Genomic DNA, 44,593 nt, shown 5'->3' with positions numbered 1-44,593 from the left:
CAGATCTCGGAGATCATCGAGGTGGTCTCGGCCGATACCTTCAAGCGGCCGATCTATGCCGGCAATGCCATCCAGACGGTGCAGTCGGGCGATGCGAAGAAGGTGATCACCGTGCGCACCGCCTCGTTCGCCTCTGCCTCTGAAGGCGGTTCGGCAGCCGTCGAGACGATCGCCGCGGTTGCCAATCCCGGCCTGTCCAGCTTTATCGGCGACGCCCTGTCGGCCTCGGACCGTCCGGAGCTGACCTCGGCCAAGATCATCATCTCGGGTGGCCGGGCGCTCGGCTCGGCGGAGAAGTTCAAGGAGGTCATCCTGCCCGTCGCCGACAAGCTGGGTGCTGCCGTCGGTGCGAGCCGCGCGGCCGTCGATGCCGGCTATGCGCCGAACGACTGGCAGGTGGGGCAGACCGGCAAGGTGGTGGCGCCGCAGCTCTATATCGCCTGCGGCATTTCCGGGGCCATCCAGCATCTGGCCGGCATGAAGGACAGCAAGGTGATCGTCGCCATCAACAAGGACGAGGAAGCCCCGATCTTCCAGATCGCCGACTATGGCCTCGTCGCCGACCTCTTCGAGGCACTCCCAGAGCTCCAGAAGGCGCTGTGAGCGCGTCTAATGATTTCTGTTTCGGCTGCCAAGGGCGACGGGTTGCGATGACGAGCTATGTTTTGAGGGTATCCTGCCAATCGACGCGGGGGATTGTGGCACAATCATCGTCGTTCATGTGTGAAGACCGCCCTTCGATCTCTTCGAATGCCTCCTGGAAGATGATGAGCTTGCGTGCTTGCGCCATCGCGTATTCCATATAAAAACTGTCCGAAATCCAGATGCGCGAGCGCCCGCGTCGACCATTCCAGCCTAAGCCTCCGATCGATTCCGCTTCGGCGATTTTGCGGCTGGTATGCGCCCGTGAGAGCGCGAGGAAATCGGCGAGATGCGAGATCGATCTGACATCCGTCAGGTAGCCGCCAGGCGGCGATGCGCGTCCATCGATGCCCGCGACAAGCCGGTCCATCAAATGCCCGCCGGCGTCGGTCCAGGCGAAGATCCGGTAAAGCGGCCCCGGCATGCGTATCTCGGGGCTCGCCAGGAGGCGATCGCCGATAACAGGAGCGAGAAGTGGAAGCAGGCGTTCGGGCGCGCTGCGGAAGCGGCTGCTCCTGTCTCCCCCGTCGATACGGTCGAGAGCGGCAAGATGCACCTCGTACCAGACGCCGAGCACCGGCAGGGCTTCCGGCGCGGGCACGACTTCTCCTGTACGGCTCTCTCCGAGCGCGGGACAGACGAGGCCGTATTTCAGAATTTCGTCGAAGAACGCATAGGCGGTGTTGCGGCTGGCAATATTGTGCTGGACCGCGAGATGCGCGACAACCCGCCGAGACACGCCCGGTCCGCCAGCCTTGGCGGTACGAAAATGCCAGGCGAGCGCTGCTTGCGAGAGCAGCCAGCGTTGCTGCGAGGCGAACAACGCCGACGGACGCGGCGCGGCCACATGGCTTGCGATGAAACTCTGCGCGAGCAACCGGACCGCATCGCCAAAGGCTTCCGCTGCCATCAGACGGTCAATCCCGCTTGCTTGCGGAACGAGGTGGACGCGCCGCTCAAGCATGGACGTCACGAGCTGACACTCCAGGGATACAGAGCCATGACAGACGGGTCTGCGCTCTCTTCTTCTTGTTGTTAGGCACGGTCGTTCCCCGGTCATGCATTATCGGCTGCAACCTTGCGGCCTGTTCGACAGATAGCCGCGATGCCGGCGCAACGTCCTGAAGGCCGGCCGGCAGAATTCTGATATTTTCCGATTCTTTTCTGAAATTTGCTGCCAGACCGTCCGCCGGACACCCGATCCTGCCGGTTGACGGCTCCGCCGGGTGCTCATTATGGTGCGTCGTGTTGCGAAAGGGCGTGGGGGGCACTTGTTCTTATTTTCGGGCTTTGTTCTGAATCCGGAGCGTGCCGAACTGCGCGCGCCTGACGGGTCCATGATCCGGCTGCGCCCAAAAGCCTTCGAACTGCTGAAATTGTTTGCTGCCAACAGCCATCGCGTCCTCGGCAAACAGGACTTGATGGAAGTCGTCTGGCCCGGCATCCATGTCGGCGAGGACAGCCTCTTCCAGTGCATCCGCGAAATCCGCACTGCGCTCGGCGATCGCGAGCGGCAGATGATCAAGCTGGTCTCGGGACGGGGTTATCTGTTCGCCGTCGATGTTACCAATGGACAGGAGCGGGAGAAGGCGGCGCCGCTCCCGCAGGCGGGAAAGCAGTTCGGCGCATGGCCGCACTGGAGACTTCGCGCCGCAGTGCTCGCCAGCCTCGGCGTTCTGGCTGTAGCACTCCTCATTGTTTTCGGCCGTTTCTATCTTTTCCAGCCCTCCCGGCTCGTGTTGGAAGTGCTGCCGATCACCGATGCCGCCGGCGGCCCCGAGGGTATCGCGCTCTCTCGCGGCATCACCGCCGAGCTGGTCAGCGGCCTTTCCAAGATCGAAGGCATCGATCTTGTCGCAAGCGAGCGATCGAATACGCATGTCACCTACCAGGTGCGCGCCGATCTCAACAAAATCGGACAATCCTGGACCATTCAGGCGCGCCTCACAAATGTCGCTAGCGGCGAGATTCAGACGGTGGCCGAGATAGCGGCGGATGCCGGGGAAACCGATCCGCAACGCCTTCAGTCCCGCCTTGCGGCGGGCGTCGGCTATGCGCTGGCCGTCCGGATGAACGATCTTGGTGAACGAGACAGCCCGCAACGGGCAGGCGGCGCGGATATCGCGATCCAGCAGGCTGTCGCGTCGATCAACCAGACGACGCGCGAGCGTTTTGCGACCGCGCGGGAGATCCTTGAGACATATCGTGCCGCCGATCCCGAAAACATCGATCTGCGAGTGGCGCTTGCCGGTCTGCATCTGCGCGCTGTGCAAATGGGCTGGTATAACCCCACCGAAAAAGCCGCCGCCGAAACCGATGCCCGCGCCTTGCTGGAAGATGCTCTGCGGTCGCGACCACAATCCATACCCGTGCTGGGCGCATATTGCCGCTTCCTGACGGCGACCAACCAGTTCGCCGAAAGTCTTGTCGCCTGCGCGCGTGCGCTGACACTGAATCCCTGGGACGGTGCGGCGCTCTATCAGATCGGTCTCGCAGAGGTCCAGCTCGGCCGCTTCGAGGATGGGTTGCGGACATTCACCGAGGCCGACCGCTTCGATACGCCGGCGGTCTCGCGCTGGACATGGCTGCTCGGAGCAGGTTGGGCGAACTTGCTGCTCGATCGCAACGTGGAAGCAATCGGGTTGCTGGAACGATCGATCGCCATCACCCCCGGTTCCGGCCGCTCCTACATGCTGCTGGCGACCGCCTACCGGCGCCTTGGCCGCAAGAAAGAGGCATGGGAAGCGCTCCTGAAGGGCATGGCGCTCCGTCCCGACTTCACCGTTCGCACTCTACCCCTCTCGAGTCGCAATGCGAGCGACACCTACCTCGTCGCCACCCAGGCCATTCTGCGAACGCTTGTCGACGTCGGCCTGCCGACCGGCGATCCGCGATAGACGCCGGATATCGCCGGGCACTGAAGCGGGGCGCTCAAGCCGTGCTTTCCAAGGTCAATCCTGGAATTCGCGGCCTGCATGAAGGCTCTGGGTGTCATCTTCGCCATCGCTTGCGCGGTGCCGATGGAATAGCGCGGGATGATGAAGGTGTCCGCCCCCAAAAGCGCCGCGACCGCGATAGGCGAGGGCGCATCTTATGACTGTTTCACAGCATTGCCGGTGCTCCAGCCTAATCGCATAGGTCCCGACGTTGTTCGGCAGCAGTCCGACCCAGCCCCTGATGCGTATTGAAGGGTCGATGCCGGTTCGCGGGCAGTCAAAAATGGACGCAGACAATCACGGAGAATTTTCCTACGTCGGGAACAACATAAGGGGAAACAGTCGGGTCGGGTGCATTTTGATTTCGAGATATGACGATGCGCGGCGGACCGCGCTGCACGCCGGAACGGCGATCATGCTGCTTTCGGCGGGGCCGGTCCTGGCGCAGACTGCCTCGCAGGTGACCCCGCAAACGTTCGAACCGCAATTGCAGAAGCAGGTGCGCGGCATCGTGATCCCCGAAGGCGCAGGGCAGACCGCGCCCGCCGGTGCGGAAAAGCTCGACGTTCATATCGGGAGCCTTGTCATGGAGGGCGGCCTGCCGGCGCTGGCGGAAGACGCGGCGAAGCTGAAGGCAGAACTTGCCGGCAAGACGGTCACCGCTGCCGATCTCTTTGCTGCCACGAGCCGTTTGCAGGCAGCCTATGCCGCAAAAGGCTATCCGTTGGTGCGTGTTCTCCTGCCGGCGCAACGTCTCGTGGACGGCGCGACTTTGCGCGTCGCCGTCATCGACGGCTTCCTGGAGACAATCGATACCTCGCATCTGCCGGACAATATCCGTGAACGCGTCGCCAAACTGCTGGCGCCGCTCGTGGGTCGGAAAAGCATCACCAATGCGGAGATCGAACGACGGGTGCTGCTGGCCGGTGACCTGCCTGGCACCGTGCTGCGCTCGACTCTTTCCAGGGGGACGAAGCCCGGCGGCAGTGTCCTCACGATCGAGGCTCGTTACAAGCCAGTGCTCTTCTCCCTCACCACGGACAACCGGCAGTCGGACCTGCTTGGCAAATACAATACGGGTGTGGGTATCGACTTCAATTCGGTGTTCGGTTTTGGGGAACTCGTCTATCTGCGTGCCTCCGGCGCTCCGCGCTTCGACGGCGGCACCGGTTTCTTTTCGGGAGTGCCGCGCAACCGCATGCTGGCCGGCGGCGTCACCTTGCCGCTCGGTAATGATGGACTGAGCCTCAATCTGGAGGCGACGGTCTCGCGCACCGCGCCGGAAGCCGAGGTCGGCAGCACCGCTTTCCTGTCGGATTTCACCCGCTACTCCGCCAGGCTCAACTACCCGCTGATCCGGTCGCGCAACCTGACGCTCAACCTGACCGGCGCCTTCGACGCGCAGGACGAGGAACTGAGCGCCATCAATCTCGGCGGCGTCGCTCTGTCGAAAGACCGGCTGCGCGTCCTGCGAACCGGGGCGGACCTCTCCTGGTATGTGTTTGGCGATTCGCTGCTCACCACCGGGCTGACCGGCTCCTTCGGCATCGATGGGCTGGGCGCGCGCAGTGCTGCGGACGCTGCCGCCAGCGATACGCCTCTGTCGCGCCAGGGCGCCGACGATGATTTCCAGAAACTCGAACTCACGCTTGGCTATCGCCAGCCGATCGCCGAACACCTGACCTTCAATCTGAGCGCCAAGGCGCAGACGTCCTTCGGCCAACCGCTGCTCAATTCCGAGCAGATCGGGCTTGCCTCGACCACCGGCCTTTCGACGTTTCCGTCCGGCTTGATGCAGGGCGATGACGGCTTCGTCGTCCGCGCCGAGGCGCAGTTTCCATTCACGGTGCCGTTCAGCCTGCCGTTCGCGCTTCCGGCTTTCCCGGCACAGCAGGGCACTGGCCTTGCGGCGGCGGGGGCGACGAGCGGCGCCTTCCTCGTCTCACCCTATCTGTTCGGGGCCTATGGCGGCGTGCGCCTGCACCAGCCGACCGCGCTGGAAACGGCCTGGGCGCGAGGAGCGTCCTATGGGGCGGGCCTGCGCCTCGGCGCCGCCGAGCAGGCAAGCTTCGATTCCGCGACCCTCAGCCTCGAATACGGCCGCACCGAACGCTTCGGTGATGGTTCGAACGACAATCGCTTCACGCTCTCGGCAGCGTTCCAGTTCTAGGGCCTTCGCCATGCTTCACGTCAAAGACCGCCGCTCTATCGTCCGCCCTGTCCCCCGTCGGACGAGGCTCATCGCCCTTCTTACCTCCACGGCACTGGTCGGGGCCAATCCGGCCTTTGCCCAGTCCCTGCCGACGGGTGGAAGCGTCGCGGCGGGCAGCGCGACGATCGGCACGCCATCAAATGGCACGCTGACGATCAACCAGACGAGCGCCAACGCCGTCGTCAACTGGCAGACCTTCAATATCGGTCAGGGCAATGGCGTCACCTTCGTTCAGCCGGATGCCTCCTCGGCCATCCTCAACCGCGTCACCGGCTCGACCACGACGACCATTGCCGGCAGCCTTGCCGCCAACGGACAGGTCTATCTGGTCAACCCCAACGGCATCGCCATCACCCCGACGGGAACCATCAATACCGGTGCTTTCGTCGCCTCGACGCTCGGCATCTCCGACGACGATTTCATGGCTGGCAAGCGGACGTTTAGCGGCAACGGCGCATCCAGCTCCGTGACCAATGCGGGCGCGATCACCATCAATCGTGGCGGTTATCTCGCCTTGATCGGCGGTTCGGTCGAGAACTCCGGCGTGATCACCGTGCCGATGGGCAAGGCGGCGCTCGGTTCGGGCGAGCAGGCGACGCTCGATCTGGCTGGCGACGGCTTCCTGCAGGTAGCGATCCCCACATCGGCTACGGGCACGAAAGCGCTCGTCTCCAACAGCGGCAAGATCTCCGCCAATGGCGGTACGGTGCAGCTTTCGGCCGCTGCCGCCAAGGACATGGCGCGTCAGGCCGTCAACATGTCCGGTACGATCGAAGCCAAGGGCGTTTCCGGCAAGAGCGGCGACATCACGCTCACCGGCGATGACGGCGAGGTGGCGATCTCCGGCACGCTCGATGCCGGCAATGCCGCCGGCACGGGCGGCAAGGTCGCGGTGACCGGTCGGGCGGTCAAGCTCGCTTCCGCCAAAGTCGATGCTTCCGGCAAGACCGGCGGCGGCACCATCGATATCGGCGGCGAGCGGCAGGGCGGCGGCACCTTGAAGCATGCCAAGACGCTGACCGTCGATGCCGGCACCACCATCAATGCCGATGCGATCACATCGGGCAGTGGCGGCAACGTCGTCTTGTGGTCGGATGATCTCACCAGCTTCGCCGGCACCATCACCGCGCGCGGCGGTTCGCTCTACGGCAATGGCGGTAACGCGGAAGTCTCCGGCAAGGCGCTGCTCTCCTATAGCGGCGTCACCGACCTCTCCGCCGCCAACGGCGCGTTCGGCGATCTGCTGCTCGATCCTTACAACGTGACGATCTCGTCCGGCACGGACAGCAATGCCGACGGCAGCTTCAACGCCACCGGCAATGACAGCGTCATCAATGTCAACACGCTGACCAATGCGCTCGCGACCGCCAATGTCACCGTGACGACCGGCTCCTCGTCCGATGCCGCCAATCCGCAGGCCGGCACGATCACGGTGGCGGCGCCGATCAACTGGAGCGCGCTCACGACGCTGACGCTCGCGGCGGCCTCGGACATCAACATCAACAGCGCGATCACCGCAAATGGCGGCCTGATCGTCTCTTCCGGCGGCACGATTTCCGCGCCGGCGGCGGTGAATGTCGGCGCCTTCGTGCTGGCTTCGGGCAACTGGGTGCAGAACAGCGCAACGCTGCCCGCTTTCTCGGCGCAGGACTTCCGCATCACCGATGGCGCTTCGTTCCTGCGCGCCACCGGCGGCGATGGCTCGACAAGCAGCCCCTATCAGGTCAGCGACGTCTACGGCCTGCAAGGGATCGGCTCGTCTTCCGCCAATCTTCGCGCCAAATGGAAACTGGTCGACGACATCGACGCCTCGGGCACGGCCAGCTGGAATAACGGGGCCGGCTTCGTGCCGATCGGAACCGATGGCCGGGGCAACGGCACGAATGATCGCAGTGGCTTCACCGGCAACTTCGACGGTCAGGGCCACACCATATCCGGGCTGACCATCAACCGCCCGTCGGTCAATCGTGTCGGCCTGTTCGGCCTTACCACTGCCTCGGTCATTTCGAATGTCGGCCTTGTTGGCGGTTCGATCAGCGGCAATAACAATGTCGGCGCTTTGGCGGGTGATTATTTTGGGCAGATCACCAACAGCTATGCCACCAGCACCGTGAGCGGTGGCACTTTTACTGGCGGGCTGGTGGGCTTCTTCGAGAGTGGCACGATCAGTAATGCCTATGCCACCGGCGCGGTCACCAGCACCGGCACCTACACCGGCGGGCTGGTGGGCTACAGCTACGGCACAATCAGTCAGGCCTATGCCACGGGCAGGGTGAGCAGTGCGGCTTATGTCGGTGGTCTGGTGGGATTGAGTTCGGGTGCAATCAATTATTCTTATGCCACTGGTGCGGTCAGCGGGACCTCCGGTTATGTCGGCGGCCTGGTCGGTTATAACTATGATGCGATCACCAATGCCTATGCCACGGGTGCGGTCAGCGCGAGCTTCGGTAGTTATATCGGCGGTCTGGTCGGTTACAACTACGCGACGATCACCAATGCCTATGCTACCGGTGCCGTCACTGGTTCAACTTCGCTTGGCGGTCTGGTTGGGTTTAACACCAGCTACGGCGCGATCACCGCCAGCTACTGGGATACGGAAACCACCGGCCAGTCGAGCGCCTGTGGCGGCAATGCGGGCACCTGCACGGCGACCGGTTTGACGACCGCGCAAGCGCGCGATTCGGCCAACAGCACCACGAACTACGCGGGCTGGGATTTCGACAATATCTGGTTCCAATCCGGCGACATGCGTCCGATCCTGCGCTCGGAGGCTGCTTCCGCCGATTCCAGCGGCGTCATCGCCATCTCCAACCTGCACCAACTCGCGCTGATGAACGCAAACCGTGGCGGCAAATACAAGCTCGCGGGTGATATCGACGCTAGCGAGACGGATGGGAGCGATGCCGCCGGCATCTTCTCCACCAGCGGCTGGGTGCCTATCGGTAACGGCAGTGCCACCTTCACCGGCAGTCTCGACGGTGCGGGCCGCACGATCAACGGACTGACCGTCAATCGGTCGAGTGAGACCTTAGTCGGCTTGTTCGGCTATATCGGCTCGGGCGGCAGCGTCACCAATCTCGGCCTTGTCAACACCAGTGTTTCGGGCGGGGATTACGTAGGCGGGCTAGCGGGCCGTAACGACAGCGTCACGATCAATTCCTACGTCACCGGCGCGGTTAGTGGTAATAACGGTGTCGGTGGGCTTATAGGCAACTCCGACGGCACGATCAGCAACTCCTACGCCACCGCCGCGGTTAGTGGTAATATCAATGTCGGTGGGCTGGTGGGCTATAATCTCAGCGCCACGATCAGCAATTCCTACGCCACTGGCGCGGTTAGTGGCAACAACACTGTCGGTGGGCTGGTGGGCATTAACCTCAACAGCGCGATTAGCAATTCCTATGCCACCGGCGCGGTCAGCGGGAGCGTCTATGCCGGCGGGCTGGTGGGTTTTAACTACGGCGGCACGATCAGTGCCAGCTTCTGGGACAGCAATACCACCGGGCAATCGAACGCCTGCGGATACAACTACAGCGGTTGCGCGGGGACCGGCTTGACGACGGCGCAGATGGCCGATCCGTTCAAGTTCATTGACGCGGGCTGGGATTTCGGCTCGATCTGGGCGGTGTCGAAGACCGGCGGCTCGCCGGTGCTGCGCAGCCTGACCACTGATCCGGTCTATGACTATTATGTCCGCCTGTCGGGCAATACATCCTCGACCTATGGCGATGCGGCCTCGATCGGCGGCATCACAGTCGATGGTCTCGGTTCGGCCAATGTCAGCCTCGGCTGGGGCAGTGCGATTACGACCTCGACCGGGGCCGGCACCCATGCCTATTCCGACGCCAATGTGATCGCGCTGAGCTACTCCACCGGGGCGGCTGGCGACTACTATGTCGACTACGGCTCGGATGGCCTGACGATTGCGCAGCGGGTGCTGAGCCTTACGGGCAGCCGTGCCTATGACGGTACCACCGATGTCGCGGCCGCCAATGTGACGCTCGACAACCTCGCCAATGGCGAGACCCTGACGCTGACAGGCGCAGGCTCCATGACCGACAAGAATGTCGGCATCGGCAAGGCATTGTCGCTCGGCTCGCTGTCGCTCGGCGACGGCACCGGTCTGGCCTCGAACTACACGCTGGTTGGCGGCACGGGCACTGTCGATATCGCCAAGGCGACTATCTCCTCCATCACCGGCATCATCGCCGACAACAAGACCTACGACGGGACCACCGATGTAACCTGGAACACATCCGGTGCGGGTTTTACCGGCATGGCTGCCGGCGACACGCTGACGGTCGCGACCTCCACCGGCGCCTTCTCCGACAAGAATGCCGGAATCGGCAAGACAGTTGATATCGCCGGCCTCTCGCTCGGCGGCGCGGATGCGGCCAACTATACGCTCGCCTCCGATACGGCGACGATCACGGCGGATATAGCCAGGGCGACGCTCTCCTCGATCACCGGAATCACCGCCGACAACAAGACCTATGACGGCAGCACGAGTGCGACGCTGAACACATCGGCTGCGGGCTTCACCGGCATGGTCGCCGGCGATGCCCTGACGGTCGCGACCGCCACCGGCACCTTCTCCGACAAGAATGCCGGATCGAACAAGACGGTCGGTATCACCGGGCTTTCGCTCGGCGGCGCGGATGCCGGCAACTATACGCTCGCTTCCAATATCGCGACGACCACCGCCGACATCGCCAAGGCGACCATCTCCTCGATCACGGGCATCACCGCCGGCAACAAGACCTATGACGGCGGCACGAGTGCGACGCTGGGGACCTCTGGCGCAGGCTTCACCGGCATGGTCGCCGGCGACACGCTGACGGTCGCGACCGCTACCGGTGCTTTCTCCGACAAGAATGCCGGATCGAACAAGACGGTCGGCATCACCGGCCTCTCGCTCGGCGGCGCGGATGCGGCCAACTATACGCTCGCCTCCACCATAGCGACGACGACCGCCGACATCGCCAAGGCCTATGTATTCTTCAACGCCATCAGTGCCAGCAGCAAGGTCTATGACGGCACGACGACGGCCACCGTCACTATCTCCACGGTGCCGGTCATCAGCACCGATGACATGCATGTTGGCTATACCAGCGCCAACTTCTCCGACAAGAATGCCGGCAGCTTCAAGACAGTCACCATCGACGGCCTCTATCTGACCGGAGCGGATGCCGGCAATTACCAGCTCGCCATCACCAGCCATGACACCTTCGCGAGCATCACCCGCGCCAGCATCACGTCGATCGGTGGCATCACGGCAGGGAACAAGACCTATGACGGCACGACCGATGCGACGCTCAACACGTCGGGTGCCGTCTTCAACGGCATGATCGCCGGCGATAGCCTGACGGTCGGTAGCGCGCTTGGCGCCTTCTCCGACCAAAATGTCGGAACGGGCAAAACGATCGGCATCTCCGGCCTGACGCTTGGCGGCGCCGACGCGCAGAACTACAGGCTGGATACGAACACGGCGACGACGCTGGCCGATATCGACCAGCGTGTCGTGAACCTCTCGGGCAGCCGCACCTATAACGGTTCGACGGATCTCGATGCTTCGATCTTCACGCTGTCGAACCTGGTCGGCGGCGAGACGCTGACGCTGTCCGGCACCGGCATCATGGCCGACAAGAATGCCGGGTCGGGCAAGGGCTGGACGCTTGGTTCGCTGGCTCTGGGCGATGGCACGAATGGCGGGCTGGCCTCGAACTACACGCTGGCCGGCGGCACGGACATGGTCGATATCGCCAGAGCGACGATCTCCTCGATCGGCGGTATCACCGCCAGCGGCAAGACCTATGACGGTACGACCGACGCGACGCTGAACACAGCGGGTGCGGTCTTCAACGGCATGGTATCAGGCGACAACCTCGCTCTCGGCAACGGCTTCAGCGGTACCTTCTCCGACAAGAATGCCGGCACGGGTAAGACGGTCACCATCTCTGGTTTATCGCTCGCCGGGGCGGATGCGGGCAACTATATGCTGGCTTCCAACACGGCCACAGACCTTGCTGATATCGCCAAGCGCGCTATCACGGTCACGGCGGATAGCGCCAGCCGAACCTATGGCGATGCCAATCCGGCGCTGACCTATACAGTCGGCGGTGCGGGCCTCGTCAACAACGACACGCTCACCGGGTCGCTTTCGACTTCGGCAGGGCAGTATTCCAATGTTGGCAGCTACGGCATCGCCCTCGGCAGTCTCGGCAATGCCAATTACGCGATCACCTATACTGGTGCGAACCTGACGATCACCCCGCGTGCGCTGACGGTGACGGCGGATGCGTTGTCGAGAGCCTATGGCGATGCCAATCCGACGTTGACCTATATGGCGGCGGGCCTGGTCAATGGCGACACCCTGTCCGGTTCGCTCTCGACCTCGGCAGGGCAATATTCCAACGTCGGTGCTTATGCGATCATGCAAGGATCGCTGGCCAACGCAAACTACGCAATCACCTATAGCGGCGCGGACCTCACCGTAAATCCGCGGGCATTGACGGTGACGGCGGATGCGCTGTCGAAAACCTATGGTGACGCCAATCCGACACTAACCTACACGCTCGGTGGTGCAGGCCTCGTCAATGGCGACACGCTCTCGGGATCGCTTTCGAGCGCGGCGGGGCAGTATTCGAATGTGGGCCGCTACGGCATCACCCTCGGCGGCCTCGGCCATGCCAATTACGCGATCACCTATAATGGCGCCAACCTCACCGTGAACCAACGGGCACTGATGGTGGCGGCGGATGCGCTGTCGAAAACCTATGGCGATGCCAACCCGGCGCTGACCTACACAGCCTCGGGCCTCGTCAACGGCGACACGCTCTCCGGTTCGCTGTCGACCGCGGCGGGGCAGTATTCGAATGTGGGCAGTTACGGCATCACCCTCGGCGGTCTCGGCAATGCCAATTACGCAATCACCTATACCGGAGCCAACCTCACCGTGAACCAACGGGCACTGACGGTGACGGCGAATGCGCTGTCGAGAACCTATGGCGATGCCAATCCGGCGCTGACCTACACAGCCTCAGGCCTCGTCAACAGCGATGCGCTGTCCGGTTCGCTTTCGACCTCGGCAGGACAATATTCCAATATCGGTGCCTATGCCATCGCCCAGGGGACGCTCGCTGCCTCCAGCAACTACGCCCTGACCTATACCGGCGCCAACCTTACCGTGAACCCGCGCGCCATCACCGTCACCGCCGACGCTCTCAACCGCCGCTTTGGCCTTACCAATCCGGCGCTCACCTATACGCTCGGTGGCGAGGGTTTGGTCAACGGCGACAGGCTTTCGGGAGAGCTCGCGACCTCGGCAACCCGCTTTAGCGAGCCGGGCGCCTATGCGATCACCCAAGGCACGCTTCTGGCGTCCGCCAATTATCATATGAGTTTCCTTCCCGGTGTGCTGACCGTGGAAATGGCCGCCGATCCCAAACCCGGCACACAGGCAAGCTCGGTCGCGCCGACCTTCGACACCGGCCGGTTCGCGCCGGTCCAGCCGGTGTCCCACGACACCGAAACAGCAGATGACAGCGGCGACCTGATCACCGATCCTCGCTTCGAGGGAACGTTCGTCTGCCTCGACAGTGGCAGCGGTTGCGTTTCGCTTCCGACCCAAGCAACGCCATAACGACCGCACACAAGCCGCCGAACAATGGTCGTTCGGCGGACCTGAATAGCTCTGGCAGGGCGGTCGGATACCCACCATATAAAGGAACCTGTTCGAATGACGTCATCCCGCTATTTGCCGAAGGCCTCGCTACTGGCAGCAACGCTTGCGCTCGTCGGTAGCGCAGCCGCCGCCGCCCCGCTGCCTGGCGGCGCGAGTTCGCTGGTCGAGACGTACGACGATTGGGGCGTCGTCTGCCAGATGCAGGCCAATGCGCCGTCCTGCCTCGTCCGACAGGTCCAAACCAACAATCAGACCAAGCAGACCGTCCTGGCCGTGGAGATCGGCAAGGCTCCCGACGGCAAGTTCCGGGGCACGCTGGTGCTGCCGCTTGGACTGGCGCTGCCCCAGGGCGCTCAATTGAAGATCGACGATGCCGCGCTCGGCAATACTCTGCCGTTCTCGACCTGCCTGCCCCAAGGCTGCCTCGTGCCGCTGACCTTCGAGGCAGACACGATAGCAAAGCTCAGGGCCGGCAAGGCTCTCAACATCACTGTTTCCGCCGCTGGCCCGGCCCAACCGCTGGCACTGGCCGTCTCCCTCAAGGGCCTTGCCAGCGCCCTCAATCGCATCGCGGACCTGACGAAGTAAGCGTTCAACTACACCCGCACGATCGCCTTCGGTCAGGCACTGATTACCGCCAAGCTGCTAACGCCATACCATGCCGAGCTTCGATTTCCTCATCAAAGCTGCCAATAGGCGGCGATGCTGAAGGTGCCGGGGTCACGGGTGAGCTCGCTCTTGACGAAAGCGCGGATGGCGCGGGCTTGCTTCTGTTCGCAGGCGACCCAGACAAAGGTCTCGGGATCGGCGGTCGGCACGATGTCGCGCAGGATGCGTTCGAGGGTATCGGTCGTGCCCGCTGGCGCGCCATTGCGATGCAGCCAGGTGACATTCGTCGATGCGCTTGATGTCAGCGGCTGTTCTTCATGCTCGTCGGCGACCTCGAGATAGATGCGCAGTTCGGTATCGGCCGGCAGGGAGGCGGCGATGCGGGCTATGGCCGGCAGCGCAGTTTCGTCTCCGGCGAGAATGAGCTTGCGCGCCGTCGGCACGCTGCCACCGCTCGGACCGATGAGGCCGGCGCGATCGCCGGGGCGGGCGGTCATCGCCCAGCTCGCTCCGGGGACGTTGTCGCCTTCATGCACGACGAAATCGATGTTCATCTCTCCGCGCACACGATCGATGCTGCGGATCGTGTAGGCGCGGATGATCAAGGCATCGTCACCTTTCGGCCAATGGATGCGGCCGTCTGGCTCCGTATGCGGCCAGACCGGCTCGCGCCCCTTTGGCGGCAGGAGGAGGCGGACATGCATGCCGCCTTCGACGAAATGCCTGACGTCATCGGTCGCGACCACGACACGACGCATATGTGGAGTGACGTTGTATGCGTCGACGACGCTGATCTCGCGGAAGTTCGGGATGGCCGATGGCTGCGGTCCATCGGCCCAGCTCAGATCGAGGGCATTGCCGGCCGAAAGCTCGAAGAGGTTTTCGGCGACCATGCTGCGCACGGTGAAGAGCATTGCCGCGGTCGGGCAACGCAGCTTGATGTCGAGGCGATCATTGCTGACAGCGATGTCGGCGCTGCCGATGACGGTCTCAAGATGGGCTCCCGCAGCACTGCGCGTCACCGTTACATGCTCGGCAAAACGCGCGCAAAACTGATCCAGCAACTGTCCGGCATCCTTGTGCGTGGCAACGCCGGACGCGGTGAAATCCCTTGCATGCATCATTGCTTAGTCTCCTTGCGGGTCAGAAACCAGATGAGATAGGGGCCGCCGATCAGTGCCGCGAACAGGCCGACGGGAACCTCGTAGGGAAAGATCACCATTCGCGACAGCCAATCGGCCAGTGTCAGCAGCATGGCGCCGAGCAGCAGGCTGGCCATCAATTGTCCGACGGTGTCGCGGAAGCCGAGGAGCCGGGCAAGATGCGGCGCGATCAGCCCGGTCAGGCTAAGCGGGCCGACGAGGAAAGAGGGTATCGCGGTCAGCAGCGCTGCCAGGACAGCCAAAGTCAGCCGGCTTGCGGCCACCGACAGGCCGATGGAGCGGGAGACGCCGGCGCCAAGCGGCAGGATATCGAACCACCGCCGCAGGACGGGCAATAGCGGTATCAGGAAGGATGCCGAAAGGATGCCGATCCAGGCCTCGAAGGAGCCGGCTCGATTGGTGGAACCCGACAGCCAGGTCAGCAACAGATAGCCGCGCAGGTCGCCGCGGGACAGAACGACGGTGACGATCGCCATGGATAGAGCACCGATCGCAATGCCGGAAAGCAGCAGGCGTTCCGGGCCGAAGCCGCCGCGGGCGCTGAGCGCCATCATGGCCAGGAATGCGATCAGCGCGCCGATCGTCATCGCCGTGATCGTGATGGCGGGCGAGGGGAAGGCAAACAGGAAGAGGGCCACTGTCAGTCCGGCGCCACCGCCAGCGCTGACGCCCAGGACCTCGGGGCTCGCAAGCGGATTGGCGGTCAGGCGCTGCATGATGAAACCGGCCGCGGCGAGCATCGCGCCGGCGGTCGCCGAAACGACGGTGCGTGACAGGCGGAAGGGCAGGAGCTCCCAGAACCGGCTGCCGACAGCGACCTGCCAGCCGTCGATGCCACGTCCGACCGACAGGGCAAAGACCGTCAGGAAAATGAAACCGGCGGCGAGCATAGCAAGTGCCCGTCCGGGTGCTGCGAGGTTGCGTCGCGCCCGTGGAGCGCCATCGGCGCGCGGCGCAGCGCGCGAATGCAGTCGCGGCAGGAGCAGAAGCAAGAGTGGTCCGCCCAGGAGCGCGGTCGCGGCACCCGTCGGTGCAAGATCCGTAAACCCCGGTGAAAGCAGTTGCACGAGGCAATCCGTGAGGAACAACAGTCCGGCGCCGGTAAGCGGCGCGGCGATCAGCAATTGCCGGGTGCGGCGTACGCCGCAGGATCTTGCAAGATGAGGCGCGGCGAGGCCGAGAAAGCCGATGATGCCAACCTGCGCCGTCACCGAGGCTGCAAGCCAGACGGCGAGCGCCAGAATGGCGAAGCGCATGCCGTGCAATGCCAGGCCGAGGCTCTTTGCGCTGCTGTCGTCCAAGCTCATGATCGTGAGCGGACGAAGGAGCACGAGGGCAGCCACAAAGCCGATGGCAAGGCGCGGGGCAAGCGTGATGACGCCATCCCAGTTCTGCTGGTTGAGCGCGCCGGCGCCCCAGATGAAGATCGACATGGCATATTCGCCGCGTGCGAGAATGATGGTGATGCTGAGGGCGGTTGCGACCAATGTCACCATCATGCCGCATAGTGCTACCGTCACCGGATCGAGACCACGACGCCAGCTCAAGGCAAGAACGATCAGCACAGCCGCAAGCCCGCCGGCAAAGGCGGACATTTCCCGCGGCAGGCCGATGAGCAGCGGAAAGAGGCCGACGGCGATCGTCATCGCCAGCTGCGCGCCGGCGGCGATCCCAAGCGTCGAGGCATCGGCGATCGGGTTGCGCAGGACCCTTTGCAACAGGGCGCCGGAAAGGCCGAGCGCTGCCCCGGCGATGATCGCGATCGCCGAACGCGGCAGCAGGCTATCGATGAGCAGGATGCGGTTGAGGACGGCTGCATCTTCCATATCCGGGGCAAGCTGCGGACGCAGGAAGACGAGCGCCGCAAAGGCAAGGATGCAGACGACAGCAAGCAGGACGGCATTGCGTGCCAGCGGCCTATCTCCGAAAATCATGTCTCGGACAATCATGCGGCGATCAACCATTCCATGCACGAGTGAGCCCTCCCGCAAGCAGATCGGCGAAACGCTCCGCTGTCGGCAGCGCGCCATAGGGATTGACCGAGCCGATGAGGAGCACGCGATCTTGCCGAACCGGCGGCAGCGCCTTCCAGAACGCGCTTTGCTGGAGTTCGACAAGGGCTTCGGCCGGATGCGGCGGGACGAGCACGATCCATGCATCCGGCATGGCGGCCAGCCGCTCGATGCCGACGGGCGCGGTCGCCGAATAGCTCGTGAGGTCCGGCCAGGCGTTGGCAAGGCCAGTGCGGGCCAGGATCTCCCCGAACATGCTGTCGGAGCCGAAAACACGGAAGTGCCGGGCGTCGCCCAGATTGATCGGCAGGATGGGGCGATGATCGCCCTTGCTGAAACCGATGCGATAGGTCTCCAGCTTTGCCCGCATGGCCCCGACGAGCGCGCGGCCGGTCGGAAGCCCCAACCGCTCGGCAATCGCAAGCGTCATCTCTTCGGAACGCTGGTAGGGGCTGGCCCCCGGCTGATAGATGGCGTGGCTCTCGACCGGCGCGGTCAGGCGCAGGCGATCGTCGGCCCAGGCATAGAAATTGGAATTGAAGATCAGGTCCGGCTTGGCGGCATACAGGACTTCGAAGTTCGGCGTGCCGCGCAAACCGAGGTCGGCAACCCCGGTGGGAATGGAAGGGGTGACGGCGACGTCCCGGAACTGCAGCAGTTCGGTGCCGGCGACGACATTGGCGCCGAGCGTCAGCAGGGTTTCCAGAATGGCCCAATCGAGCGTTGCCACGCGCAGGCCCGTCGCGGCGCGCGCCGGCGTCAAACCGGCAAGTACGCCGGCGCCCGCCATGGCCAGCAGCTGCCGACGCGACAGCCTGTGAGCGCTTCTTGCCGTCATGCTGGCATCGCCTCTGGTTTCAAACGAGTTCGGGGATTGCCTTGCGGCAATCCCCGGCTCTTTGCCACGATCGAGAAATAAAGTATACTTTTATTCTCAACTTACCACTTCTTGCTGAGCTTGAAGGTGATCGTTCGGGCTTCGCCATAGCCGCAGACATTCTCGCCGGCGCAACCCGAGACATATTCCTTGTCGAACAGGTTCGAGACGTTGAGTGCAGCACCCCAGCCCTTCTTCTCGTAGCGGATGCCCGCATCAAAAAGCGTTGCCGACGGCACGCGCAGCGTATTGGCCTCATCCGCCCAGGACTTGCCCTGGTAGCGTACGCCAGCACCGATGCTGAGGCCGTCCAGCGCGTCGCTGGTGAAGGCGTAATCGAGCCACAGGGAGGCGGTGGAATTCGGCACCAGATAGGGCGAATTGCCGACGATGGAGGAGTCCAGGTCCTTGGTGACTTCGAGGTCGGTATAGGAATAGGAGCCCAGCAGCTTCCAATTGTCGTCGAGATTGACCTTGCCTTCGAATTCGATGCCGCGCGAGCGGACCTCGCCGACCTGCCGCTGCAGGAAGGTGACCGGATCGGTCAGCGCCATGTTCTTGCGGTCGATCTGGAAGATGGACGCCGTGAACAGGCCGTCGATGAAGTCGGGCTCGTACTTGATGCCAGCTTCATATTGCTCACCCTTTTCCGGAAGCAGCCCGCCGCCGGTGACGCTGGTGCCGACCAGCGGCCGGAAGAAGGTGCCGGCGCTGACATAGGGCGTGATGCCGTTGGCGAACTCATAGGCGAGACCGGCACGGCCGCTCGGCGCATTTTCGTTCGAGCTGTAGGTAGTGCCGACCTTTGCATCGGAATTGGTGTCGACGAAGTCGTAGCGACCGTTGAGCGTGACCAGCCAGCCGCCGCCGAAGCGGATCTGGTCCTGCGTATAGATGCCGAGCTGCTGCTGCGTCAGCACCTGGTTGAGATAGACGAAGTTCGTGCCCTGCGTCGTGCCGTAGACCGGATTGGTGGCGCTGATCGGGTTGGAGCCGCAGCAGGCCTGGATCTGGTCGAGCCTATAGATCGAATAGTCTGTGCCGATCAGGAAGTCATGGCTGAAGGGACCAGTGTCGAACTTGTTTTCCGCGCGGGTATCGACCGAGAAGGTATCGACCTTCGAGCGTTCGAAGAATCCGATGCGGCTCAGCATGTAGTCGGGATCGTTGTAAGACGGATCGAGGGGATTGCCGTCGACATAGCCGTTCAGATACGGGCCTTCCTCCCGCTTGTAGAGATGGCCGTACCGCGCATTCTGCGACACGGTCCAGCCGCCGTCGAAATCATGCGAGAATTCGTAGCCGACCATCTGCTGGGCATATTTCAGATTGTCGATACTGCGCTCGCCATAGAAGGCGTCGCGTTTGATCTTGCCGAACGGAGCATCGACGACGGTACCGACATAGGGGAAGAAGCCGTTGCCGCTGTGGATTTCATCGAGGCCGCTCAGCATGCCGAAAACGGTGAGCTTGGTGGAATCATCCGGCGAGATGGTGACCTGCGGCATGATGAAGCCGCGCAGATCATGGGTGCCGTCGCTATAGGTGTCGCCGCCGGCGATCTTGCCGGTCAGCCGGTAGCGATAGACGCCGTCGGCCGAAAGCTTGTCGGAGAAATCGAAGCCGACGAAGGCGTTGCCGAGAGTGTTGATGCCGATCTCGGTATAGTAATAGGGATCGTCGGTCGGCTCCTTGCGCACCATGTTGACGAGACCGCCGGGGTTGGAGCCGCCGTAGAGTACGGAGGAGGGACCTTTCAGCACCTCGACGCGCTCGAGCATGAACGGATCGATCTGGAAACCACCGAAGCCGTAGCTGTAGAGCGTCAGGCCATTCATGAAGACGCCGCTCTGCGTCGCATCGAAGCCGCGGATATAGAACCAGTCGGTGTCGCCGTCGTTGCCGAACGGCTGGGTGGTGACGCCGGGTGTATAGCGCAGCACTTCGTCGACCTTATTGGTGATGCCGCGATCCTGCATTTCCTGCCGTCCAATGACGGAGACCGACTGCGGTACCTCGGTGATCGGCGTATCGGATTTCGAACCGGCGGTCGTTTTCTTGGCGACGTAGCCCTCGACCGGGGCCGTGCCGCTGTCTTCGCTCTTCTGCGAACCCTGAATAACCAGCGGCTGCAGTTCAGTGGCGGCCTCTTGGGCCATGAGCTGCGAGCCCGACAGCAGCGCGATCATGGCTACGCCCGTCGCCATGAGCCGCGCTCGCGATACGTCCTGCTTCAATCCCTGCATTTTCGTCATTTGCCCCGAATTCTTGCGCCGTTCGGCCGCTGCAGCCGATCCCTCAATAAGATGAGTAGTTAACTCATATTTACAAATGCGGCTTGTCTGTCACGGGGGAAATTGAATGTTTTTGGGCAATTCTCTGCGAAAGATACAATTGCTCGTGGGCTGTGGTTTTCAGGCAAGCTTGCTGCGTTTCCAGCTCGCCGGGGCGGCGCCGACATTCTTGCGGAAGACGCGCGTAAAATGCGCCTGATCGGCAAAGCCGGTTTCGACGGCAACGGTCGTCAGCGGCATCTCGCTGTTCAGGAGCAGATGCTTGGCCCTTTCGAGCCTGGCTTGTGTCTGCCATTGGTGCGGCGGCAGACCGGTCGATGCCTTGAAGGCATGGCTGAAATGCGATTGCGAAAGGCCGGTCAATTCAGCCAGCTCTTCCAGCCGTATGGCCCGCGCGCAATGTTCTTCGATATAGTCGACCGCGCGGCGCAGCTGCCAGGTGGCAAGACCGCTGCGCTTGCGCGGTTGGGTGCCGCGCAATTGCAACACATCGATCAGCAGCGAAAGGGTCAGGCCGTCGCCGTAGAGATCGTGCAGCGGCTCGGGGTTTTCGCACTCGGCGGCGATCAGCTCGGCGAGCGCCATCACGCGCTGGTCGTTGAAATGCAGCTGCGGACGGTCGAGCCGTGCCTGGTCGATATTTTCCATCAGGCGCTGGCTGATGATCTCGGCATTGAAATGGACATCAAGATGGCGCACGAACTCGACGCCTGCCATGTCGACCCAGAGTTCCATGCCGGCGGGGATGTAGGAGATGCGTCCGTTCTCGTAATTCTGTAGCTGACTCTGCGCGCGTGGCGACGGGCGGACATTGGTCGTGCCCGAGCCGCGCTGCTCCAGCAGAATGAACAGCCGCGGGTCCCTTGCGACATAGTATCCACCGGCCTGTGCTGCACAATTGACGTTCCAGATGTCCGCAACCATGCCGTTCCACTGACGGCGATGCATGCCGCCTACCACGGAAAAGCCCCCGATCTTGTTTTGCATTCTTGGCTGAAACGTCATTTGCAGCTTCCGGCGTCGCTTCCGCGTACTAATCCTTCAAATTAAACTCAAGTTATTATAGCAGCATCGCGCCAATAGCAATCATATGCTTATGACGCGAGGCGACGCCCGTTGGCCTTTCGACCAGAGCCGGGAAAAGCGCGCCGAACGGGTGATTGTATATGCTGAAGGGCTGGTCCTTCGTTGAAGGCGCGCGCGAACATAAGAGCCAAACTTGTCGGTGACGATCCACCTCGGCAACCTTCGGTGGATATCATCCATTTCAGTAGTATTTCTTCGGATCAATTGTAGTGCATATCATTGTAATTATTGTATAATTTTCAAAATTGAGATTTATGAAGAGTAATTTTGGCGGAATTTACCCACGTTTCGGCGAAATCTAATTCAAAAATAACAAAATCTACGCGGTTTATACCCATAAATTGCGATTTGTATTCAAGAATATCCTATGATAAAATATAAACAAGCTTTGGGGGGTGAGATGTTAAATCTCCGTCACGCCGTGACTGTTGTGTTGAGCGCCACGCTGCTCGCACCGTTGTCTCCGAAAGCCGCCGAGAAGGTCGGCCAGGCGGTGCTGATTAAAACCGAAGTTACCGGCGCAGGTGGTCCGCTGGCAGTCGATGATCCCGTCCATCGGGACGAGCAAATCCGCACCTCCCTTTCGGGCCTTGGACAGTTCACATTTCGAGACGGTACGAAATTGGCTGTTGGAGCCGGCTCGTCTGTTGTCATCGACAAATTCGTTTTCGATGACTCGGGCTCGGTTAAAAAGCTCACCATCAGGGCCGCAAAGGGCACTTTTCGCTGGGTGAGCGGGAATTCAAACTCTTCTGCGTATCAAATCGTGACGCCCGCCGGAACGATCGGCGTGCGTGGGACGGCATTTGATTTTTATGTCGGGGCGAACGGTACGACGGCGGTCGTTCTTTTGAATGGCGCCGCGCAGTTTTGCGGCGCGGGTGGCTGCAGGCAGTTGAAACAGCAATGCGACTGCGTTGTTGCTAAGCGCAATGGTCAGATCAGCGATCCTCGCCGGGTCAACCGCGGCGTTCTCAAGACGCTCGGCAACCAGCGGGCTCTGCCGTTTCTGTCCGGGGATCAGCAACTTTCAGGGCGAATGGGTTTTGTCGGTGGCGGCGGCTGCGGTCTGTCGATGGCGATGAAAGACCGGCCCAACGGGATATCGCCGCGCAGCGCTCCGGCAAACAATCCTGCTCCGACACAGCACGATACGCCTAGCGTACCCAGCACGCCGCAATCGCCGCACGCCGAGACGCCCGCTGCGCCTAGTCCGCCAGAAACTCCCAGCACACCGAATGTCCCAAATCCGCCAAGCACGCCTGACAAGCCCGGTAAGCCGGACAAGCACGATGGTGACGAGGGCAAGCATCATGGTCGTCATGACCGCCATGGCAGAGGCGATCACGGCTGGGGCGATCATCACCGGGGTGACCAAGACAATGATGGCGATCATAATGATCAAGGCGATCACGGAGGCGGACATCACCATCGGTAACACAGGAGGAGTTACGGCGACGGTGGCGAAATCAACTAGATGTCGGCCGCTTTGTCTGCAGGCTCGTCGACGAAGTGTCCGGCTCGGCGCGAAATCTGGCTGTAAAACTCATGCAACAGTCCTGTCGTGGCGATCTGTGCCTTGAGTTTTGCGGCGGCGACAAGTTTGCGGCTGCTCGCTGACCGTGTTCGCAGGGCAGCGACAAGCCGCCCGTGCATGGCTTGAAGCTCGACGAAATCAGCGGATTTCGCCAGGCGTGCATCACCGACGACCGCAAAGAGTTTGGTTCGCATACTTTTACCCTTTAGCGTCAGCGCTCCCGCCTCCAGTAGAGCGCAATCGGGCAGCAAGCTTGCTGTCGGTTCGGATACCAGAATGTCGAAATTAATGTCCTTGCAGGCAGATTCGATACGCGCGGCGATGTTCACGGCATCGCCGACTGCGGTATAATTGAAGCGTGTCTCGGCACCCATATTGCCGACGCATGCAAGCCCCGTATGGATGCCAATCCCTATCCCGACCCGCCGCGCGTCCCCGAAGCCGAACGCATCGCTGTTGTTGAGGCGGGCGAGCGTTTCTCGCATGCCCAGGGCTGCCTGCACGGCCTTGCCGGCATGATCGGAGACATCGACGGGAGCGTTCCAGAAGGCCATGATTGAGTCTCCGATGAATTTATCGAGCGTGCCTTCATTGGCGATGACATGGTGGCTCAGCGCATCGAGTAGCGTGTTCAGAAACGCGACGACGGCGCTCGGGGTCATCTCCTCGCTGATCTGGGTGAAATTTCGCACATCGACGAACATGACGGTCAGCTCGCGCTCATCTCCTCCGAGGCGTAGGGCATTGCGCGTATGCTCGATGCGGTGGAGCAGCGATGGTGAGAGGTAATGGCCGAAGGCCCGACGGACATCGCGCCGTTCGCGATCGGTCACGAGAAAGCGGAATGCCGTTGCGGCGAAATGCGTGATCGATCCCGAGACGATCGGTGCCAGCGGGTCGAAGAGAAGCCCGCCATAAAGGAAGGCAGCCCAGGAGGCGACAAGGGCAAAAAAGGTGATCAGCAGGCCGCAGGCAAGGGCGACGGCCGGATTGACGAAGGTGGTGAGGATCACCAGAAGGCTGCCCAGGACGGCGATGGACAGGATCTCCAGCCCATCTGCCCAATCCGGCCGGGACAGGAAGCGACTTGAAAGGATCTGCTCGACGATCTGCGCATGGATGGAGACACCCGGCACGTTTTCACCAAGGGCCGTTGTGCGGACATCCTGGAGCCCTGAAGCAGAGGTTCCGACGAAAACGATGCTGCCTTCGATGGCGGCCCTGATATCGGCGGAGACGCCTTCCGTCGCGAGTACCCTGCCTGCCGAAATATACCGCTCTTTTGTGTCGGGACTGACATAAAGCCAGAGCTCTCCTGAAGCCGTGACCGGTACCACGAAATTCCCGATCTTGACCCGGGTCAATGTGTTCGGCGTGTCCGGCGCCGCGTCGAGTACATAGGTGGAGGCTCCCTGTGCGACACGGAGCGCTTCCAGCGCAAGACTAGGGTAAAGCTGCTTGCCGCTGCTGAGAAAAAGCGGAACCGCGCGCACCACTGCCGATGATGTACCCGGATTGAGGCTGATATGACCGAGGCCCGCGGCATTGGCTTCCAATTGCGGTTGCAGCGGCGTCGCGGCCTTGATTGCGGGCGGCGCATCGAAGGGACTTTCGCCAGTATAGGCAAAGCCTGCCTTGACCGATGGCAGATAGCTTCCCTCGTTGGAGAGGCCAAAGCCCAGCACCACCGGCCTTCCCGAGAGCGATCGGGAAAAAATCTCATCATTATCCGGTAGCTTACCCAGCAGCGAGGGATCAATGCCGGTGACGTCGCGAACGACATTGCGGGGCGACAGGCGGTCGGGCTCGGCGAAGAGGATATCGAAAGCGATAGCGGCCGCGCCCATATCGGAAAGCCTGTCGACAAGCACGGCAATCCGGTTTCTTGGCCAGGGCCATTGACCGAACTCCCGCAGCGAGGCTTCGTCTATATCGATGACCCGGACAGGTTGGTTCTTGAAGGTCCGGGGCACCAGGCGCTGATACTGGTCAAATGTCAAATCGCGGGCGAGCCTCAGCAACGGAGGATCGCTTGCCCGCAGGATCGTCAATGCTGCGACGAAGGCCAGGCCGATAACGACGCCAATTTGCTGCGCACGCGTCACCATTATGGTGTCAGCCCCTTTGCCCTGCATCCCCGGCAACAGGTAACGATTGGAAGAAAAACAAAAATCTCTTGGTCTGCTGCTGCGCCAGGGAAGAATACGCTGCCTTGTTCTTGGGCGCGATGCAATGATCAAAATATAGAGGAGATAGGGAACAGAAGTTTTGCGCGGCGACAGCTGAGGTAATGCCGCCTAAGTGTCGCTGATCGGGCGCTATATCACCGAGCGGTACCGTGAGACGTGCGTGGCGTCATCGACCTCAAGAACCTGCCAGCGCAGGTGGTCGGCAAATATCGCGCGGTCTACCGCTTTGAAGGGCTGCGGTGACAAAGGATTTTCCGTGTCGACCAAGGGGATGCGCTGCCTTTCTGGAGAATAAGGCAAATGATCGTCGGTGACGTGAATGACGCAATAACGTTACTTTGACGCAGCATTGACAGTAGCCTGATAGTGCCAGCCCCCAGGGATACCGAGGGGAATGATTGGTCCATGCTTCAATTCGTTGATCGCCAAAACATCGATATGCGCCGTGGAAGCTCGGTTGCGTTAGCTGCTCGCTTGCCTCGCGCTGCATTTGTGGCAGACTGGCCTCTGGAGGGTAGGCCTTGGGGCTACCAGACGAGCGCATCGGGCACGACGGGGGTGGGGCCGATGGATCGCATGGATGAAAATCATGCCATGTTCCGGATGTTTCTGCTCGGGCCTTTTGCCCTTGTGGACGCCAATGGCAGATCGGTCACGCCGAAATCACAGAAAGCTCAGGCGCTTCTGGCCATGCTTGCCCTCTCGGCTCGCGGCTCGCGCTCGCGGGTCTGGCTCAGGGACAAATTGTGGAGCGACCGCTCGGACGACCAGGCGGCGGCCAGCCTGCGCCAGGCTCTTCTGGACATCCATAAGGCGTTGGGGTCTGCACGCAACCTTCTGATTGCAGACAAGAATACGGTTTGGCTGGACATGGACCGGATTGTGCTCGATACCGACCGCATGGTTCGGACGGAGCGCCCCGCGGATCAGATCACCGACGAGCTGCTTGAGGGGATCGACATCCGCGACCCGGAGTTCGAGGACTGGCTGACGCTGGAAAGACAGAACTGGTATCGGCGGGTTGAGGAAGGGCGCATCGATGATGTTTTCGAACCACGACAACAGCCCAGCCGCGATATCGGGAAGCAATCCGCGCTGCTGCCGTCGACGGGGGCGCCGGACCAACGCAAGCCGGGCACCCCTATCGATGCCGCAGGTAGTGACCATTCCGGCCCGCCGCCCAGCGGTGATTGGCAATGGGTGATCACTCTTCAGTCCCCGATCGTCATCGGCGCCGGAGAAGGCGGACAGATCGTAGCATTGCAGTTTCAGAATCTGATCGCCAAAGCTATCCTCGACGGATTGGCAATCGGCGTGACGGATCTTTCCTTTGATTCCCCGCATTCGGGTGAGACAGGGCAGAAGGTTAGCCTTCCAGTATGTCTTCAGTTGCGATTGACGTTCGACCGCGGGATGGTGCTGATCGAACTTGCGATCAAGCATCTGATCGACAACCGGATTCATTGGCTGGGCAGCCAGATGATCGGCCGTTCGCAACTCGAACGGGCCGAATTCGGAACGACGGTTGCGTTGATCAGCCAGGCCATCGATCAGTTGGCTTATTTTCAGGAAACCCAGGCAAGCGACGGGCGGCTGGCGCGAGACGGCCTGTTCATCGACGCGGTCAATGCGATCTTCCGTTTGTCGCATGGCGATCTCGAAAATGCGGAGCGGCTGCTTGAGGAACAGCTCCAGTACCGGCCGCGTTCCTCGACCTTCGCCTGGCTTTCGTTCATCAGGACCTTCCAGGTCGGCCAGCGCTTCAACGTTCTGAACGCCCACCTGCTCGAAGAGGCCCAGGCATATGCACGCAAGGCGCTCGAACTCGATCCGCAGAACTCGGTTTCGCTCGCGCTGGTCGGGCATGTCCATTCGTTCCTGTTCTGCGAATACGACTATGCTGCCGGCCTGTTCGAAAAATCCATCCGTCTCAATCCGGCATTGCCGCTCGGCTGGGATCTCTATGCCATGTTACATTGCTATGCGGGACAGCCCGGCAAGGCCGTAGCCATGTCGCGATGGGTTCAGGAACTCGGCGTCTATAGTCCGCATAGATACTATTTCGACACGACGAAATGTATCGCCGCAGCGCTCGGCGGCGATCACGCCGCAGCCATTGCTGCCGGCGAGGAGGCGCTTCGGGCGCGGCCGAACTTCAACAGCCTGCTGCGCTATCTTGCCTCCAGCCATGCCCATGCGGGTGATCTCGCCGGCGCCCGGCGCTATCTGGAGCGTCTCGATGTCGTCGAGGGGGGCTTTTCCATAAATGCGTTTCGCGGCAGCGGGTATCCGCTGCTCAAGACGGGCGGCGGCCAACTCTTGATCGACGGCCTGCGCAAAGCAGGCGCAAGACTGCGCTGACACCGGCACGATTCTTCAGGGCTTCATTTCAGGAGGTTGTAATGGACGCGGATTTAGGTGCGCAATCAAAGATCGTTACCTTTCTCGAAGCATATAAGTTCAAGGTTGAGCCGGACGCTGTCTTGCCATGCGAGCCGAAGGATGGCGGGGATCTACAGGCGTTTACGGACGCTCCACCACCTCCACCCGAGGCGTCCCCGACCCCGGCACCTGAACTGGCACCGGATGTCGAGCCCCTTCCGACAGCCGGCCCAATGATGGCGACGATGGCGGCCGCTTCGGTTCTGAACAAGAGCGTCGCGAACAAATCCGTCTTCAACAAAGCGGCTCTGAACAAGAACAAGAATAAAAACAAGAACAAGGCGGCAATGGACGGAGGAAATCTCGGTGTATCGCAGCTTATCCCCGCTTTCGAATTGCGCCGGCTGCACCAGCAACCATCCCGCAATGCTTTCACCGCCGCCCGGCGCTTTACATGGGAAATGCTGGACATTCTTCCGCCGCCCGGCCCGGATTATACCCGGCTGGAAACGACGGTCCTCCTCTCGATGCAGCGTCGTGACCGCGAGCGGGCGAGGCGGCTGCCCGATATTCAAAGCGAGGCAACGATCTCGGTCTCGGAGTTTACGCGCGCCCTGCATATCGAGGACATCGGCGGTTTCGAACAAACCGAGAGGTTGTTCCAGGCAATCCTGACTGCCTGCGAATATGTCGGGTTGATCTATAAGAGCCAGTTCAACAGGCTCCGGCCGAACCAGTTCGAACCGCTTCTGAGACCACTTCTGGCTGTTCCGGCCCATGAGGCCTATCCCAGCAACCACGCCTTTCAATGCTTCTCGATCGTCTTCGCATTTTCGACGATCCTGCCCGAACATCCGGCGACGGATGAACTTGCCCGGATAGCGCAGAATGTCGCCGAAAACCGCGAGTGGGCCGGGCTGCACTATCCAAGCGACACGCAGGCTGGCCGGGATCTGGCGCGGCGTTTCGCTCCCTATCTTCACGATGCCTTCGGCCCGCTCTTCCAGGCCGTTCACGACGAGTGGATCTGAGTTCGTTCGTTCCCGTTCAAAAAGGGGTTATTCACATGCCTGTCGAAATGGAAGCGCCGCAAACTGTGCCAATCAACTATTACTATCTGTGGCACCTGACTGCTCTCGGCATTATCGATGCTGATTACGGTCCCGCTCCGGTTGGTCCGCCGTCTCTCGGCGAGAGCGCCGCGCGTGGAGTTCCCGATCCGGCAATCGGCGATACCGTCTGGGACACGATTGCGGCCGCCGGCCCGCTCCATCCTGCGCGAGTTGCGCTGATTGACGTCGGGGTGACCAGGGATCATCCCAATCTGGCAAGCCGGCTCGATCGCGAGGCATCGATCGATTTGACGACCCACCGTTACGGAGCACGGACGGAGGAGGATTTGGATACGGCGACGTCCTTCGACCGCGAGGAAAGGCGCGCCTTTTTCGCCGGTCTCGATATCGCACCCCTTGGCAATCTCGGCCTTTCAAATGATGATCGGGACTATCTCAACGACATCGTCACCGAATATGCCGCATCGCAAGGCGTGGTTCGGCGGCTTTACAATCCGGAGTCGCTTTTTGCCTCCCATGGCACTTGTTGCGCGGGCCTGATCGTTGGGGAACCTGCCGTCACGGTTGAGAACAGCGAGCCGTCCCTGCCGCCGGAGGGCGCCTTTTATGGAAATGGCGACGAACCGGAACCGAGCGACAACCGCAACGTCATCCCCTATTTCGGCGTAGACCCCTTCTCCAGGCTGATTTCGATCAGGACGTCCTTCGAGGACGACGCCCGACAATTCTTGGCCGCGTTTCTTTACGCCTACCACCAGAAGGCCGATGTGATCGTATTGCCGCGCGGCCTGCCGGACCCCAAGCGGGGTATCGTGCCGCCTAAAAATGAATTGAAGGCGGATCTGGAGTGCTGGAAACATCAGGATGCGGCCGATCTTTTCGCCCGCATTGCGTTTGCCGAACAGGGCGGCCCGGAACTGGAGCCGAAAGCAGCGCAGAAGGGCTCCAACCCGGACAGGCTATGGCACATCCTGAAACAGCTTATCCTCGGGATCAGTCGGCATATCCCGATCGTATGCGCGGCGGGAAACAGCGGCGAGAGCCAGTTGATCTATCCTGCCAGCCTGGCGACCGACAACAACGGCATTATTTCTGTCGGGGCCGTGACCGTGGAAGGTTTCCGTTCGGGCTACAGCAACTATGGCGAAGGCCTCACGGTGGTTTCACCATCCGACGACGGAGAGGTTTTCAATCGGCATCAGCTGCGCATCGACCGGCTTTCCCCCTTTGCCGCGCAACACGACTACGGCGTGTTTCAAGCGCCGGAATATTACTATTCGCATTTCTCGCTGTTGACGACGGACCTGTCCGGGATATTCGGTTATGACCGCGGTGCCGATCCGTGGTCAGCCATCGTGCCGTTTGGCGCCAATCCAGGCGTTGGTGGCGGCTACTACACCAAATTCGGCGGTACGTCGGGGGCCTCGGCACAGGTGGCGGGGATCTGTGCCCTGATTCAGCGGGCACACAAGAGCCGCCACCATGCCGGCGCCCGCCTTTCGGGTCCGCAGGTCAAGTCCATTCTCAAGGCTGCATCGCGACAGGACGTAACGGTCGCTCCGGGAACGAGGAAACTGACAGCCGACTGCATGAATGCCGACAACGAGGACGCGCTCGATATATCCTATTTCTTCGGCTCGGGCTTGCCCGACGCCCGAGCCGCCGTCCAGGCCGCCTTGGCGACCTGAGCCCTGAAGGCGGCATTTCAAGGAACTACGAGCCCCTTTTTAGGGGCTATTTTTTTAGCTTTTGCTTCTTTTCACGGAATTTTCACGCGCGAATGGCGGCCCGATGACGGGCCTGCGGGATAGTGCCTCCAACAGAAGAGAACATGTGATGCCGGAGTTCGGACGAGGAACCGGACAACAGGAGAGGATCATGAGTGTCTCAAATTCGCAGGAATATCGCTGGTCGCCGGACGCCAAATTCATCAAGCGGAGTGACGGCAACGCCGTGGCCGTCAATTTCGCCACCGGCGCAAAGCTGATCTTCGGCCGTGAGGAAGGCGACGCAGTCTCAAGCTTCAGCGGCCTAACATTTCCTTTCGCTCTCGACGATGACTTGCCTGACGCGCTGCAAACGACCCTGGTCAACGGCGGCTTTCTCATCCCGGACGACGAGTTCGAGAACCGGGAGCGGATGATCCGCGAAGCCGTGCGCGAGGCGGCCGAAGAAAGCTCCGGGCTGATCATCATGCCGACGGAGAAATGCAATTTCCGCTGCACCTACTGTTATGAATCCTTCGCCAAAGGCCGCATGCGGCCGGAAAGGGTCGAGGCGCTTTCGGCGGCGATACATAGCCGCATCCAAAAGGCGCGCAGCTTTTCGCTCGGTTTCTTCGGCGGCGAGCCACTGCTGTGCAGCGACATCATCCTGCGGCTGTGCCAAGAAGCGCTGCAGGAGTGCAGGCGCAAGGGTATCTTCTTCGGCGCCAGCATGTCGACGAACGCATCGCTCCTTACCCCGTCTCTGTTCGACGAACTCATCGGCGTAGGGCTGGTCTTTTTCCAGGTGACGCTGGACGGTGATCGCGAATTGCACGACCGGCAGCGTGTGACGGTGAAGGGCAAGGGAACGTTCGACGGTATCGTCGAAAATCTGAAGGCCATGGCGGCGACATCCCATGATTTCACCGTAGCCCTGCGTTGCAATGTCCATTTCGAGGATAGCGAGCGGGTATTGGCCCTGTTCGATGCCGATGAACTCGACTTCGTCCGACACGATCCGCGCTTCATCATCGACGTCCACTATATCTGGCAATCCGATCGCCAGACGCTGACGGAATCCTCGAAAGAAGGCTGTCTTTCCGGTCTGCAAACCGGCCTCGACAAATATGTGCTGAATGCGGAGCTTTCGCGCCGCGGCCTTTCCACTGTCGGTTATGACGATGTGCCTGGCATTCTCGGCAATGCCTGTTACGCCGGCAAGAAGAACTGGTTCATCGTCGGCGCGGACCTCAACCTCTACAAATGCACCGTCGTTTTCGACAATCCGAAGAACAAGGTCGGTCACATCGACGGCGCAGGCAACCTGGTTGTCGATGAGGGGCTGAACCGGCTCTGGACCGGCTCCAACACGGCAACCGATAGCGGCTGCGCTTCCTGTTACCTGCGCGTTCCCTGCGGCGGATTGGCATGTCCCCTGACACGCTTCACCGCCGGCTCGAAAGGCTGCCTGGAATTGCGCGATGCCGGGAACCTGAAGAACTGGGCCGAACGGCTCAGCGTGCCCGCGGCAGGCCTCCCCGATGCTGCCGCCACCCACTAACCCAGGAAAAGGATGAGAGACATGCCGGATTCCACTACGGAAATCAGCCACAAGGACTTCGTGCTCGATCGTGCTCAGCGGATCGACAAGCTCTTCAAGGCTATCGAAGACAATACCGCCAAGCGCGAGCAGTTCTTCTCTTCGCCCGAAACGCTCGGTGCCAAGTTCGGCGTCACCTTCTCGCATGAAGAGGCCTTCGCCATCAGCACGATGAAAGGCATCGGACTGGCGGACCTTCGCGAGCGGCTGGTCCTCAGCAGGGCCGGCATCTTCGACGGCAACTGCGGCTGCGCGCTCTATGGTCCGGGCGGCGTGCTGACCCGGGCAATCAAACCCGGTCTTTGAGGTCCCGGACGGACCACCTCACCGCGACAGCGGACTCTGATGCAATCGAAACATCGAAAGGAGTATCAACATGCCGGATAGGAATGAAGGATCGACCCACAAGGACTTCGTGCTCGATCGCGCCCAGCGGATCGACAAGCTCTTTCAGAAGATCGAAGGCGACGCCACACAGCGGGAAGCCTTCTTCAAGGAACCGCAGGCCCTCGGCCAAAAGTTCGGCGTTACTTTCTCCCATGAGGAGGCCTTCGCCATCACGTCGATGAAGAACGTCGGCCTTTCCAATCTGCGCGAACGTCTCGTGCTCAGCCAGGTGGCCTTCTTTGACGGCAACTGCGGCTGTGCGCTGTTCGGCCCGGGCGGCGTTCTCACCCGCCGGATCGGAGCCGGCCTCTGATCGTCTACGGACGGCCGCTCGTCGATGACGGGTGGCCTTCCGCTCCGGCGCGTATCGCCCCGGACTGTATTTTCGACCCGTCCCCAACAGGAAATCCAAGGAGGCTGCGATGTCAGCGTCTCGTATCGATGAACTGGCCTGTCAGGCGCGCCTGTTGCTCGCCAGCAATCCGTTGTTGTCGAAATCCGCTTCCCTGGACATCGTCGCGACGCGCAACCTTCAGAAGCGGCGCTTCCGCTATGGCAACACGCTTGCCGTTGTTTCCGAGCTTCCAGATTGTGCCGCAAAGGTCGAGGCGCTGGCCGATTATTTTCCCGAATTGGCGCATCGCGGATATCGCCGCGTCCGCGAAAACCCGCCGGTTGCCGCCGGGCCGGTTGGAAGCGATCCCTACCGATCCTCCGCGCTGGCGGCCTGGATGGACGGGCTTCAGCGAGGGCTGGAGTGGTATGCCGGCGGCGCCGATTTGCAGATCGTCAGCTATTACCTGCAGCCCGATCTGGTGGCCGCGGATTTCTCGCTGGAGCGTCACCCGGTGCGGCGGCTTGCCTGCGGAATAGGCCTCGTCCCGATCGACAGCCTAACCAAAAGCCGTATGATGCAACCTCGTGTGGCTCAATGCCTTCCGGATTATCCAAGCTCCGAATATCCCCTGCCGGATGAAGAGGATCTGGACCGGATCGCCGATCATCTGAACAGGGCCGTTGCGCTGGCCGCAGAGGTGGATCCGCAAGGCTGCCGGCGCCTGATCACGAGCCTGCACACGTTTCATGTGGGGTTGCGGCGTGATCCACTGAGTTCCTTCTCCAGTTCCAATGAATTGCCCGGCAGCGCCATAGTGGTCCTTTCGAAGGAGCGCTTGCGCGAAAGCGACCTCGCAGCAACGGCCGCCCAACTGCTTCACGAAGCGGGGCATGTCCTGCTGGGTTTGTATACGACCTCGGCAGTGGCATCCCTGCCCGGGGAATTCCAGTATGTGTCGCCTTACAAGAATGATCTACAGACGCTCGAGAGCATCCTGCACATGGCCTACACCATTCCCTGGGAGTGCGCCGTACGCATGGCATGCCTATCCTTCAGGGTACAGCCTGAGCAGCGCGCGCGAGAAATGGCCTTCATCATTGCCTATGCAGCGCGGCAGATTCCGCTCATCGATATTGCCTGGGAAGGGATCGGACGTCTCGGCGGCGATGTCCTCCTCGACCTCCCTGACATCGCCGCCATCCCTTCATGGAGTGCTAGGGTCCTGGAGCTTGTCGACAGGTTGCTGGACGAGGAGCCGCCTCTGCGCCGGCAGGCGCATCATGCCGAGCGCCAGCGGGTCCTCGACCGTCAAGCCTGGGATATCGGACAGATGCTGTTGCGCGACAAGGAGCCTTTCGATCCAAGGATGGGTCAGCGGACGCTGGACGGCAACGGCGATTGCGTGCGCTTGTGGTATGATGGCAGATTCCACGTCATCCAGAGAGCTGCCTATCGCCCCACCGGCAAGGACTACGGCCGCTATGCCGAGACGGTCGGCGAAGCGATGGAGGCGATGTGATGGGCGAACTCCGTTCCCACCGATTGTCGGCCGTCGTCAGTGCACCCGACGAGATCCTGAATGCCTCCGCCGACAGCCTTTTGACCCTGGCGCGCCAGGCCGTGGCAGATGCCGAATTGACCACCATATCCTGGGCGAAGGCGGATTTTGAGCCGCAGGGAGCATCGATCATCCTGCTGCTGCAGGAATCCCACGTGGCACTGCATGCCTGGCCCGAATACGGCAAGCTGACGGTCGATATTCATGTCTGCGATTTCAATCGCGACAATCTCGGCCGCGCCCGTCAGGTCGCCGAAGCACTGAGCTTTGCCGACCGCTATCCGGACAATCGCGGGCTCTGGTCCGTACAGACCATGCGGGGTGACGGGCCGTGAACGCTCTCGAATATCGCGCCGATCTGTACGATGTCATCCACGGACGGCGATCGCACGACATCCAATGGTATCTGGAGCTTTGCCGCAGGGCAGGAGGCCGCGTGCTTGAACTCGGGGCAGGGACGGGACGAACTGTTCTGCCCGTCGCCCGGGCGGGGATCGAAATCGACGCGCTCGATATAGCCGAGGAGATGCGCCTTTACCTGACGGAGAAGTTGCAGCGGGAACCGGAGCATGTCCGCAAGAAGGTTCGCATCCTTGCCGGCGACATGACCTCTTTCTCCCTGCCGGATCACTACCGGCTTATCCAGATCCCCTTTCGCAGCTTCCTGCACAATACCGGGCCGGAAGCCCAGCTGGCCTGCCTTCGGCAATGCCATGCCCATCTCGAACCCGGCGGCCTGCTCGCTTTCGACGTCTTTCTGCCTTCCGAGGACTATATGTCAGCCTTCGAGGGAGACTATGAGGGGCTGTTCCGGACGGATGCGCCTTATCCGCTGCCGGATGGCGGTTTCCTGTTGCTGAGCGAGTGGAACGACTATGACCGGCAGGCCCAGACCGTAAGAGCCGTGCATCGCTACGAATTGTTGGCGAGGAGCGGCGGGATCGATCAAAGTCTCTACCAGATCCTCGACCTGGCATTTCTCTACCCGCACGACCTGCAGCGGCTGCTTACAGCGGCCGGCTTCACTGACATCACCCTCTTGAGTGACTTCACCGATCAACCCGTGGGGCCGGAAACGCGCGATGTCGCCGTCATGGCCCGACGACCTTGAAGCATGGAGAAAAGCAATGAAAGCAGATGAAGGCAAAGCCAAGTTGGTCACCCACAAACAGCGGACCGACGGACACGAGATCACGCTCGCGCTCAACGAAACGCAACGGCTCGAACTGTCTCGCCTGACCGGCCGCGACCTCACGCACATCAAGATCGGCATCCAGGAACTGGCCGACATAGGTGATCTCGTCGCCAATTGATCTCTCAACGCACAGCACAGGAGATATTCAAATGCCCGAAGAAAGAAACCCTACGGTAGCACCGGTCTCGACCGCCAAGATGCATATCGTCACCATCAAGCTCACGCCCGAACAGCGGACGGAGTTCCAGCGCCTGACGGGCGAGACGATCCAGGAACTACGGATCGGCGTCGAGGATCTTCTCGATATCGGCGATCTCGTTGCCAACTGATCAGACAACGCGGAGGCCGGTGTCGTGACAGCGAACAACCATGCCCAATCGACCGGTTGCGGCCGGGCGCAATTTCGAGCCGATGTCCGGCTCGTGCATGCGCCCGACCGGAAACGCTCCGGCCTCCAGCGCGGCCTGCGCGTCGTCTGGCTTCCGGACGATGTCGCGGACTTTATCTGGGAAAGAGGACCGGATGTCCTCGGGTCTGCGTTCCACGCCTTCCTGAAAGAGGCCGACATGCTGGCGGAGGACGAGCATCTCTCCGAGGCGAGCGACCGCAATGCCGTCTTCCTCTCAGCCCTATGCGCCGGACCCCGCGATCTTGCCGGGTTTCAGGATACCGACTTCGTCATCGTCGGCTGCGGTGGCCTGGGTTCCCAGATTGCTGTCCAGCTCGCAGCCCTGGGTGCCCACAATTTCTTCCTGGTGGACGGCGATCGTATCGATGAAAGCAACTTAAACAGGCTCACCTGGGCAACCCGTCAGGACGTTGGTCAATTGAAGACCGACAGGCTTGCCAGCTATTTGTCGTCGCGCTTTTCCGCCACGGTGCTGACCTTGCCCGAATTTGCCACGGGATCGGAAGCCGTACGGCTCATCATGGCCTATGCGCGCAATCCGTTCCTGGTGCTGGCCGGCGACAACGCCAGCCTGGCGCGACAGTTCCTTACGGCGTATCACGCCTTCTCGGCTGCATTTCCACCCTATCTGCATGTCGGTTACGTCGGAGCTCATTGCATCGCAGGCCCGCTGGTGGCGAGGCCGGACGACGCTTGCCCCTTTTGCAATTCTGCCGCCGAAGTGGCCAACGATAGCGGCTTCGTCGCACCTTCGGCACTTGCCAACAATGCGCTGATTGCCGGTTTTGCAGTTTCGCAGATCGCCATGGAGCGCTTGACACGTCGTTCTATCCTGTGCGGACACCGCTGGCTGTTCGATCTGAGAACAGGCCGGGCCGGGCTGCGCTCCATTTCCAAACATCCTGAATGTAAGGTATGTCACCCATGAACGCGCTATCTGCTCAAGACTATTATTGCTCCGTCGTCGCAGCCCTCAAACAGAAGAATGTTCCGCCCGGCGGCGAGGCAATGATGGACGCAATTCTCGCGGCTATCCCACAGACTGCGGACAAGATCATCGATCTCGGTTGCAACACCGGTTGGGTCGCGCGTCAGGTTGCGAGAGCCTTTCCTGACGCTAGAGTCGTCGGGGTGGACGTCAACCCGGCGATGATAGAGGTCGCCCGGGAAGCGGCGCGGCTGGAAGCCTCGGCAGCGGAATTCGTGTGTGTTGACGGCGCGGCCATGCAGGATGTCGCCCGTGGCGCAGATGTTATCATATGCGGTGGCAGCGCTGCCTTCTTCGAGCGGCCGCAGGACGTTTACCGGGCGGTGGCGCGATGCCTAGAGCCGGACGGGCTGCTGATCGACTGCCACTACATATATGACGCTGACGCGCCGCTGTCCCTGCGGCAGGAAGAGCAAGAGATGTTCGGCCTGGGCTGGATGCCCAACGGGCTGTGCGATATCGCTGCGGTCTATGAGGATGCCGGCCTGACGGTCAACAAGATCAGACGCCTGTCCCGGTTCCGGTTCGAGGAGACTGCCGCGGCCCGCTTGGCCCGCAGTATCCTGCACGCTGTTCCGGGGATGCAGGAGCTGGTGGACGCGATGACGGAGCGCCGGCGCCTGATCGGCCAATTGGCTCGCTACCGCTATCCCTATCTTCTCGTCGCCGGTTCCGGAAGGCCCGTTGCCGCATATCCGCCAGCTCAGCGAGAGATCACCAAGGCGCTTGCGACACTTGATCTCTTCAGCATGCCCATCCCTCGCGAACCCATGGAGGTTCTGCGCGGCTATTTGCCATATCGGTTTCTGGCGTATGTGGGAGATCCTGACGCTGCTCCCGGAGGCGGCCGTGCCGTCGATGTTCTCGCCCGAACCCTCCAGACGCTTGGTATCGGTCCTGATGCACGGGTGCTCGACATCGGCTGCTTCACCGGTCTTTCGACGATCGTCCTTGCCCGTTATTTCAGCGAGGTCACCGGCCTGGATATCGAGGAGCAGTTCGTCAATATCGCATCGGCGGTCGGCCGCACTCTGGCAAGCCCTGCATGCTTCATTGTCGGCGACGGCGCCGGAACGGGATTTCCCTCCGACCACTTCGATGCGGTGACGATGACCGCGACCTTGGCCTACACGCCGCGCCCGCTGGCGATGCTGGCGGAGGCGCGGCGCGTGCTGAAGCCGAATGGTCTGCTCGCCGAATTCGTCTACCATCACCATGACCGACGACCGGAGACCGAGAAGAAGATCAGGGAAGCCGTTGGTCCCGATGTCGTGCTCGCACCGTTGTCCCAGCGTCTGGCAATGTTTGAGACGGCGGGTTTCGAACTCGTCGACCTGATTGTGGTCGACACTGGCGCGGCATCACCGACAGAGCAATCGATGCTGCAGGAATACATCGCGCATCGGGAGCGCCTGCTCGACGGTTCCAAGACGAGCGAGGATATCCAGGAGTTTTCGGAATTGTTCACCCACTATACGGGGCGCCTTTCGGAGCACGTGGAAAAGCCGGTCGCCTATCTTTGCCTTTTTGCCAAGAGCGAGGCGAGGCCTCTTGAATGACCGAGGAAAGCCCGCTGGCAATCGCCGCGCTATCCGACCTTCAGCTTGCCGACTACCGGACGGATTTGACCGTTCGGCTGACGCAGTCCTACGAGCGATTTCGCGGCTTGGCGGCAGAGCAGGCCCAAATGCTTGCACAGAGGCGTGTTTCACACCTCTTTGATGCTATGGTGGCGGATCCAGTGAATACGAGCGCCCTGGGTCTATGGCAGGCGGACGCGCAAGTGGGCACGGTCTGTTTTTCGCTCAATCATGCGGAATCCCATTTGTTTCTATGGGATATCATCGTCGCCGGGCAGCATAGACGGAAAGGCCTCGGCACTCGCATGATGTATGAGGTGGAGCAGATCGCATCTTCCTCCGGCCTCGACCGCGTCCAGCTCGCTATAGAATTCGGCAATCCGGACAGCACCGGCTTTTTTCAAAGTCTCGGCTATCGTTTCGTCGCGATCAGCGCTCTGAAGGAGTTGAACCAATGAAGATTTGTGAGCGTTTCGTGCTTTAAAGCTGTGCCGTCCGTGTCTGCGTTCGGCATCTGGCGTCGCTGAGGAAAAATTGTTTCAATGTGTTAGCAATTCTACCGTAAGGCTGAATGCTCATATCCCAGCCGTCGGTTCATATCTCTTCAAGAGCAAAAAAGACAATTTTATTCAACTATTGAACGTTGGTGTTGCAGATTTTACACGCATATCGGAAAACGAGCGTGTGAATATCATTCGTGCATGCTACTTTTCGCTGTACTTTTTCAGAAATCTGCTATTGAGCGGTTCAGGCCCATGATCGGCTACACCGCTTTCAGGTGCATCTCAATGAATTTTGACCGACATGCCGATTGAGCAAGGCTTGCCTTGCGCAAGCGAATGGCTTTGACTTTGGGTAGTTTTATATGTCCCCCGCGAGTAAGTCTTTCTCCTTCAAAACCTGCACATCTGTTGCGTTCCTTTCCTCGACGCTGCTTGCATTTTCAGCAGTCGCGCAAGAACAGCCCACGCCGGCGGCTGCCAATACGTCGTCCAGTGCCGGCTCTGCTCAGGGCTCCCCTGTCGCAACGACCGAGCAACAGCCGGCCCCGCAGGCGCGCGTGCAGAAATTCGACGACTGGTACTATCGCTGCATCGACGGCAAGGCGGCGAATGGCTCGGCAGCGGAGAGCTGCGAAGTTGCACAGATTGCGACCGTCAAGCAGGGTGATCAGGACGTCAATGTTTTGACGCTGGCGGTCGCCAAGGTGCCGGCTCCCGCCGCAACAGACAAGAAGGCGACAAAGCAGCCTGCCAGTGAACTGGTGCTGACCACGCTCGTACCGCTCAATATGTATCTGCCGGCAGGCATCAGCATCGATGCAAGCGACAAGCCGGTCGTGCAGCTCACCTATCGCAACTGCAACCAGGCTGGCTGCTGGGCGCAGCAGAAGCTGGATGCCAAGATGGTGTCCGCCCTTTCCAAGGCCGCTGACGGCACAGGCCACGTCCAGATGATGAACGGCCAGAAGGTCAACATCAAGTTCTCGCTGAAGGGATTATCGGCAGCGCTCGATGCGCTGCAGAAGGCCGCTTCGAACTGACCGGGGCGAGCCTATGATGTCAAACCTGCGTTCGGCGGCCGCCATCGGGGGGCTTTTGGCAGCGGCCCTTGTGGCGTCGACCGCGGCTGCGCTATCGCCGAACGACGACTTCGCGCGCCGTCAGGCGCAGGAGGCCGAACAACAACGATTGGAGACCTTGGGCCGGATGACGCCAAAGCCATCTCCAGCCGAGGCTCAGCAGCCTGACGCATCCGGCGGTCAGAAGCCCGGTCTATGCTTTGCCATCAACCGTATCGAGGTCGAGAGCGTCAAGCAGTTTTCGGTGGGCGCGATCGACAAGGTCACGGCGCCCTATGCGAACCGTTGCGTCGGTGTCGGCGAGATCAACGGGCTGCTACGCGACCTGACGCATCTCTATCTCGACAAAGGTTTTGTCAGTTCCCGCGTCTATGTGCCGGCGCAGGATATCGCCGGGACCAAGGTGCTGCGTCTCATCGCCGTCGAAGGCACGCTTGCCGACATCTACATCGATGGCAAGCCGCAGCCTGGCTCCGGCGTGCTTGCCACGGCCTTTCCCGGCATGAAGGGCAAGATCACCAATCTGCGCGATATCGAGCAGGGTCTCGACCAGATCAATCGTCTCACCTCCAACAATGCCAAGACGGCGATGCTTCCCGGAAAGACGGATGGCACCTCGATACTCAACATCGAGAACAAGCCGGACCATCCCTGGCACCTTTCCTTCGGCAACAGCAATCTCGGCCAGGAACAGACCGGATACTCCAAGTCCTCGGCCTCCGCTGGCTATGACAATCTCTTCGGTGTGAATGACCAGTGGAATTTCGCCTACGAGCATACTGGGCCGGACTATTCTTGGCGGGATGACGGTCTGGGCAAGAGCAACAGCTATTCCGGCAATGTCAGCATGCCTTACGGCTACTGGACCTTCTCGGCGAACGGCTCCTGGTACGAATATGACAGCTCCGTTCCGGGCAATTTCGGCACGCTGCAGACGTCGGGCAACAGCAAGCAGGTCGGCATCGGCGCCGATCGCGTGATTTTCCGCGACAAGGATTCGATCACGACCTTCAACAGTGGCCTGACCTACAAGGAAACCAACAATTTCCTGCTCGGCAACAGGATCGAGGTCGGCAGCCGCAAATATACCGTTGGCGATCTCGGCATCTCGCATTCACGCCGGATGTTGGGAGGTCTCTGGGTCTTCGACCTCTCCTACAGCCAGGGGCTCAATCTTTTTAATGCGGTCGCGCCCGGCGATGTTGGGGCAGGGGATGCCGATCCTCGCTTCTCAAAGTTCAGCGGCACGATCACCATGACGAAGCCTTTCGAGCTTGCCGACCAGCGCTTCGAGATCAATTCGCTGGTGACGGGCCAGTATTCCCCCGACAATCTGTTCGGGGCCGAGCAGATCTCGGTCGGCGGCTATTCCTCGGTGCGCGGCACACGCGAGACCATGCTTTACGGCAATAACGGCTTCTTCATCCGCAACGATCTCCTCTGGCGCATGCAGCCTTTTGCCGACAATGCCGGACTAGCGAAGATGCTTGGAGAGTTCCGGCCCTATGTCGGTCTCGATTACGGGCGGATCGCACGCCAAGCGCGCTATCAGATCGCTGGCGGCGACATGTTCGGCTGGACGGTCGGCGCCAAGCTCGCCGGCGGCAATGTCAATTTCGATATTGGTTATTCGGATGTTTTGGGCGGCACGGTCGAGCGGCGCGACTCCGGGCTTTTGTTTGTCAGTACATCCGTGAGGTGGTGAAAGTGATGGTGAGTCAGGTGTCAACAATTGCATTCAAAAATACTTCGAAGTCGTTTCGGCACAGCGTGAAGCTGCTTGTGGCTTTTGCGCTGGCAGTGATCGTCAGCGCCTGCCAGACCGCGGATCCCCGGCTGGTGACGGCATTGCGGAGTTCGTCCGTCACGCAGATTCAGCTCGAAACAGCTCCAGACGTGAACATGGGGGGATTCTTTGACAGAAAAAACCCCGATCCACAGCTGTCGAAAGTGGTGCAGACCCTCGAGGCTTCGCTAAATCGTGAACTCAAAGGTCTACCCGGGGGGAAAACACCCGGAAAGCTTATCGTGACACTGCACACGGTCGACCTCGCCAGCAACGCCGGCCGTATCATCCTGGACAACGACAGCCGTATGTCGGGATCAGTCCGCCTTCAGAATGCAAAGACTGGACGTCTCATAGCCGAAACGGATGTCTATGTGACCGAAAAGGGCGTGCATGGTGAAGGGAACATCGGCGTCTTTGTCGCCATGGCAATTAACGCTGCTCAGGTTTCTCAGAAGAAGGACGCTCTCGCTCATGATCTCTCCGACAAGTTCGTTGCCAGCGTAAAGACCTGGCTCGTGCAGAAGTAGGAAATTCTGTCGTCACCAGGGACACCCGATAACGGCAAGACCACAGTGCCAGGAAATGGACGAGAAGATGAGCAACGGGAGAAGCGGATTGTCGAAAAGGATTGATCAACTGGGTGGACTTACCCGGCAATCGCTTGCGACAGTGCTAAGTGCGTTGCTTATCTTTCAGCCGATGCTGACTAATGCACAGTCCGTGTCAGCCGCCGGATCGGCGCCCGCAGCCAACCAGCCGGGCGTCGGTGCCACCCCGAACGGCGTACCGCTGGTCGACATCGTCACGCCGAATGGTGCCGGCCTCTCTCATAACAAATACGACAATTTCAATGTTGGCACGCCTGGCCTCATCCTCAACAACTTTAATGGGGAAGTCGGCACTTCGAATCTGGGTGGTGCCACACCGGGGAACCCGAATCTAAGGACATCGGGCCCGGCATCGGTCATTCTGAACGAGGTGACCTCAGGCAATCGTTCCGCGCTGAATGGTCCGACCGAAGTGTTCGGCGGCAGGGCCGACGTCATTATCGCGAATCCCAATGGAATTACGTGCTCAGGCTGCGGTTTCATCAACACGCCGCGCGCCACCCTGACGACGGGCGTTCCCGATATCGGGTCGGACGGTCGTCTCACGGGCTTCACCGTCAACGGCGGCGACGTGACCTTTGAAGGGACAGGCGGCAACTTTGCGGCCGCTCCCGGCTCAGTCGATCTGTTCGATGTCGTCTCGCGTCAGATCCATGTGAATGCTCCGATCTATGGCAAGACCATCCGGCTGACGGGCGGAGCCAGCAAATATGACTACGCGACTGGCGAGGCGACGGCGCTGACCGCCACCTCCGGCACGCCGGAATATGCGATCGACGGCACGGCACTCGGCGCCATGCAGGCCGACCGCATCAAGGTCGTTGTCACGGAGAAGGGTGCCGGCGTCAAGATGAGTGGCGACATGGCCGCCAATGCCGGCGAACTCACGCTGTCGGCTGATGGCAAGATTTCGATCGGCAATGTATCGGGACGCGATGGCGTCACCATCACCTCGAAACAGAAGGCCACGGCCGCGAAGGTCACGTCGAGACAAAAGGTCAAAGTGCAGGCCGATCAGGGTATTACCCTGCAATCGGTTGCAGCAGATAGCGATATCGTGCTTGCAAGCGGCAGTGGCCTGCTCAGCATTTCCGGCGACGTCAACGGCGGCACGACCATGCAGATGAGTTCGGGCGGCGGTATCTCAGCCGGTAGCCTGACGGTAGGCGGCGGCGCATTGCTTTCCGCATCTCTGGGAGACATCCGGATCGCGGGCGCCGCCAAGACAAGCGGCGACTTGTCCCTCATGGCTACCGCCGGCTTGATCGCAACAGGATCGCTTCTGAGCTATGGCAATATCACCCTCAATGCCGGCCTTGATATTGCTGCCGTTGGCAATGTTTTTGCCGGGAATGGCATTACCGTTTCCGGCCGATCGATCTTGACTGGCACCACGGTCTCCGGTCTCGATATTGCAGCCACCCAGGCGGACCCGAATGGTAAAGTTGTTTTTGCCAAAGCGGCCGACCTACGGTTGACCGCACCCGGTGATATCACCGCCGCAAGCCTCCAGTCATCGGGCAATATCAGCGCTCAAGCGGCAACGTTGTCGGCCGGTGGCATTACTGCCCATAGCGCGATCGATATAAAGGCTGTGACGAACATTTCCGGCCAACTTCTTGCCGGAAGTAACGTCGGGATAGACGCCAAGGGCCGATTGCCGATCAATGGCAACGCGATCTATGCGAAGACGATCGCTGCCGGTGTCGACTTTGCCGCTACCGATGCCGCGGGCGGCAATATCATGCTTGCGCAGAACGGCGTGCTGACGCTTGATGCCGCCTCCGGCAATATTGTCGTCGGCAATCTCCTGTCATCCGGGAATTTCGGTGCCAATGCCGCGCATTTGCAGGCCGAAAACATCAGCAGCCACGGCGAGACCACAGTCTCGAGTGGCCTTGACGTTAGCGGTCAACTGTTGTCAGCCGGCGATCTTACGATTGTTGGCGATGTCATTCATGCAAACAGCCTGATTTCCGGTGTCGATTTCGTCGCGACCAAGGCGGCTGGCGGAAATATCGTACTTGGTCTTGGCGGGGATATGAAGCTAACCGCCACCCGCGACCTTGTCGCCGGCACCATGCTCGCTGCCGGCGATCTGCTCGTCCGCGGCCAGACACTAGCAGCCGATACCGTGACGGGGCATAAAGACATAACG

General features: G+C 61.1%; 32 protein-coding genes (1 of these 32 only partly in view). 24 read left to right on the top strand and 8 right to left on the bottom strand.

The window, feature by feature from the left end:
• Positions 1 to 603 (top strand): electron transfer flavoprotein subunit alpha/FixB family protein (locus FHX11_RS19075; RefSeq protein ID WP_184359377.1); only part of this gene is annotated, 603 nt, incomplete at its 5' end.
• A 55-nt stretch (positions 604 to 658) separates the two neighbouring features.
• Here FHX11_RS19075 and FHX11_RS19070 read toward each other — a convergent pair.
• The gene (locus FHX11_RS19070) at positions 659 to 1,615 is read right to left on the bottom strand and encodes a hypothetical protein (RefSeq protein WP_184359375.1); all 957 of its coding nucleotides are present in this window, start codon (positions 1,613 to 1,615) and stop codon (positions 659 to 661) included.
• 298 nt (positions 1,616 to 1,913) lie between these two features.
• Between FHX11_RS19070 and FHX11_RS19065 the strand changes: the two genes are divergently transcribed.
• The 4 genes from FHX11_RS19065 to FHX11_RS19050 all read left to right on the top strand — a co-directional run bounded on the left by FHX11_RS19065 (position 1,914) and on the right by FHX11_RS19050 (position 14,062).
• On the top strand, positions 1,914 to 3,539 hold the full coding sequence (locus FHX11_RS19065) for a winged helix-turn-helix domain-containing protein (protein WP_184359373.1): 1,626 nt from the start codon (positions 1,914 to 1,916) through the stop codon (positions 3,537 to 3,539).
• Positions 3,540 to 3,993: 454 nt separating this feature from the next.
• Entirely contained in the window at positions 3,994 to 5,748 is a 1,755-nt protein-coding gene (locus tag FHX11_RS19060) for a ShlB/FhaC/HecB family hemolysin secretion/activation protein (protein WP_246781081.1), read from the top strand.
• A gap of 10 nt (positions 5,749 to 5,758) precedes the next feature.
• The gene (locus FHX11_RS19055; RefSeq protein WP_184359369.1) at positions 5,759 to 13,432 is read left to right on the top strand and encodes a YDG domain-containing protein; all 7,674 of its coding nucleotides are present in this window, start codon (positions 5,759 to 5,761) and stop codon (positions 13,430 to 13,432) included.
• A 96-nt stretch (positions 13,433 to 13,528) separates the two neighbouring features.
• Positions 13,529 to 14,062, top strand: coding sequence for an invasion associated locus B family protein (locus tag FHX11_RS19050; RefSeq protein ID WP_184359367.1), 534 nt, complete (start codon positions 13,529 to 13,531; stop codon positions 14,060 to 14,062).
• A gap of 92 nt (positions 14,063 to 14,154) precedes the next feature.
• Here the strand turns inward: FHX11_RS19050 and FHX11_RS19045 are convergent, their stop codons facing one another.
• The 5 genes from FHX11_RS19045 to FHX11_RS19025 form a co-directional block, all read right to left on the bottom strand.
• Positions 14,155 to 15,207: a siderophore-interacting protein gene (locus tag FHX11_RS19045; protein WP_246781080.1), complete on the bottom strand. Its 1,053-nt coding sequence runs from the start codon at positions 15,205 to 15,207 to the stop codon at positions 14,155 to 14,157.
• Entirely contained in the window at positions 15,204 to 17,180 is a 1,977-nt protein-coding gene (gene fhuB, locus FHX11_RS19040; protein WP_246781079.1) for a Fe(3+)-hydroxamate ABC transporter permease FhuB, read from the bottom strand. The genes FHX11_RS19045 and fhuB overlap by 4 nt, the downstream gene beginning before the upstream one ends.
• Positions 17,181 to 17,202: 22 nt before the next feature.
• A complete protein-coding gene (locus FHX11_RS19035; protein WP_184359363.1) occupies positions 17,203 to 18,096 on the bottom strand; it encodes an ABC transporter substrate-binding protein in 894 nt (297 codons plus the stop codon).
• 101 nt (positions 18,097 to 18,197) lie between these two features.
• On the bottom strand, positions 18,198 to 20,381 hold the full coding sequence (locus tag FHX11_RS19030) for a TonB-dependent siderophore receptor (RefSeq protein WP_184359477.1): 2,184 nt from the start codon (positions 20,379 to 20,381) through the stop codon (positions 18,198 to 18,200).
• Positions 20,382 to 20,549: 168 nt separating this feature from the next.
• Positions 20,550 to 21,434: an AraC family transcriptional regulator gene (locus FHX11_RS19025; RefSeq protein ID WP_184359361.1), complete on the bottom strand. Its 885-nt coding sequence runs from the start codon at positions 21,432 to 21,434 to the stop codon at positions 20,550 to 20,552.
• Positions 21,435 to 21,915: 481 nt separating this feature from the next.
• Between FHX11_RS19025 and FHX11_RS19020 the strand changes: the two genes are divergently transcribed.
• A complete protein-coding gene (locus FHX11_RS19020; protein ID WP_184359475.1) occupies positions 21,916 to 22,953 on the top strand; it encodes a FecR domain-containing protein in 1,038 nt (345 codons plus the stop codon).
• A gap of 35 nt (positions 22,954 to 22,988) precedes the next feature.
• Here FHX11_RS19020 and FHX11_RS19015 read toward each other — a convergent pair whose 3' ends face one another.
• Positions 22,989 to 25,187, bottom strand: coding sequence for an adenylate/guanylate cyclase domain-containing protein (locus FHX11_RS19015; protein WP_184359473.1), 2,199 nt, complete (start codon positions 25,185 to 25,187; stop codon positions 22,989 to 22,991).
• A gap of 459 nt (positions 25,188 to 25,646) precedes the next feature.
• Between FHX11_RS19015 and FHX11_RS19010 the strand changes: the two genes are divergently transcribed.
• The 11 genes from FHX11_RS19010 to FHX11_RS18960 all read left to right on the top strand — a co-directional run bounded on the left by FHX11_RS19010 (position 25,647) and on the right by FHX11_RS18960 (position 35,808).
• Positions 25,647 to 27,602 carry an SARP family transcriptional regulator gene (locus tag FHX11_RS19010; protein ID WP_184359359.1) on the top strand — a complete coding sequence of 652 codons (1,956 nt, stop codon included), beginning with the start codon at positions 25,647 to 25,649 and terminating at the stop codon, positions 27,600 to 27,602.
• Between the two features lie 266 nt (positions 27,603 to 27,868).
• Positions 27,869 to 28,654, top strand: a complete 786-nt coding sequence (locus tag FHX11_RS19005) for a phosphatase PAP2 family protein (protein WP_246781078.1) — start codon at positions 27,869 to 27,871, stop codon at positions 28,652 to 28,654.
• Positions 28,655 to 28,689: 35 nt separating this feature from the next.
• Entirely contained in the window at positions 28,690 to 30,384 is a 1,695-nt protein-coding gene (locus tag FHX11_RS19000; RefSeq protein WP_184359471.1) for a S8 family serine peptidase, read from the top strand.
• Positions 30,385 to 30,574: 190 nt separating this feature from the next.
• Positions 30,575 to 31,963, top strand: a complete 1,389-nt coding sequence (locus FHX11_RS18995) for a radical SAM protein (RefSeq protein WP_184359356.1) — start codon at positions 30,575 to 30,577, stop codon at positions 31,961 to 31,963.
• 21 nt (positions 31,964 to 31,984) lie between these two features.
• Positions 31,985 to 32,308 (top strand): hypothetical protein, encoded by a 324-nt coding sequence (locus tag FHX11_RS18990; RefSeq protein WP_184359354.1) that lies wholly within the window; start codon positions 31,985 to 31,987, stop codon positions 32,306 to 32,308.
• 70 nt (positions 32,309 to 32,378) lie between these two features.
• Positions 32,379 to 32,702 carry a hypothetical protein gene (locus tag FHX11_RS18985; protein ID WP_184359352.1) on the top strand — a complete coding sequence of 108 codons (324 nt, stop codon included), beginning with the start codon at positions 32,379 to 32,381 and terminating at the stop codon, positions 32,700 to 32,702.
• Between the two features lie 109 nt (positions 32,703 to 32,811).
• Positions 32,812 to 34,245 (top strand): HEXXH motif-containing putative peptide modification protein, encoded by a 1,434-nt coding sequence (locus FHX11_RS18980; protein WP_184359469.1) that lies wholly within the window; start codon positions 32,812 to 32,814, stop codon positions 34,243 to 34,245.
• Positions 34,245 to 34,619: an S-adenosylmethionine decarboxylase gene (locus FHX11_RS18975; protein ID WP_184359350.1), complete on the top strand. Its 375-nt coding sequence runs from the start codon at positions 34,245 to 34,247 to the stop codon at positions 34,617 to 34,619. The genes FHX11_RS18980 and FHX11_RS18975 overlap by 1 nt, the downstream gene beginning before the upstream one ends.
• The gene (locus FHX11_RS18970; protein WP_184359348.1) at positions 34,616 to 35,395 is read left to right on the top strand and encodes a class I SAM-dependent methyltransferase; all 780 of its coding nucleotides are present in this window, start codon (positions 34,616 to 34,618) and stop codon (positions 35,393 to 35,395) included. The genes FHX11_RS18975 and FHX11_RS18970 overlap by 4 nt, the downstream gene beginning before the upstream one ends.
• A gap of 16 nt (positions 35,396 to 35,411) precedes the next feature.
• Positions 35,412 to 35,597 (top strand): hypothetical protein, encoded by a 186-nt coding sequence (locus FHX11_RS18965; protein WP_184359346.1) that lies wholly within the window; start codon positions 35,412 to 35,414, stop codon positions 35,595 to 35,597.
• 31 nt (positions 35,598 to 35,628) lie between these two features.
• On the top strand, positions 35,629 to 35,808 hold the full coding sequence (locus tag FHX11_RS18960) for a hypothetical protein (RefSeq protein ID WP_184359344.1): 180 nt from the start codon (positions 35,629 to 35,631) through the stop codon (positions 35,806 to 35,808).
• Here the strand turns inward: FHX11_RS18960 and FHX11_RS18955 are convergent, their stop codons facing one another.
• Positions 35,809 to 36,066, bottom strand: a complete 258-nt coding sequence (locus tag FHX11_RS18955; RefSeq protein ID WP_184359342.1) for a hypothetical protein — start codon at positions 36,064 to 36,066, stop codon at positions 35,809 to 35,811.
• On the opposite strand from FHX11_RS18955, the gene FHX11_RS18950 reads away from it, so the two are divergent.
• The 7 genes from FHX11_RS18950 to FHX11_RS18915 form a co-directional block, all read left to right on the top strand.
• Complete coding sequence (locus FHX11_RS18950; protein ID WP_184359340.1) at positions 36,046 to 36,816, top strand: ThiF family adenylyltransferase; 771 nt, start codon at positions 36,046 to 36,048, stop codon at positions 36,814 to 36,816. The two genes, FHX11_RS18955 and FHX11_RS18950, sit on opposite strands and share 21 nt — an antisense overlap.
• An 80-nt stretch (positions 36,817 to 36,896) precedes the next feature.
• The gene (locus FHX11_RS18945) at positions 36,897 to 38,435 is read left to right on the top strand and encodes a methyltransferase domain-containing protein (RefSeq protein WP_184359338.1); all 1,539 of its coding nucleotides are present in this window, start codon (positions 36,897 to 36,899) and stop codon (positions 38,433 to 38,435) included.
• Positions 38,432 to 38,914, top strand: a complete 483-nt coding sequence (locus FHX11_RS18940) for a GNAT family N-acetyltransferase (protein WP_184359336.1) — start codon at positions 38,432 to 38,434, stop codon at positions 38,912 to 38,914. The genes FHX11_RS18945 and FHX11_RS18940 overlap by 4 nt, the downstream gene beginning before the upstream one ends.
• A 602-nt stretch (positions 38,915 to 39,516) precedes the next feature.
• On the top strand, positions 39,517 to 39,999 hold the full coding sequence (locus FHX11_RS18935) for an invasion associated locus B family protein (RefSeq protein WP_348649719.1): 483 nt from the start codon (positions 39,517 to 39,519) through the stop codon (positions 39,997 to 39,999).
• A gap of 13 nt (positions 40,000 to 40,012) precedes the next feature.
• A complete protein-coding gene (locus FHX11_RS18930; protein WP_246781077.1) occupies positions 40,013 to 41,743 on the top strand; it encodes a ShlB/FhaC/HecB family hemolysin secretion/activation protein in 1,731 nt (576 codons plus the stop codon).
• A gap of 5 nt (positions 41,744 to 41,748) precedes the next feature.
• Positions 41,749 to 42,354, top strand: coding sequence for a hypothetical protein (locus FHX11_RS18925; RefSeq protein ID WP_246781076.1), 606 nt, complete (start codon positions 41,749 to 41,751; stop codon positions 42,352 to 42,354).
• A gap of 193 nt (positions 42,355 to 42,547) precedes the next feature.
• Positions 42,548 to 44,593, top strand: the start of a protein-coding gene (locus FHX11_RS18915; protein WP_348649718.1) for a hemagglutinin repeat-containing protein. Its footprint extends 13,329 nt past the window's final position; the window shows 2,046 of its 15,375 coding nt (coding positions 1-2,046); its start codon is at positions 42,548 to 42,550; the stop codon falls past the right edge of the window.

The organism is Rhizobium sp. BK602 (assembly GCF_014195095.1).
Taxonomy (GTDB): domain Bacteria; phylum Pseudomonadota; class Alphaproteobacteria; order Rhizobiales; family Rhizobiaceae; genus Rhizobium.
This window is presented reverse-complemented; position numbering and strand designations above follow the sequence as displayed.

Coding starts and splice junctions, on each gene's coding strand:
- FHX11_RS19060 (WP_246781081.1), top strand. CDS start 3,994: ATGCTGCTTTCGGCGGGGCCGGTCCTGGCGCAGACTGCCTCGCAGGTG.
- FHX11_RS19055 (WP_184359369.1), top strand. CDS start 5,759: ATGCTTCACGTCAAAGACCGCCGCTCTATCGTCCGCCCTGTCCCCCGT.
- FHX11_RS19050 (WP_184359367.1), top strand. CDS start 13,529: ATGACGTCATCCCGCTATTTGCCGAAGGCCTCGCTACTGGCAGCAACG.
- FHX11_RS19045 (WP_246781080.1), bottom strand. CDS start 15,207: ATGATGCATGCAAGGGATTTCACCGCGTCCGGCGTTGCCACGCACAAG.
- fhuB (WP_246781079.1), bottom strand. CDS start 17,180: ATGATTTTCGGAGATAGGCCGCTGGCACGCAATGCCGTCCTGCTTGCT.
- FHX11_RS19035 (WP_184359363.1), bottom strand. CDS start 18,096: ATGACGGCAAGAAGCGCTCACAGGCTGTCGCGTCGGCAGCTGCTGGCC.
- FHX11_RS19030 (WP_184359477.1), bottom strand. CDS start 20,381: ATGCAGGGATTGAAGCAGGACGTATCGCGAGCGCGGCTCATGGCGACG.
- FHX11_RS19025 (WP_184359361.1), bottom strand. CDS start 21,434: ATGACGTTTCAGCCAAGAATGCAAAACAAGATCGGGGGCTTTTCCGTG.
- FHX11_RS19020 (WP_184359475.1), top strand. CDS start 21,916: ATGTTAAATCTCCGTCACGCCGTGACTGTTGTGTTGAGCGCCACGCTG.
- FHX11_RS19015 (WP_184359473.1), bottom strand. CDS start 25,187: ATGCAGGGCAAAGGGGCTGACACCATAATGGTGACGCGTGCGCAGCAA.
- FHX11_RS19010 (WP_184359359.1), top strand. CDS start 25,647: ATGCTTCAATTCGTTGATCGCCAAAACATCGATATGCGCCGTGGAAGC.
- FHX11_RS19005 (WP_246781078.1), top strand. CDS start 27,869: ATGGCGGCCGCTTCGGTTCTGAACAAGAGCGTCGCGAACAAATCCGTC.
- FHX11_RS19000 (WP_184359471.1), top strand. CDS start 28,690: ATGCCTGTCGAAATGGAAGCGCCGCAAACTGTGCCAATCAACTATTAC.
- FHX11_RS18995 (WP_184359356.1), top strand. CDS start 30,575: ATGAGTGTCTCAAATTCGCAGGAATATCGCTGGTCGCCGGACGCCAAA.
- FHX11_RS18990 (WP_184359354.1), top strand. CDS start 31,985: ATGCCGGATTCCACTACGGAAATCAGCCACAAGGACTTCGTGCTCGAT.
- FHX11_RS18985 (WP_184359352.1), top strand. CDS start 32,379: ATGCCGGATAGGAATGAAGGATCGACCCACAAGGACTTCGTGCTCGAT.
- FHX11_RS18980 (WP_184359469.1), top strand. CDS start 32,812: ATGTCAGCGTCTCGTATCGATGAACTGGCCTGTCAGGCGCGCCTGTTG.
- FHX11_RS18975 (WP_184359350.1), top strand. CDS start 34,245: ATGGGCGAACTCCGTTCCCACCGATTGTCGGCCGTCGTCAGTGCACCC.
- FHX11_RS18965 (WP_184359346.1), top strand. CDS start 35,412: ATGAAAGCAGATGAAGGCAAAGCCAAGTTGGTCACCCACAAACAGCGG.
- FHX11_RS18960 (WP_184359344.1), top strand. CDS start 35,629: ATGCCCGAAGAAAGAAACCCTACGGTAGCACCGGTCTCGACCGCCAAG.
- FHX11_RS18950 (WP_184359340.1), top strand. CDS start 36,046: ATGCTGGCGGAGGACGAGCATCTCTCCGAGGCGAGCGACCGCAATGCC.
- FHX11_RS18955 (WP_184359342.1), bottom strand. CDS start 36,066: ATGCTCGTCCTCCGCCAGCATGTCGGCCTCTTTCAGGAAGGCGTGGAA.
- FHX11_RS18945 (WP_184359338.1), top strand. CDS start 36,897: ATGATGGACGCAATTCTCGCGGCTATCCCACAGACTGCGGACAAGATC.
- FHX11_RS18940 (WP_184359336.1), top strand. CDS start 38,432: ATGACCGAGGAAAGCCCGCTGGCAATCGCCGCGCTATCCGACCTTCAG.
- FHX11_RS18930 (WP_246781077.1), top strand. CDS start 40,013: ATGATGTCAAACCTGCGTTCGGCGGCCGCCATCGGGGGGCTTTTGGCA.
- FHX11_RS18925 (WP_246781076.1), top strand. CDS start 41,749: ATGGTGAGTCAGGTGTCAACAATTGCATTCAAAAATACTTCGAAGTCG.